Genomic DNA, 45933 nt, shown 5'->3' on the forward strand with positions numbered 1-45933 from the left:
CTGCTTCTGCCGGAGGTGGTCTTGCGGGTCCTCATGGCCGAGCTGGGGGCTTTGGGTCTTTGGCCTCCGCCTGCGGGGGGAAGGGGGTGTTTATGCAGGGTATTCGGGAGGTGCAAGTTTTGAGCCAAGGAACGCTTCTTCCAGCTGGTGGAAGCCCGCCCGCCTTTAGCCCGGGCCTTGATCCGGTACCTGGCCCGCCGCCAGGGGCAGCTTCTCCACCTTTTGGACCGCCTGGTCTTCCACGAGGTGCGGGAGAGGCTCTGCGAGTTCCTCCTGGAGAAACTTTCCCAGGAAGGGCAGGGCTTCCACCTGCCCACCAACCCGGAGCTCGCCGCCCTTTTGGGCACCGTGCCCGAGGCCGTTTCCCGCAACCTGGGCCAGCTTTACCGCCAGGGCCTGATCCAGTTGAAGAGGCGGCGGGTGGAGATCCCCAACCCACAGGCCCTGGTGGACTTACTCAAATGAAAATAGTTATCGTTTCTAAATTGCAAAAATCCGAGCGGAATACTTGACATTAGCCCGGCCCTGGTTTAGCCTGGCTCTAGGAGGTCGGTTATGCTTTCCCTAGCCCAGCTCCCACCTGGTCACCGGGCCCGCATCCTCCAGGTCCCCCCGGAAAAGAAGCGGCTTCTCGCCTTGGGGCTAAGACCTGGCGCCGTGGTGGAGATCCTCCTCAAGGCTCCTTTGGGAGATCCCCTCGAGGTCCGGGCCGAGGAAACCTACCTGCTCTTACGCCGGGCAGAAGCCAGGGGAATCCTGGTGGAAACCCTGATCGCCGCAGAACCCCATGAGCTGCCCCCGGTGCGACTCAGATAACGCCAGCCAGAAAACCCTCTCCCCCCGCTTGGAACGCTGGGCCCTGGTGGGCGGGCCCAATACTGGCAAGTCCTCTCTGATAAACGCCCTGGCAGGAAGCCAGCTCTCGGTGGGCAACTGGGCGGGGACCACCTTGGAGCGCCTTTCCGCCCGCCTGGACCTGGAGCAAGCCCAGGTGGAGTTAGTGGACCTTCCCGGCACCTACAGCCTCCTCGCCACCTCCCCCGAGGAGGCCCTGGTGGTCCGCGAGCTGCTGCAAAACCCCCCAGACCTGGTCCTTAACGTCCTGGACGCGGGCAACCTGGAAAGGAGCCTGGTCCTCACCCTGGAGCTCATGGAGCTTGGGTTGCCCATGGTCCTGGTGGTTAATCTTCTGGACGAAGCGGAGGCTAAGGGCCTGAAGATCAACCTCGAGGCCCTGGAGGAGGTCCTGGGCCCACCTGTGGCCGGCACCGTAGCCAGCCGGGGCCAGGTGGCGGAGGTCTTGGCCAAAGCTAAGGAGGCCCGTGTTCCAAGCCCTAAGGTGCGATACCCCGAGGCCCTGGAGAAGGCGATAGACCGCCTTACCCCTCGGATTCCCAACCGGGCCTTGGCCCTGCTGGCCCTCATGGGGGAGGAAAACCTTCCCCTATCCCAGGAAGCGCTGAAGGCCGTCGAGGAAGAACGAGCACACCTGGAGAAAACCGGCCTGGATCCCTACCTCCTGGCCCTCGAGGCCCGGTACGCCACGGCCCAGGAGGTTTACCACCGGGTAGCCCATCGGATAGGAAGCAAGCCCCCCCTTACCGAGAAGCTGGACCGCCTGGTTCTTCACCCCCTCCTGGGGCTACCCTTGTTCCTCCTGGCCCTGTTCCTTACCTTCCGCTTCACCTTCACTCTTTCCACCCCCTGGGTGGACCTGATCGGCAGGGTCCAAGAGGTCCTGGCAGGATGGGTCGTCGCCCTGCCCATACCCCCTTTAGCCCGGTCCTTCCTGGCGGAAGGGTTGGTGGCCGGGGTGGGCACGGTCTTGGCCTTTGCTCCCCTGCTCTTCCTCCTCTACCTGGCCCTGGCCTTCTTGGAGCTGTCCGGCTTCCTGGCCCGTATGGCCTTTGTCGCCGACCGGGCCATGCAGTGGGCAGGGCTTCCGGGCAAGGCCTTCGTTCCCCTGGTGCTGGGTTTCGGTTGCAATGTGCCCGCCGTATACGCCACCCGCACCCTTTCACACCCCCTGGACCGCCTCCGAACCGCCTTGGCCATCCCCTTCATGGCCTGTGGAGCCAGGCTTCCCGTCTTCACCCTTTTCGCCTTTGTCTTCTTCCCCCAGCAAGCGCCCCTGGTGGTCTTAGGGCTCTACCTCCTGGGGTTGGTCACGGGCCTACTCACCGCTCTTCTTCTGGGCAAGGTGCTGCGGGCTGAACGAGGAGAGGGAACCATGGAGCTTCCCCCCTACCGCTTCCCCCCCTGGCGGCTTCTCCTGCGCCTGGCCTGGGCCCGGACCCAGAGCTTCGTTCAAGGGGCAGGGGGACCCATCCTGATAGCGGTTTTAACCGTTTGGGGTTTGCTTCACCTCCCCTTCCCGGGAGGAAGTCCCTATGCCTTCTTGGCCCAGGCCCTCACCCCTCTCTTTCATCCCTTGGGCCTCGAGGATTGGCGACTGGTGGGGGCCTTGATCCCGGGATTTATCGCTAAGGAAGTGGTGGTGGGCACCCTGGGGGTGAGCCTCCTCGGGGCAGAGGGCCTTAATCCGCTGAGCTTTCTCGCAGGGGTAAGAGCGCTTCTCGATAGCCTCCTTTCCGCCTTAACCGGTACCCTTCAGGGCCTTGGGTCGCTCTTTCTTCCCTTCTCCTTAAACCTTGCCCCTGAGCCCACTCCCCTTCAGGTGGCCCTTAAAGAAGCGGTTTCCCCCTCCGGGGCCTTGGCTTATCTGGTCTTCGTCCTCCTTTACACCCCTTGCGTGGCCACCGTGGCCGCACTCCGCCAGGTGATTGGCGGAAGGGTAGCCCTGGCCGCCGTGGTGTACCAGTTTTCCGTGGCCTACATGCTGGCCTTTTTGGCCCGCCAGTTACTGCCATGATGGCCAAAGTCCTGGACCTCCTCACGTCCCCCAAGACTCCCCGGGAGCTGGCTGGAGCGCTGGGGCTCAGCCTCGAGGCCACCCTTCTTCTTCTTCAGCAACTGGAGCGAAGGGGCTATGTGCAATCTCTCCCCTGCACTACATCCTGCGGGGCCTGCGCCTTCCGCAACCTCTGCCCCGGGCCCAACGAAACCCCCTGGATGCGAATCCTGGGAAAACTCACTCCAGGCCCCACGCCCTAGTTCTTAGCCCGCTACCCTTGCTCCAGCACGGGCACGTTAGGCAGGGTTTTAGCCCAGTGCCGATTCTTTTCTATGTACTCCCTCCACGGCTCGGGAACATCCTCCTCGGGGAAGATGGCGTTCACCGGGCAGGCGGGCACACAGGCCCCGCAGTCAATGCACTCGTCGGGATGGATGTAAAGCTGCTCTCCGGCGTCGTAGATGCACTCCACGGGGCAGACCTCCTGGCAGGACCGGTCTTTGACGCCGATGCAGGGCTCGCAGATCACGTGGGGCATAGCTACCTCCAAGGCCTAGCCTGCTCCCTGGCTTTCGGCCCGTCCATGACCCGGGTCAAGGGGCTTTGAGGCCTGGAATTGGCGCCCCAAGCCTCCTAGGAACAAGCTCACACTTAGGGGGCAGCCAAAAAGACGAAAATGAAGCATGGTAGCTTTGAGAAAGCCCCTTCCCCCCTATACCCTCCACACCCCTGGAGGGCAAAGGGTGTACCTGCCCGACCTTAAGGGGAAGACGCTGGTTCTCCTACGCAACCCCGGGATGGCCCAGGCCTTGGCCCTCCGCCAGGAAGAGCTCGCTGCCCTCGAGGCCCAGGCCTTCCTCCTTGCCCCAAAAGCCCAGGAAAGCCCTTTGCCCCTTCTCTTGGATCGGGAAGGGGACCTGGTTTCCGTTATCCCGGAAAAGGGCACGTTGGTGGCCGAACCCTTCCTGGAGGTCTACCACCTGGGGACGGTGGAAGACGCAGAGGAGATCCTGGACTGGGTGCGCTTCGTAGGGGCCCAGTGCCCGGAGTGCGTCCTCCCTGAGGCGGAATGGCTCTAAAGTAAAGCGGGTCTACGAGCCAGCCTCACCAGACGACGGGGTGCGGGTGCTGGTGGACCGCCTCTGGCCCTGGGGGCTTTTCAAGGAAAAGGCCCGGGTGGATTGGTGGGCCGAGGAACTTGCGCCCTCCCACGCCTTGTGCCACTTCTTCGGTAAAGCGGGAAGAGCCCTACGCCCTTCACGCTCTCTTGCTCGTGGCTGAAGAACCGGAGCTTTCTACGGCGGAGATCGCCAGGAAGCTCAAGGCCCCAGCTGCCTTCATGGCCAAGGTACTCTCCAGGTTAGCTAAAGCCGGCCTGGTGGAAAGCCGCATGGGCCGGGCCGGAGGGGTGTGGCTCAGACTTCCCCCCGAGGAGATCTCCCTCCTCAAGGTGATGGAAAGCCTCTCCGGTCCCGTGGCCCTGGACCTCTGCGCCACCCTGCGGCGTTGCCCCACGGAGGAAAGGCGGGGGTTTTGCTACCTCAAGCCCAACCTGGTGCGCATGAACCAGGAGATCCGCAAGGCCTTTTCCAGCCTCACCCTCAAGGACCTCCTCCCCGAAGCGCCCCAGAAGGCTTGACCGAGGTCATGGCGGGGAAACCCCTGGGGGCCCCAGGCTAAGGAGCATGGAGGGGATCACCCTGAACACCACGGTCAACGAGATCCTCAGGCGCTTCCCCAAGGCGGTGGAGCTCCTCAATGGGCTAGGCCTGGACACCTGTTGCGGCGGGGCGGAACCCTGGGGGAGGCGGCCAAAGCTGAAGGCCAGGAACCGAAGGCGGTGGCGTGGAGCCTGGGGCCTGGGACTCCCATATGTATGGGGGCTTTTCGCTCTCCTCTCCGTTTTGGCGGGAAACTTCTTCGTCCTCCTCATGCTGGAGGTGCTTTGGGGCTAAGGAACCTTTGGACCTCACTTCAGAAAATGGTATGCGTGCGACAAGCGTTCCCCTTAAATCTGTGGCCCTCCCCACGGAGCACGGGGGCTGGGGATTCACCCTAGAACCCATCCTCCTAGGCTTATTCCTCTCCCCAGGACCCCACACCCTGGGGCTTGCCCTCTTGGGCCTCTTTGGGTTCCTGGCCCGGCACCCCTTGAAGCTGGTCTACCAGGACCTAAGGAAGGGCAAACGCTATCCCCGCACCGAGCTGGCCTTAAAGGTGGGCGGGGCCTATTTGGCCCTGGCCCTTTTGGGCCTTCTCCTTGCCGCCTTGACCGCCAAAGGCCCCTTCCTCCTCCCCCTTCTTTTGGCGGTGCCCTTGGGGGTCTACATGCTCTGGGCGGATACCTCAAACCGTTCCCGGGACCTTTTCCCCGAGATCGCCGCCGCCTTGGCCATGGCTTCCTTGGCCCCTGCGGGGGTTTTGGCAGGAGGCCTGGAGCCAGGGATCGCTTTGGGAAGCTTTCTCGCCTTGGCCATCAGGGACATCGCCGCCCTGTACTATGCCCGCACCCAGGTACTCAGGGCCCGGGGAAGAAACCCCAAGCATTACCCCGCCCACCTGGCCCTTTGGACTTCTTCCCTCCTCGCCATGCTTCTCCAAAGCCAGGGGCTGTTTCCCTTTACCACCACCTTCGCCCTTCTCCTCCTGGCCTTTTATGGAAGTCTCGCCCTCTTGAGACCACCGGTGGAGGCCAGGATCATCGGCTGGACGCAGATGGGCTTTGGCCTTTTGGTGGTCCTGGCCACCGCCTTGGGCTACACCCTCCAGGGCCTCCCCACCGCCCTTTTGGGGATGCCGCTTCTGCACCGGTTTCTGGGATGGACCCTGGTGGGACTGGCCTTTCTGGCAGGGCTTTACCTCCTCCTGCGGAAGGAGGTAAACAGGCCCGTGCGCCTTCTCCTGGGGCTTTACGACCTGAACACCCTTTTGGGCCTCCTCTACCTGGCCTTCCTCTGGAAGCCCCTCCCTCACCCCCTCCTGGCCCTCATCGGGGTGGTCCTCCTCCACATCCTCCTGAAAAAACCCCATCCCTGGCCCGGGATTGGCTTCCTCCTCCTAGGATTCCTCCTTCTTTGGCACTGAGGCCCATGGTGGGCGGAACCACCCTCTTCCCCCCGCCACCGGGGAAAATGGAAGCATGAGGAAAGCCTGGGGGATTCTCCTCCTTCTTCCCTTAGCGGGGGCCCTCTACGCCCTGTGGAGCCAGCCCGTACAGCTTTGGGGTAGGCCAGAAAACGTAACTTGGGAACTGGCCCAGGCGCCTCCTGAACGCCTGCAGGAGGTCTACACCAGGGCCCATCCCGCCGTCTTGCGCATAGATGGCCCGGAGGGAAGCCGGGGCACGGGGTTCTTTTACCGGGAGGGCCTCGTCCTTACCGCCTACCACGTGGTGGCCGAGGGCGGGCCTTATACTTTGGTGCTCTCCAACCAAAAGCGGGCCACGGCCACCCTTCTCGGTTTCGCCGAGCCCATGGACCTGGCGATCCTGGCCACGGAGGCCCGCGCCCCCGCCCTCCTTTCCCTGGAAACCCAAAGGCGCCCCCAGGTGGGGGAAGCGGTCTTGCACATCGGCAACGGGCGCAACCAGTTCATCGCCCCCCGGTATGGGCGCATCACCCAGCTTTTCGTGAACCCCTCGCCTTTTCTTCCCCAGGGCCTGGTGGAAACCAGCCTCCCCCTTTCCCCCGGGGACTCGGGAGGACCTGTGCTGGACCTCGAGGGGAAGGTGGTGGGGGTGGCGGTGGCCATCGGCCAGACGGAGGAGGGCTTCCGGAGTTTCTTCACCCCGTTCCTGGGCCGGGGCCAGGTCCTGGCGGAGATGGAAGGGGGTAAGCGAAGCTACTGGCCCTACCTGGGCCTGAGGGGTCCGAGGGGCTTAACCCCCGAGCTGGCCCGGGAGCTGGGCCTGCCCCCGGGTGGGGTGCTGGTGGGCGAGGTGGTCCCGGGCGGGGCCGCCCACCGGGCAGGGCTAAGGGGCCTGGAGGCAGGGGGGGTGCCGGATGTGATCCTCGAGGTAAACGGGGTCCCGGTGAACACCTTTGAGGACCTCCTGCGGGAGGTACGCCGCTACCAAGTGGGGGACAGGATCCGCCTTAGCGTGCGCCGGGGCGGGGAGGTCCTCCAGGTGGAGGCGGAGCTCGCCCCCTTTCCCGGAAGGTGATCAGTCCATGAGGTCCCGGTAAGCGGGGATCCCCGGTGCGCTTTCCGAAAGGAGCACCGACCGAAGGATCGCCCGGGTTACGGCGTCGGCGGCGTAGGCCCCAAGGCGCAGAAGGGTGTAAGGGTCCACCCCCTTCCCCTCACCTTGGGCCAAAGCAAAGACCAGGTCCCCATCCAGGGGCGTATGGGCAGGACGGATGGCCCGGGCAATCCCGTCCTGGGCCATGATGGCAAGCCTCTTGGCCTGGGCCTTGCTCAGGGGCGCATCCGTGGCCACCACCGCCAGGGTGGTGTTCTGGCCGAGGAGGAAAGGGTAGCGGTAGTCCTCAGGCCTCCCCTGGTAGCGGGAGCGGTCCGGCAGCAGGGCCCTTTCCTCCTCCGCCAAAAGCTCCTCCCCATAAAGCCTCCCCGTCTTGGGGTCAAAGGGCCGGCCTAGGCTGTTCACCGCCACCAGGGCCATGACCCGGTACCCTTCCTCCAGGAGGTACCCCGCCAGGCCCACCCCGCCCTTGACTCCCCCTGCCACCGCCCCCGTGCCCGCCCCCGCGCTACCCTCCTCCACCCTTTCCCCTGCGGCCAAGGCCGCCTGGTACCCCGCCTCCACCCCGGGCGGACGGTGGATCCTCCCCCGGCCCAGGTCGTAGAGGACCGCCGCGGGCACGATGGGCACCACACCCCCTGGGGTGGGGAAGCCCTTTCCCCTTTCCGCCAAGTAACGCATGACCCCATCCGCCGCCCTTAGGCCGAAGGCGCTTCCCCCGGTAAGCAGGATGGACTGCACCTTCTCCACGGTGTTCTCCGGGGACAGGAGGTCGGTTTCCCGCGTACCGGGAGCCGCCCCCCGCACGTCCACCGCTGCCACCCACCCCTCCTCCACCAGGACCACGGTGCAGCCGGTGAGGGCCTCGAGGTCGGTGAAATGCCCCACCCTTAGCCCGGGGACAAGGGCCCGGCTACCCGCTAAGGCTTCCGCCATAGGACCAGTATGGGGTAGGCTAAGGACCAGAGCAAGGAGGGCATATGTGGGAGTACCTGATCCACGGTGAGCCTTCTCCTAAGGTCCGGGTTTTTCTGGAAGGACTGGGGAAAGCTTTGGAAGCCCAGGGGTTTCGCCATAACCCTAAGGCCGAGGCTCCCAACCTAGTGCTGAACGCCATCTCCCCGGAAAACCCGCGCCCTTACCGCCGGCGGGCCCAGGCCACCTTCGTGGCCTCGGTGATGGAGCTCCCGGAGTTCCCCCAAGAACCCCTGCAAGCCCTCTACCCCTACCTGGTCCGGGCTCTTTCCAACGTGCTCCTGGCCTACGTGCCCCACCAGGGGGTCAAGTTCCTCACCCTGGAGCTCGGGCACTACGACGAGCCCAATGGGGAGGGGTTTTACGAAAGGGTGGCCGCGCGCCTAAGGCCCATCGCCTGTAGCCGCTTGGTCATCAACAATATCTTCCACACGGACCTCGAGCCCGAGCTTTGGCAAGGGGATGCGCTCACGGAAAGCATGTACCGGGCGGGGAAGAAACTCAAGGAGTGGGACCTCCTTCCCGCCCCCTTCCCCATCGAGGAGATCCTTCCCCCCGAGGACCTGCGCCACGTGAAGCGCCTCTATGGCATCGGTGGGCTTTCATATGGCAACCTCTCCGTGCGCAAGGACGAACGGCGCTTCTGGATGTCGGCCAGCGGGGTGGACAAGGCGAACCTCAAGGAGATTGGCCGGGACATCCTCATGGTGAAGGACTACGACCCTGAGGAAAACGCCATCCTCCTCTCTGTTCCCCCCCACGTGGAACCCCGGCGGGTCAGCGTGGACGCCATCGAGCACTGGATGATCTACCGGGAACACCCCGGGGTGGGGGCCATTCTGCACGTGCACGCCTGGATGGAAGGGGTTCCCGCCACCCCCTTCAACTACCCCTGCGGCACCTACGAGCTGGCCCAGGCGGTGGCGGAAAAGGTACGGGAGGCTCCTGACCCCACGCGGGCGGTGGTGGGCCTCAAGAACCACGGCCTCACCATCACCGGGCGTAGCCTGGACGAGATCATGGAAAGGATCGAGGGCAGGCTCATCCGCACCGTCCCCATGTCATGAAGGCCCTCCTCTACACCCCCTCCCTCCCCCGCTTCCTTGCGGCCCGGGTCTTGAGCAAGCGCTTTCCCAAGGGCCTTCTGCCCCTAGCCCTCGCCCAGGTACCTCTCCCCGAGCGGCAGGGCTTCGTAAAAGTCAAGGTGAGGCTAAGCGGGGTCTGCGGCTCGGACCTCGCCCTCCTCTACGGGAAAAGCCCCCCTTCCCTCAGCCCCTTCTTTTCCTTCCCCGCCGTCCTTGGCCACGAGATCCTGGGGGAGGTGGAGGGGAGCCTGGTGGCGGTGAACCCCCTCCTGGCCTGCGCCGACCGGGGCCTCCCCCCCTGCCCCGCCTGCCAGCGGGGAGAGGAGGGGCTTTGCCAGAACGTGGCCGAAGGGAACCTGGCCCCAGGGATGCTGGGGTACAACCGCGACCTCCCCGGGGGCTGGGGGGAGTGGCTCCTGGCCCGACCCGAAAGGCTCTACCCCATCCCCGGGGGCGTACCCGAGGAAAGAGGGGTGCTAGCCGAGCCCCTGGCGGTGGTGCTTCGGGGGCTGAAAAAGCTCAGACCTTGGCCCGGGGAGATCCTCGTGCTGGGCATGGGCACCCTCGGCCTCCTCTCCGTGAGGCTTCTCCGAACCTTGGGGTTTTCGGGAAAGGTCTACGCGGTGGCTAAGCACCCCCACCAGGCGGCAAAGGCTAAGGCCTTTGGGGCGGACGAGATCTTCCCGAACGCCAAGGAGGCCCTCCTGGCCCGGGCGCGGCGCTACCGCTACCTCCTCTTCGAGGGGTACCGGGGTGGGTACGAGGCGGTGGTGGAGGCCTCGGGGAGCGGCTCGGGCTTCCGCCAAGCCCTCGCCCTGGCCCAGGAGGGAGGCCGGGTCCTCCTCTTGGGGGCCCCGGGGCTGGAGTGGGCCGACCTCTCTCCCTTCTGGTTCAAGGAGGTGGGCCTTTTGGGAGGCTACACCTACACCCGGGAGGAGTTCGCCCAGGCGGTGGCCCTTCTCCCGGAGCTTGTGGGCCTCGAGGGCCTCATCGGGGGCATCTTTCCCCTCGATGCCTGGCAAAAAGCCCTTTCCGCCAAGGGCAAGGCCCTATTCCGGCCAAATGTGTCCTGAAGGGGAGTATCCCCTGGCCTGGGGGGTTATACTCCTGGGAAACCCTTAGGGGGTGGGCATGGCCTGGGAAGAAGAACCCTTTTTGGCAGCAGGGGAAAGGCTTCGGGCCCTCCTGAAGGAAGTCAAGCGGGTCATCGTGGGCCAGGACCACCTCCTGGAGAGGATGCTGGTGGCCCTTCTCGCCCGGGGGCACCTGCTCATCGAAGGGGTGCCGGGCCTGGCCAAGACCCTGGCGGTGAAGACCCTGGCCCAGGCGGTGGGGGGTAGCTTCAAGCGGATCCAGTTCACCCCCGACCTGGTGCCCGCCGATCTTCTGGGAACCCGCATCTACAACCCCAAGGAGGGGGAGTTCAAGACCGAGCTCGGCCCCATCTTCGCCCACCTCCTTCTGGCGGACGAGATCAACCGGGCCCCAGCCAAGGTGCAGTCGGCCCTCCTCGAGGCCATGCAGGAGCGCCAGGTGACCCTGGGCAAGGAAACCTGCCCCCTACCCAAGCCCTTCCTGGTGCTGGCCACGCAAAACCCCATAGAAAGCGAGGGCACCTATCCCCTGCCGGAAGCCCAGCTGGACCGCTTCCTCCTCAAGGTGGTGGTGGGCTACCCTGCCTTCCACGAGGAGCTCCTCATCGTGGGGCGCATGACCACGGGGGAGGAGATCCAGGTGGCCCAGGTGCTTTCCCTGGAGGAGGTATTGGAGCTCTCCCACCTGGCCGACCGCATCTACGTCCACCCCAAGGTGGCCGAGCACGCCGTGGCCCTGGTCCAGGCCACCCGGGATCTGGAAAGGGCGGGGCTTAAGGACCTGAAGCCCTTCGTGGCCTACGGGGCAAGCCCCCGGGCCTCCTTGGCCCTGGTTCAGGGGGCCAAGGCCTTAGCCCTGGTCCGGGGGCGGGCCCACACCCTGCCGGAGGATGTGCGGGACCTGTACCTGGACGCCCTCCGCCACCGCGTGATCCTCTCCTACCAGGCTTTGGCGGAGGGCGTGCGGGTGGAGGACGTGCTGGAAGCCATCCTCAACCGCCTTCCCCCACCCTTCGTGCCCCTTCACGACCCCTATGGAGACGCCCGAAGCCCTCTTGGCCCGCCTGGAGCTTAAGGTGGTGCGTCCCCTGGACGGACTCCTCTTCGGGGACTACCGGGGGGTGTTCTACGGCAAAAGCCTGGAGCTGGCGGAGATCAGCCCCTACAACCCCGGGGACGAGGCCGAGCGGATCGACTGGCCCGCCACCGCCCGAACCGGGGAACTCCACGTGCGGCGCTTTCGCGAGGAGCGGGAGCTCACCCTGTGGCTCCTCCTGGATGGAAGCCCCTCCATGCGCTTTGGCTCTAGGAGGCGGGAAAAGTACACCCTGGCCCTGGAGCTGGCCCTGAGCGTGGCCTATATCGCCCTCCGTCACGGGAACCGCGTGGGGGCTATCCTGCCCTCAGGCCTGCTGCCCCCCAAAGGGGGCAAAGCCCAGGCCCTCCTCCTGGCCCGGGAGGCCCTTAAGGGCGGGAAGCCGCTTCCCCTGGGGGAAGCCTTGGGGCTTCTGGAAAGGGTGGCCAGGCGCCGGAGCCTGGTCTTCGTCTTCTCGGACTTCCTGGACCCCTTTTCCGCTCCCTTTGCCCGCCTGGCCGCCCGGCACGACCTGGTGGGGGTCTTGGTGGAGGACCCCTTGGAACGGGCCCTGCCCCGGGCAGGGATGCTCTCCTTTGTGGACCCGGAAACCGGGGCCCAGGTGGAGGTGAACACCCTGGACCCAAGGGTGCGGGAAGCCTACCGCCTCCGGGCGGAGGCCCTCAGGGTAGCCAGGATGGGGGAGATCCTCAAGGCGGGTGCCGATCTCCTGGTGGCCTCCACGGAGATGGACCTGCTTCCCCTCCTCCTCAGCTTCGTGGAAAGGAGGCGCAGGTGGCCTTCAAAAGCCCCGAGGGCTTCCTCCTAGGCCTTCTCCTCCTGGGCGCAGGAGGGCTTCTCCTCTGGCTTTTGGAGCGGGCCGGGCGGAGGCGGCTTCTCTCCGCCTTGGACCCCGCCTTCCTCCCTGGGCCCAGGCCCCTACCTCTTCCCTTCCTCCTGGCCCCTCTTTTCCTTCCCCTGGCGGCAGGCCGCCTCGAGGCCAGCCTTCCCTGGCGGGAGAACCTCACCCAGGCCCTGCTGGTGGTGGACACCAGCCACTCCATGGCCGCGGACGACGAGACCCCCACCCGGCTGGAGCGGGCCAAGGCCCTGGCCCAAGGCTTCCTTCGCGGCCTGGATCCCTCGGTCAAGGTGGGGCTGGTGAGCTTCGGACCCCAGGCGGTCCTGGTCCTCTCCCCTACCCGGGACCGCCAGGCCCTCCTCAAGGCCCTGCAAGGCCTCAAACCCGGGGGGACGACCCCCTTGGGCCAGGGCCTCCTCCAGGCCAAACGGGTCCTGCGTCCAGAAGGCCCCGAGCGGGACCTGCCCCAGGCCAAACCCCCTGCCGCCCTCCTCCTCTTCTCCGACGGGGCCGCCAACGCCGGTCAGGATCCCCTCGAGGTGGCAGGAGAGCTCTCCCGGGCAGGCCTCCCCGTCTTCGTGCGTCCCTTGGGCGACCCCAGGGGGGCGGTGAGTCGCATCGGGGAGGGACTTTACTTCGTGCCCACCAACCCCACAAGCCTCCTGCGCCTGGCCCAGGCTACCGGGGGCCAGGTGCTCGGCGAGGATTTCCAACCCCTCTACCGAACCCTCCGCCCCTACCGGGTGTGGCGGACCCAGACCCTAGACCTTACCCAGGCCCTGGTGGTGGCCGGGCTCTTATCCCTTTCCTTTGGCGCTTACCTGAACCTGGCCCGGGAAGGGAGGTGGCCGTGAGCCTGCAGGCCCCCGAGGCTTTAAGCCTTCTCCTCCTTTTGGCCTTCCTGCTCCTGGGCCTTTATCCAAGGCATCCCAAGGCCCGCCTGCCCCATCCCCTGGTCCCCCTGCTGCAACAGGCGGCCCGGGAGTCCCGGGGCATCCTTCCCTGGTTGCCCCCAGCCCTCTTTTTCCTTGGGCTTTGCCTCCTGGTCTTGGCAGCCACAAGACCGCTGATGCCCCTCCCCGGCCAGGCGAGCCGGAACGTGGTGATCCTGGTCATGGACGTAAGCCGCAGCATGATGGCGGGAGACCTGAAGCCAAGCCGCCTCGAGGCGGCCAAGGAAGCCGCCCGGGTCTTCCTCCGCGAGGCGCCGAGGGCCCTGAGGATAGGGCTGGTGGCCTTCAGCGGCTACGCCCAGACCATCCACCCCCCCACCACCGACCGTAGGCTCCTAAGGGAGAGCCTAGACAGCCTGGAGTTCGGCCGCTCCACGGCCATCGGGGAGGGAATCCTGGAAGCCCTGCGCAACATCCGCGAGGCCGGGGGCGAAGGGGAGATCCTCCTCCTCACCGACGGCAGGAACCGAACGGGGAAAGACCCCTTGGAGGCGGCGGCCGAAGCCTCCCGCATGGGGGTGCGCATCTACGCCGTGGGGGTGGGGGTACCGGGATGGACCCCGGGCCCCGAGGATCCGGTGAGCGCCTTCGGCTTTTTCCCAGGGGCCTTTGAGGTGGACGAGGAACTCCTCTGGTCCCTGGCGGGGTTCACCGGGGGGCGGTATTACCTGGTGGCCTCGGAAAAGGAGCTTTCCGACCTCTACCGGATGCTCGCCCGCTCGGTTCGCCTCGAGGTCATGCCAGGGGAAGCCGCTGGGCTCCTGGGGGCCCTGGGAGGGTTTTTGGCCCTCTTAGGGGTGGCCTTACGGCGTTACCTTTCCCCCGCCTAGGACCCGCCAAAGGGGTTAGGGACGGGCTCCACCGGGAAAAGCTCCTGGGGCTCACCCCCAGGCACCGGGAGCATGCGGAAAAACTCCCCGTTCAGGAAGAGGTAAACCTGGGGCTCGCATCCCTCCCCGCCTGGGGAAGGGAGTTGCTGGACGGGTATGGACCCCAAAACCCAGGAGGCGGGGACTCCCTGCAAGGACCCGCTCCCGGGTAGCCGCCCCATCCAGGCCACACCCACCCCAAGAAGCCCTCCCAGGGCCAGACCCAGTAGAAAAGGCCTCATACCTCTTAGGGTAGCAGCCCGGGCAAGAAGGGCAGGTCGGGGAGCACTTTTCAAGCCATACGCCCGCCAACCCCTTCTTGATCCCCTCCCAAGCCTTTTCTCAAGCCAGGAGCGTAAGATGTAAGGCATGTACGCCCTGCACGAGGGCCTGCGGCAGATCCTCCGCCACCCCACGGCCAGCCTCGCCACCTTCTTCACCGCCCTCGTATCCTTTGCCCTGCTTTACTTCCTGGGCCTTGTCCTTTGGAACCTGGAGCGGGTGGTGCATACCCTGGAGCGGGAACTGGAAGTGGCGGCTTTCCTGCAAAAGGAAGCCAACGTGGAAGCCCTCCTCACCGAGATCCAAGGCTGGCCGGAAGTGGGCGAGGTGCGGCTCCAAAGCAAGGAGGAGGCTCTGGCCCAGCTGGTCCTGGACTACCCCTACCTGGCCGAGGCCAAGGACCTGGTGGAAAATCCCTTGCCCGACACCCTGCGCCTGAAGCTTAAGGATCCGGAGGCGGTGCGCAAGGTGGCGGAAAGGCTACGGAGGCTTCCGGGGGTAGAAGGGGTAGAGTATGGGGGGGAGCTTACGGAAAGGCTGGTCCAGGTGCTATCCGGAAGCCGGCTGGCCATGGGGGTCCTGGTGGGGCTCCTTCTCCTCAACACCTTCTTCAGCGTCATGGGCTCCATTCGGCTATCCTTGGAAAGCCGCAAGGAAGCCCTGGGCATCATGCTCCTGGTGGGGGCCACCCGGCGCTTTATTCAGGCTCCCTTCGTGGTGGAAGGGATCCTGCTCACCCTGGGAGCAAGCCTTCTGGCAGTGGTCTTCGGTAGCCTCCTCTACCGGGGCCTAGCGCAGGCCCTCCAGGGGCTCCTTCCCTTCCTCCCCGTGCTGGGGGTCAAGGACCTCTGGCAGACGGGTCTCACGGTCCTGGCCCTGGCAGTGGTTCTAGGGGCCGGGGGAGCCTTCATGGCCACCCGGGCCTATCTGAGGGAAGTCTAGGATGCGCCCTAGCTGGCTTCTCCTCCCCTTGCTTTTGTGCCAGGGCCTTCTCCCCTGGGCCTTGGGTCAGAACGTGCCCGTCCAGGAGCGCACCGTGCGCAACCTGGAAGGCCAGCTGGACCGGGCCAAGGCCCTCGAGGAGCGAAGCCAAAGGCGGATCCAGATCCTAAACCAGGAGCTTTCCCGCCTCTCCACCCGGGTGGAGAACCTGCTTAAGGAGAAGGCCCGCCTGGAAGGAGAAATCACCCGATTGGAGAGGGAGCGCGCCGCCTTAAGCCGGCAGATCGCCCAGCTGAAAGAGGAGATACGCCAGACGGAAGGGCGCATCACCCAACTGGAAAAGGACCTGGAAAACCTCAAGGAACGGCTCCAGGCCCTGATGCGAAGCCTACACCGGGAAAAGGCGGGCCGCTACCTACCCCTCCTCAGGGCCCAGTCCTTCACCGACCTGGCGGTCCGGGCCCGCTGGGTGGGGTACATCTCAAAGCGGGATGCGGACCTGGTCCATGCCCTTCAGGCCACCCTGAAGGCCCTAAGGGAAGAACGGGAGCGCTTAGGCCTTCTCCTCGCCGACCTCACCGCCAAGGAAAAGGCTCTCGGGGAAACCCAAAGGACCCTCGAGGGGCAGAAGAAGGAGCTGGAGGCTACCCTCTCCAGCCTGGAGCGGGAAGCCCAGGGCAAACGAGCCCTCCTGCGGGAGGCTCTACAGGAAAGGCAACGCCTGCAGGCGGAGCTGGCCCAGCTCCAGGCCCGGGTCCTGGCGGAGAGGCAACGCCTCCTGGAGCTCAAGCGCCAGGAGGAGGAGCGGAGAAGGCAGGAGGAGGAACGGCGTAGGCGGGAAGCCGAGCGCCGCCAGGCCGCGGCCCAGCCAGCGCCCCGGGAAGCCAGTGTGGTGGTGCCCCCTCCCCCCTTACCCGCCACCGTGGGCCGGTTGGCCTTCCCCGTCCCCGGGGGCAGGATCCTGGTGGCTTACGGGCAGGAAGGGCCTTTCCAGGTCATCCAGGGCCCAGCCCCGGGAAGCCCCGTGCAGGCAGCCGCGGAAGGGTACGTGGCCGGAATCCTCTACCTGCCCAACCTGGGCTACACGGTGATGCTGGTGCACACGGAAACCCTCTCCACCGTCTACACCAACCTGCAAGAACCCCTGGTGCAGGAAGGGCAAAGGGTAGAGCGAGGCCAGCTCCTCGGCTACACGGGAGGAGGCCTTCTCATCCGCCCGGAGGAGCTGGAGTTCAGGGTGGCAGTACGCATAGACGGAGAGACCCGCTTCGTGGATCCCTCCGCCTACTACTAAGGGCCTTGAAGGCTATGCGGGCTCGATAAGCCCGTAGTTGCCGTCCTTACGGCGGTAGATGACGTTGATCTCGTCGGTCTTGGCGTTGCGGAACACGAAGAAGTCGTGGCCCAAAGCCTCCATCTGGAAAACGGCCTCCTCGGGGTCCATGGGCTTCATCTCGAAGCGCTTGACCCGGACGATTTTGGGCCCCTCCTCTTCCTCGGGCTTACGCAGGGCCTCGAGGTCCTGCACCTCGGGGGGCGGAGGCCCCTGGTACGAGTGGCGCTTACCGATAAAACGGCGCTCCTTGAAGCGCTTGAGCTGGGTTTCCAGGCGATCCACCATGCGGTCGATGGCCGCGTAAAGGTCGGGATCCTCCTCCTCCACCCTGACGAGCCCCCCGGGGAGGTCCACCTGCACCTCGGCCTTGGCCTTGCGGGCCACGTGATTACTACCCGCCAGGGAGAGAACCACCTTGGCCATGAGCTCCCCGTTTTGGTAGCGGTCCAGGCGGGAGAGCTTCCGCTCCACGTAGTCCCGGATGGCGTCGGTGATCTCCAGGTTGCGACCGATGAGTTTGTAGACGTTCATGCGCCCTCCTTTCCGCCCCGGTCAGGGCTTTCCCTTACCCTTATGCTACCACCTTCCCCAGGACGTTCGTCCCGCACCACCTGCCCGGCCTTCAGGACCACCACCCGCGCCGGATAGGCCTCCAGAAGCTCCCGGCTGTGGGTGGCCACCACCACCGTGGCCCCCCGCTGGTGAGCAGCCTTGAGAATATCCAACACCTGAAGGGCGTTATCCAGGTCCAGGTTCCCCGTGGGCTCGTCCGCCAGGATCACGGGGGGGTCCAGAAGCAAGGCCCGGGCTATGGCCACCCGCTGGGCCTCCCCCACGGAAAGCTCCTCGGGAAAGGCCCTTTTCTTGTGAACGAGCCCCACCCGGCGCAGGGCGGTGGCAATCCGCTCTCCCCACTCCCCGGAAGGAATCCCTTGCACCCTAAGCACAAAGGCCAGGTTCTCCTCCACCGTCATATCGGAAAGGAGGCGGTGGTCCTGGAAGACCATGCCGATGCGGCGGCGGTGAAGGGCCACCTGGTTCCCCCTGAGGAGATTGAGGTTCTGCCCAGCAAAGTACACCGCCCCCTGGGTGGGAAGAAGGCGGCGGAGGATAAGGGCGAGCAAGGTGGACTTCCCGGCTCCGGAGTGGCCCACCACATAGACGAACTCCCCCTTCTTCACCTCGAGGCTCACGTTGTAAAGCGCCTTGGTCCCCGTGCGGGGGTACTCCAGGCCCACCCGGTGGAAGGCGATCATGCTCCTACTATACGGAAGGCAGGCCAGACTTTCTTCTCATGGAAAGGCGCTATAGTGGAAGCTAGGTGAGGGAAGAGATGAAAAAACGCGCATGGCTTATCGCAGGGCTCGGGGTGGTCCTGGCCCTAGTATACGCCCAGCTTCCTCGGCCGCAGGCGGAAAACCTCCTGCAAAACCCCAACGGCCAAGCCCTCCTCGAGGTCTACCAGAGGATCCAGCAGGACTACCTGGAACCCCTGCCCCGGGAGAAACTCAACGCCCTCCTGGAAGGGGCCATCGGGGGGATGGTTTCCGCCTTGAAGGACCCCTTCACCAACTACTCCCCACCCCAGCGGGCAAGCCTCCGGCAGGAGGACCTCAGGGGAGAGTTCTTCGGCATCGGGGCCACCCTTTCCCCCACCAACCCTGACGGCACGGGGGCCAAGATCGAAGGGGTGATGAAGGGCCTTCCCGCCCAACGGGCCGGGATGCGGGCCGGGGATGTGATCCTGGAGGTGGACGGGGAGGATGTGACCGGCCTGCCTCTCCAGGAAGTGGTGGCCAGAATCCGCGGCCGCGAGGGCACCAAGGTCACCATCAAGGTTCGTCGGGAAGGCACCCCCGCCCCCCTAGTCTTTGAGCTCATCCGGGAAAAGGTGGAGATCATCTCGGTTTCCACGGGCAGGATCGGGGACGTGGGCTACATTGCCCTGGAAACCTTCGCCAACTTCAAGGTGGAGGACCAGCTGAAGCGGGCCATAGACGAGCTCAAGGCCCAGGGCATAAAGAAGCTCATCTTTGACCTTAGGGACAACGGAGGGGGCCTCCTGGACCAGGGTTGCGCCGTGGCCAGCGCTTTCTTGAAGGAAGGACCCATCGTCTACACCCGTACCAAAAACCTCACCCGGGTCTGGTGCGAGGCCTCGGGGAAGCCTTTATGGGATGGCCCCATGGTGGTCCTGGTGAACGGGAACTCGGCCTCCGCCAGCGAAATCGTGGCCGGGGCCCTGCAGGACCACGGCCGGGCCAAGGTCATCGGGGAGAAGACCTTCGGCAAGGGTGTGGGCCAGACCCCCTACACCCTGGCCAACGGGGGTGAGCTCACCCTGGTCACCTTCGAGTGGCTCACCCCCAAGCGCCGGGCCATCAACAAGGAGGGCCTTAAGCCCGACATTGAGGTTAAGGACACCCGCTTCCCCACCCCTTTCTCCCTGGAAGGAGCCGGGGCACCGCCGGGGGCCGAGGTCAGCGTAACCCTAAACGGCAAGACCGTGAAGGTGAAGGCCGACGCCGAGGGCAAGTTCACCTACGCCGAACCCCAGCGCCAGCGGCCTCTTCCCGAGGACCGGGGCCAGGCGGTCTTGGACCTGGAGCAAGACGCCATCCTCAAGCGGGCTTTGCAGGAGCTTAACGCCACCCGTTAGCCTGGGAGGAAGGCTAAAGGGGCCGGGTTTCTCCGGCCCCTTTAAACCACCCCACCCTGGCTTCCTCATGGCGGGAGCTCAGGTGGTTCCTTCCCTTACACCCCTCTTGCGCCGAGGGCTATTTCACCACCGCCCCCGGGGGGATCTCCCCCTCCACGGTGACCAGGGTGAGCTTATCCCCTTCCGAAGCCGCCAGGATCATTCCCTGGCTCTCCACGCCCCGGAGCCTGGCGGGTTTCAGGTTGGCCACCAGCACCACCTTCTTCCCCACGAGCTCCTCGGGGCGGTACCAGCGGGCGATGCCGGAAACCACGGTGCGCTCCTCCTTCCCCAGGGAAAGCCTAAGCACCAGAAGCCTGTCGGCGTTGGGGTGCTTCTCCGCCGCCACCACCTCCGCCACCCTCAGCTCCACCTTGGCAAAGTCCTCTATGCTGATGGAGCGATCCTCTGCGCTATCCTCCCTTTTGCCCTCCTCGGAGCCCCTGGCCTCCTCCCTGGGAGCCTCCTTGGGAAAGAGAACCCCCGCCTCCTGGGGAAGGGGAAGGGGTTCCGCCAGGCCCCAGCGCTCCGCCTCCTCGAGGCGCACCTCCTCCCCCAAGCCCAAAGCCCGGCGCAGCTCGGCCATCTTGTCCGGCATGGCCGGGGTAAGGAGGATGGAGGCGATCCGCAGGCCCTCCACCACCCGGTAAAGCACTCCCCTAGCCGCCTCCGGATCCTCCTTGAATAGCTCCCAGGGGCGCTTTTCGTTAATGTAGCGGTTCAGGGCCTTCACATAGGCCATGGTCTCCTCGAGGGCCACGTGGAAGCGGAGGTCCCGCACCAGCCCCCTTAAACGCCCCGCAAGCCGCGTCCCCTCCTCCAGCTCCTCCCCGGGAACCGGCTCGGGAATGCGTCCTTCGGCGAAGCGGAAGAGCATGGCCCGGGTACGCTGGAGAAGGTTGCCCAGGTCATCGGCCAAATCCGCCTCGTACCTGGCTCTCAGGGCCTCCTCGCTCACGGGCGTATCCTGGCCATAGGGAATCTCCCGCAAGAGGTAGTACCGCACCGCATCCCGGCCGTACTTCTCCGTGAGGGCAAAGGGATCCACCACGTTTCCCAGAGTCTTGCTCATCTTCCGCCCATCCGGCCCCAGCAGAAACCCTCCCACGTTCAGGTGCCGGTACATGGGAATCCCTGCCGCCTTCAGCATGGTGGGCCAGAAGACCGCGTGGGGCTTCAGGATGTCCTTGCCGATCAGGTGCCAAGCCTGCGGCCAGAAGGTGGCGTAGCGAGGATCGTCGGGGTAGCCTAGGGCGGACACGTAGTTGAGGAGGGCGTCAAACCAGACGTAGGTCACGTGGGCTTCATCCCAGGGCAAGGGGATCCCCCAGGGAACCCGGGCCTTGGGCCGGGAGATGGAAAGATCCCCGATGGGTTCGGAGAGCATGGAGAGCACCTCGTTCCTGTACCCTTCAGGACGGATGAGATCCGGGTGGGTCTGGAGGTAATCTATGAGCCACTCCCGGTACTTCTCCATGCGGAAGAAGTAGTTCCCCTCCCGCCTCCTCTCCACGGGTCGGCCGTGAATGGGGCAGAGGTCCCCTTGAAGCTCCTTCTCCGTGTAAAAGCGCTCGCAGCTTACGCAGTAAAGCCCCTCGTACTCTCCGTAGTAGATGTCCCCAGCCTCGTAGACCCTTTGCAACACCCTTTGCACCACCCGCTTGTGCCGCTCCTCGGTGGTGCGGATGAAATCGTCGTAGGCGATGCCCAAAAGCTCCCAGGCCTTGCGAAAGCGCTGGGATACCCGGTCCACAAAGGCCTTTGGTTCCTCCCCCGCCCTCTGGGCTGCCCGGTAAACGGTCTCCCCGTGCTCATCCGTACCGGTCAGGAAAAAGGTCCGGTACCCGTCCAACCGATGCCAGCGGGCCAGGAAGTCCGCCACCACCGTGGTGTAGGCGTGGCCCAGGTGGGGTTCCGCGTTCACGTAGTAGATGGGGGTGGTGATGTAAAAAACCTTTTCCATCCCTCCTCCAAGAAAAACCGGGGCATGCGCCCCGGGCGGGAAGGCTCTCCCGCCCTAAGAATGGGGCATGCCCTTCATGGGTCCGATTCTACACCTCAGGGGAGGATCTCCTCCACCCCCATGGGCCCCGCCACCAGGGCCCGGGTGGCGAGCCCCACGAAGATCCCCGTTTCCACCACCCCGGGGATCTCCAAAAGAGCCTTGTGGAGGCCCAAAGGATCCCCAATGGGGCCAAAGCGCACATCGGCGATGAGGTGGCCCCCGTCGGTGAAATAAACCTCATCCCCGTTCATCCTCAGCTCCGGCTCCCCCCCAAGGGCGCGGATGGCCCTTAGGGTAGCCAGGTGGCCAAAGGGCACGATCTCCACCGGCACCACCCCTCGGCCCAATACCGACACCTTCTTGGTGTGGTCGGCGATGACGATGAACTCCTTGGCGTTGCTCTCCACGATCTTCTCCCGCAAAAGAGCCCCGCCAAGGCCCTTGATAAGGGAGAGGTCCGGGGCGATCTCGTCAGCCCCGTCAATGGCCAGGTCCACCCCCTCTGGAGGAAGATCCACCAAGGGAATCCCCTCCTTCAGGGCCAGGTCCTTGGTGGCCTCCGAGGTGGGAACCCCTTTAACCCCTCTAAGCTCCCCTTCCCGGAGGCGCCGGGCCAGCTCCAAGACGGCATACCTGGCCGTGGACCCCGTGCCCAAGCCCACCACCATGCCATCCTGCACAAAGGCCACCGCCGCATGGGCAGCCTCTTTCTTGTAGCTTTCCAAAGGCCTTTCCATCCTCAAGACCCCCTCAGGGCCCGCAGGGCTTCCGCCACCTCCTCGGCGTGGTCCTCCGGGGATACCTTGCGCCAGACTTTGGCAATCCGGCCCTCGGGATCGATCAGGAAGGTCTGGCGCAAGACCCCCTCGTACTCCTTGCCGTAAAGGTTCTTCTTCCCCCAAGCCCCGTAGGCCAGGATGACCCCCCGCTCGGGATCGGCAAGAAGGGGAAAATTCAAAGCGTACTTCTCAGCGAAGCGCTTATGGCTTTGGACATCGTCCGCCGACACCCCAAGCACCACGGCACCCAGCTCCTGCAGATCCCCCATGCGGTCGCGGAAGCCGCAGGCCTCCTTGGTGCAACCGGGGGTGTCATCCTTGGGGTAGAAGTAGAGAACCACCCACTTCCCCCGGTAATCGGAAAGCCGGTGAATCCTCCCCTCCTGGTCCGGCAGGGCAAAGTCGGGCGCAGCAGTTCCAGGCTCCATGAGGGCATCTTACCCCAAGCCCCCGGAGCGCGGATAAGGGGGCGCTAAAGTTTGTAGCCAAAACGGCGGAGAAGGTCCTTACGCCAGGCCACCTCGGCGTCGTCCTCCACCCCCAGGGGCTTAAAGCCATCCATGACCCCCAGGATGGCTCGCCCTTCCCCCTCCTCCGCCACCACCACCTTTAGGGGATTGGCAGTGGCAGCAAAAATGCGCACCACCTCAGGACAGGCCTTCACCGCATGGAGCACGTTGATGGGGTAAAACCCCTCCCCTAAAATAATGAGGAAGCTGTGCCCTGCCGCCAGGTTGAGGAGGTTCCTGACCGCAAGTTCGGTAAGCTCGGGATCGGTGCCCGAGCGCCGCACCAGGCGCTTGCCGCTGGCCTCGGAGAAAGCCAGGCCGAACTTGATGCCCGGCACGGCGGTCACCAAAGCCTCGTGCAAGTCCTCCACCGTCTTGATGAAGTGGGCCTGGCCCAGGATGACGTTCAGGTTTTCCGGCTTCTCGATGGGGATTATCTTGAGTTCCATGCCTACATTTTATGGCCCAGCCTCCAACCGGCGAAGCCAGAAGGGTGTAGCATGAGGCCCATGGATGTACTGGAAAAAGCCGTGGCGGGAGAAAGGCTTTCCGAAGCGGAGGTTATGGCCCTCTTTGACCTACCCCTTCCCGAGCTGGCCGCCGCCGCCCACGAGGTGCGCCTTCAGAAAACCAATCCGGAGGTGGTCACCTTCCTCATCGACCGCAACATCAACTACACCAACATCTGCACTGTGGCCTGCGCCTTCTGCGCCTTTTACCGCACCCGGCGGCAAGAGGACGCTTACACCCTCACCTACGAGGAGATCGCCAGGAAGGTGGAGGAACTCTACCAGGTGGGGGGAAGGCGCATCCTCATGCAAGGAGGCGTTAATCCGGACCTGCCCTTGGAGTGGTACCTGGACCTCCTGCGCTACCTCAAGAACCGCTTCCCCGACCTGCGCATCGATGCCTTCAGCCCCGAGGAGATCCTGGGACTGGAACGGCTCACCGGGCTTAAGGCGGAGAAGATCTTGGAAAAACTTATGGAGGCTGGCCTAGATGGGATGCCGGGGGCCGGGGCGGAGATCCTGGTGGACGAGGTGCGGCACAAGGCTGCCCCTGCCCGCATCAAAACCGCTGACTGGTACCGCATCGTGGACGCTGCCCAGGCCCTGGGGCTTTACACCCTGGCCAGCATGGTGATCGGCTTCGGAGAAGGCCCGAAGGAACGCACCCTCCACCTCCTGGGCCTTAGGGCCCAGCAAGACAAAGCCCTGAAGCAGTACCGGAATGGCTTTTCCGCCTTCGCCCTTTGGACCCTGCAAGTGGAGCACACCCGCCTGAAGGGCAAGGCTCCCGGGGCCACCGCCCACGAGTACCTGAAAACCTTGGCCATCGCCCGGCTTGCCCTGGACAACTTTGCCCACTTCCAGGCTTCCTGGCCCACCTTAGGGTTCAAGGTGGCCCAGACGGCCCTTTACTACGGAGCCGACGACTTCGGTAGCACCATGCTGGAGGAAAACGTGGTCTCGGCGGCAGGGGGGCACGGGCGCACCCACGCCACGGTGCGCCAGATCGTGCGCCACATCGTGGACGCGGGCTTCAAGCCCGCAGAGCGAGATCCCCTTTACCGCATCCTGCGGTATCCGGACCCCAAGGCCATCCTGGGAGAGGAAGCCGAGCTTCCCCTGGCCTAAGCGGGCTCCTTTTGCATAAGCCCTTGACGGATCTCCTCGAGGAGAGGGGCCAGGGGCCGGCCCCCCTCGAGGGCCCGCACCAAGGCGCTTCCCACCACCACCCCGTCGGCCACCGCCGCCTGGGCCGCGGTTTCCCGTCCCGAAACCCCAAAGCCCACGGCCACGGGCAAGGAGGTTCTGGCCTTGATCCGCCGCACCAGGTCCCGCACCTCGTCGGGCAGGCGCTCCCGCTCCCCGGTGACCCCGGTGACGGAAACCGCATAGATGAACCCGGTGGCGTAGCCCACCACGGTTTCCACCCGCCTATCCGTGGAGGTGGGGGCCAGGAGAAATACCGTTTCCAGGCCGATCTCCTGCGCCAGGCGCACCAGGGAGGGATCCTCATCGGGAGGAAGGTCGGGTAGGATGAGACCCGTGGCCCCCGCCTGCTTGAAAAGGCTGAAGAACCGCTCCGGTCCCCAGGCCAGCACGGGGTTCAGGTAGGTCATGAGGAAAAGGGGCTTTTCGGTGAGGGCCCGCACCTCCCGGAAGAGCTCCAAAACGCCCTGGACGCTCATCCCCTTCCTCAAGGCCTCCTCGCTGGCCCGCTGGATCACCGGGCCGTCCCCCAGGGGATCGGAGTAGGGGAGGCCGATCTCCAAAAGATCCGCGTAGGGCAACACCTCCTTCACCGCCTGCAAAAACCCTTCCCGGCTGGGGAAGCCCGCGGTGAGGTAGGGGATTAAGGCGGCCCGGCCCTCGGCCTTGGCCCGAGCGAAGGCTTCCAGCGTGGTCATAGCTCCCCTCCCAGAAGGCGCATCACCTCGGTCACGTCCTTATCTCCCCGGCCCGAGAGGTTGATGACCACGATCTGGTCCTTGTCCATCTCCGGGACCACCTTGGCGGCGTGGGCGATGGCATGGGCGGACTCCAAGGCGGGGATGATCCCCTCGAGGCGGGCGAGGAGCTTGAAGCCCTCGAGGGCCTCCTCATCCGTCACCCCCGCGTACTCGGCGATGCCCTGGTCGGCGTAGTAGCTGTGCTCCGGCCCCACCCCTGGGTAATCCAGCCCGGCGGAAACCGAGTGGGCCGGGGTGATCTGGCCGTCGTGGTCGTAGAGGAGGTACATGTAGCTCCCATGCAACACCCCCCGCTTCCCCGCCCCAATGCTGGCGGCGTGCCTGCCGGTGGAAAGCCCTTCCCCAGCGGCCTCCACCCCGATGAGCCGGGGACGCTCCTTTTCGGGAAGGTAGGCGAAGGGGGCGAAGAGACCGATGGCGTTGGACCCCCCGCCCACGGCGGCGATAAGGGCATCGGGATAACGGCCGAAAAGCTCAAGGCTTTGCCCCTTCACCTCCTCCCCGATCACGCTCTGGAACTCCCGAACCATCATGGGGTAGGGGTGGGGGCCCACCACCGAGCCCAGGATGTAGAAGGTGGTGCGCACGTGGGTGAGCCAGTCGCGGATGGCCTCGTTGGTGGCGTCCTTAAGGGTGCGGCTTCCCGCGGCCACCGGCCGCACCTCCGCCCCCAGAAGCTTCATGCGGAAGACATTCAGGGCCTGCCGCCTTACATCCTCCTCCCCCATGTAAACCACGCATTCCAGGCCAAAGAGAGCGGCCACCGTGGCCACGGAAACCCCGTGCTGCCCGGCTCCGGTTTCGGCGATAACCCGCTTTTTGCCCATGCGCCGGGCCAGAAGAGCCTGGCCCAGGGTGTTGTTGATCTTGTGGGCCCCCGTGTGCAAGAGGTCCTCCCGCTTCAGGTACACCTGGGCCCCGCCCCAGTACTCGGAAAGCCTCCTGGCATGGTACAGGGGAGTGGGCCGGCCGGCAAAGGTCTTGAGGTAGTACTCAAGCTCCGCCAAGAATGCCGGGTCCTTCTTGGCCTCCCTGTAGGCGGCCTCCACCTCCTCCAGGGCCGGGATCAAGGTTTCGGGAACGTACCTTCCTCCGTAAGGACCGAAGCGTCCTCGAGGGTCAGGCAGGGGAAAGTCTGGCAACCTCAACATACGTACTCCAGAAATGGGCGCCCTAGCGCCGCAAAGCCTATCCATCCTACACGCCGCAAGCCCTTAGAGCCAAGGTCAAGAGGGCCTGTAGCGCCCGTGCCGCCACTTGTAGGCAAAGGGGGTGCGGACCCGCATGAGCTTAGGGTAGACCCCTTTGGGCCAAAGAGCAAGTAGACTCAAGGGCATGGAGATTGCGGTCCTTGACAAGGGGTTCGTGCGCCTGGTGGAGGCGATGGGGGATGACGCCTCCATCGTCCAGGCGGCCAGGGTATCCTACGGACCCGGCACCAAGACGGTGCGGGAGGATGCCGCCCTTATCGACTACCTCATGCGCCACCGCCACACCAGCCCCTTTGAGATGGTGGAGTTCAAGTTCCACGTGAAGGCCCCTATTTTCGTGGTGCGCCAGTGGTTTCGCCACCGCACCGCCAGCGTGAACGAGATCTCCGGCCGCTACTCCGTTCTCAAGGAGGAGTTTTACGAACCGGAAGTATGGCGGAAACAAGCCCGGCGGAACAAGCAAGGCTCCGAAGGGGAGTTTTCCGATGAGGAAGCCTCCCTTCTCCTCAAAGGGGTGGAGCGAGAAGCCTACCAGGCCTACCAAACCCTTCTGGAAAAGGGGATCGCCCGGGAGATGGCCCGCATGGTCCTGCCCCTAAACCTCTACACCGAGTTCTATTGGAAGCAGGACCTCCACAATCTTTTCCACTTCCTGGCCCTGCGCCTGGATCCCCATGCCCAGTGGGAGATAAGGCTGTACGCCAAGGCCATCGCCGAGATCGTCAAGGCCCATGTGCCCCTGGCCTGGCAAAGCTTTGAGGAGCACGTATTAATGGGAGCCCATCTCTCCCGTACGGAGCTTAAGGCCCTCCAGGGGCTTCTCACCCCGGAGCTTTACGAAAAGGCCCTCAAAGGGCTTGGCTTGTCCGGCTCCAGGCTCCAGGAGGCCCTGGAAAAGATCTTCCCACCCGGCCACCAACTCTAGGAAGCGAAGGTTTCCTGGCGCTTCCCCGTGCGCTCCTCTATGAGCCTGTAAAGTTCCTCCTCCGTCAGCGTGGGCACCCCCAGGGCCCGGGCCTTCTCCAGCTTGCTCCCCGGGGCCTCCCCCACCACCAGGTAGCTGGTCTTGCGGCTCACGGAATCCGTCACCTTGGCCCCCAGGCGCCTCAAGAGGGCCTTCACCTCCTCCCGCGGGCGGGAAAGCTCCCCCGTGATGACGAAGGTAAGGCCCTTTAAAGCCTCCTCCCCCCGTTCCTTGGCCTCCATCTCCACCCCAGCCTCCTTAAGGCGCCTCACCAGGTCCCGAAAGGCAGGGTCCTGCAGGGTTTCGTAAATTCCCCGGGCGGTGAGCTCCCCCACCTCCTCCACCTGGAGGAGTTCCTCCAGGGTGGCCTCGAGGAGGCGGTCCATGGTGCCGAAGTGGGCCGCCAGGTTGCGGGCCAGAACCTCCCCTACCCCCGGCAATCCCAGGGCATAGAGGAGCCGCTCCAGGCCCCGGCTCCGGCTCTCCTCAATCTGGCGAAGAAGGTTCCCCGCGCTCTTCTTCCCCATGCGCTCGAGGCCCACCAGGTCCTCCTCCTTAAGCCGGTAAAGGTCGGCCACATCCTTCACCAAGCCCTTTTCCAGGAGCTTCTCAATGAGCTTCTCCCCGAGGCCCCCGATGTCCATGGCCTTGCGGGAGGCGTAGTGGCGGATGGCCTCAAAGCGCTTGGCCGGGCACAAGGGATTGGGGCAGCGGTGCACCTTTCCCTCCTTAACCAGGCGGTGGCCGCACTCGGGGCAGGTTTCCGGCCAGCGAATGGGCCTCTCCTCCCCGGTCCTCTTCTCCTTCAGGACCCTCTGGACCTCGGGGATCACCCCCCCCGCCTTGTGCACCAAAACCCAGTCCCCGATGCGCACGTCCAGCTCCTCGATGTAGCTTTCGTTGTGCAGGGTAACCCGGCTCACCTCGCTCCCCTCAATGAAGACGGGCTCCAGGATACCCACCGGGGTCACCCTGCCCGTGCGCCCCACCTGGAAGACCACCTCCAAAAGGCGGGTTTCCTTCTCCTCCGCGGGGAACTTGTAGGCAATGGCAAAGCGCGGAGCCCTTGCGGTGTAGCCCAGTTCCCGCCAGAGGGAAAGCTCATCCAGCTTCACCACCACCCCATCCGCCTCAAAGGGAAGGCTTCGCCGCTCCTTCAGCCAGCCCTGGTAGATCCTTTCCACCCCCTCTGCCCCTTCTGCCCGGGCGAAGCCGTGCTCCACGGGAAACCCCTTCTCCCTAAGCCAGCGAAGGAGGTCCAGCTGGGTCTTGAGCCCGCTTTCCTCCAGGCCGAGGCCCAGGGCGTAGAAGGTGGCCCTGAGGCCCCTCCTTGCGGTAATCCGGGGGTCCTTCTGCCTGAGGGAGCCGGCGGCAGCGTTCCTGGGGTTTTTGAAGATCTTCTCTCCCTTTTCCTCCAGCTCCTCGTTGAGGCGGAGGAAAGCCTCTATGGGCATGTACACCTCCCCCCGGACCTCGAGGCGCTCCGGTACCCCTTTAAGCCTTCGGGGAATGGTGGGGATGGTGAGGAGGTTCTGGGTCACCTCCTCCCCCGTTTCCCCGTCCCCCCGGGTGGCCCCCCAGACCAGGACCCCCTCCTCGTAGTAGAGGTTCACGGAAAGCCCGTCCACCTTGTGCTCCACCGTGTACACGAAGGGCCCCTTCCTCCCCAAGGCCCGCTCGATCCGCTCCTCAAAAGCCCTGACCTCCTCCAGGGTGAAGGCGTTATCCAGGGAGTACATGCGGCTTGGGTGGCGGATGGGACGGAAGGTAGCCTCAAGGGGCTTAGCCCCCACCTGTTCCGTGGGGGAGTCCGGGCTTTTGAGTTCGGGAAAGCGTTCCTCCAGCTCCTTAAGCTCCCTCAAAAGCCGGTCGTATTCGGCATCGGAGATCTCCGGGGCATCCAGGACGTAGTAACGGTAGTTGTGGTAACGGATGAGGTCCCGGAGCTCGTTGATCCGCCTGCGAGCCTCCTCCAGGGTCATGCCTTGAGTTTACCCAACCCGGTATAATGCCCTACGGCGAAATGCCATAGGAGGTGGCAGATGAAACGTATTGTGGCCCTTTTGGCGGTATTGGCCCTAGGTTTGAGCCTGGCCCAGGTGCGCGTGGGAATCGCCTTTGATGCGGGCGGCAAGTTTGACCGCTCCTTCAACCAGTCCGCTTGGGAAGGGGCGCAAAAGGCGGCCAAGGACTTCGGGGTTAAGCTCTTCGACTTCGAGCCCGCCGACCCCTCCCAGGTGGGCCAGGGCATCCGCACCTTCGCCGAGGAGGGCTTTGACCTGGTGATCGGGGTGGGCTTCGCCAACGAACCCGCCATCACCGCCACCGCCAAGGAGTTCCCCAAGGTGAACTTTGCGGTGATCGACGCCGTCCCCGGGGAAGGCAAGCTTTTAAACGCCGTGGGCCTGGTCTTCCGGGAGCACGAGGGGAGCTTCCTGGTGGGCTACATCGCCGGCAAGATGAGCCGCACCGGGGTGGTGGGCTTCATCGGCGGCATGGACATCCCCCTCATCCACAAGTTTGAGGCGGGCTTCCGGGCCGGGGCGGAGTACGCCTTCAAGGAGGACAAGATCCAGGGCAAGGTCCTGGTGGGGTACGTGGGCAACACCCCCGCCGCCTGGAACGACCCCGCCAAGGCCAAGGAGATCGCCGCCAGCCAGGTGCGCCAGGGAGCGGACATCATCTACGCCGCCGCCGGTGGCTCGGGCCTTGGGCTCATCGACTACGTGAAGCAGGCCAAGTGCCTGAAGGAAGGTGGCGCCATCCGCTTCGTGCGTAAGGCTGACCCCTACGCCAAGGTACCCAAGTACGCGGATTACACCAAGACCTGCGGCACCGACGGCACCAAGGCCACGCCCCTCTTCTTCATCGGGGTGGATGCCAACCAGAACTACCTCGGGGACACCGACAACAACCCGAACACCCTGAACCACGGCCTCACCTCCATGATGAAGCGGGTGGACGTGGCCACCTACGAGGTCATCAAGAGCGTGGTGCAGAAGGCCTTCAAGGGCGGGGTGCGGGAGTTCGGCTTGGCCAACAACGGGGTGGGCTACGCCCTGGACGAGTACAACAAGGCCCTGATCCCCGCTGCGGTGGTCAGCAAGCTGGAGGTCTTGAAGCAGCAGATCATCAAGGGCCAGCTTAAGGTGCCCGAAAAACGCTAGGAAGGCAGGCTCAGCAAAAGGCCGGGAAGTTCCCGGCCTTTTTGTATACTCCGGGCGTGGAGGTCGGCGGAACTACCTCAAAGGCCCTGGTCCTAAAGGACATCACCAAGCGCTTCCCCCTGGTCCTGGCCAACGACCACATCAGCCTGGACCTGAACTGGGGCGAGGTCCTGGCCCTGGTGGGGGAAAACGGGGCGGGGAAATCCACCTTGATGAAGATCGTCTACGGCCTGCAGCCCCCGGACAAAGGGGAGATGTGGGTGGACGGCAAGCCCTATCGGCCCAAGAGCCCCCTGGACGCCATCGCCCACGGCATCGGCATGGTCCACCAACACTTCATGCTGGTGGAACCCTTCACCGTGCTGGAAAACCTGGTTTTGGGCCTCGAGCCGGGAAGCCCTCTATACCTCAATCTGGACGAGGCCAGGAAGCGGGCCACCGCCCTCATGGAGGAGCTGGGCTTCCAGGTACCCCTGGACGAGCGCATCGAGAACCTTCCCGTGGGCTTGCAGCAGCGGGTGGAGATCCTAAAGGCCCTTTACCGGCAGGCCAAAATCCTCATCCTGGACGAGCCCACCGCCGTTCTAACCCCCCAGGAGGCGGAGGAGCTTTTCCGCTTCCTGAGGGCCTACGTGGCCCAGGGAAACGCCGTGATCTTCATCAGCCACAAGCTGAAGGAGGTGCTTTCCGTGTCCGACCGGGTCACGGTGATCCGGGACGGGAAAGTGGTGGGCACGGTGAGGACCCCCGAGACCTCTTTAGAGGAGCTGGCCCGGATGATGGTGGGCCGGGAGGTGGTCCTAAGGGTGGAAAAAGGCCCGGCCAGGCCTGGGGAAGTGGTGCTGGAGGTGGAGGGCCTCGAGGCGCCCCCCAGGCTAAGGGGGGTGAGCTTCTTTGTGCGGGCTGGGGAGATCGTGGGCATCGCCGGGGTGGAAGGGAACGGCCAGACCGAGCTGGTGGAGGCCCTGGCGGGTCTGCGCAAGTACCGGGGAGCGGTGCGCTACCTGGGCCACCCTCTTCCCCACCTAGCCCTCAAGGTACGGGGGGCGGGCGTGAGCCACATCCCCGAGGACCGGCTTGCCCGGGGTTTGGTCCTGGACTTTTCCGTACGGGAAAACGCCATCCTTGGGGACCAGCACCGCCCCCCCTTCCGCGGCTTCCTGGGCTTTCTGGATGGGAAGGCCATGGAGCAGCGCGCCCGGACCCTGGTGGAAACCTTTGACGTCCGCCCTCGCTCCACGGACCTCTCCGCCCGGCGCTTCTCCGGGGGGAACCAGCAGAAGATCGTGGTGGGCAGGGAGCTTTTGCGGGGGCCCCGCCTCCTCATCGCCGCCCAGCCCACCCGGGGCGTGGACGTGGGGGCCATCGAGTTCATCCACCAGCGCCTGGTGGAGGCCCGCGACCAGGGCCTGGCGGTGCTTCTGGTTTCCGCCGACCTTTCCGAGGTGATCAGCCTCTCGGACCGCATCCTGGTTATGTACGAGGGGCGCATCGTGGGGGAACTCACCCCGGAAGAAGCCAAGGAAGAGCGCCTGGGCCTTCTGATGGCAGGCGTGCCCGCCTAGTCGCCGCGGAACTCCCCGGTCACCCCCCCCAGGACCACCACTTCCCCGCTCTTTAGGGCGTAGCGCACCCGCTCCCCCCGCACCACACCCCTTTCGTCCCGGCTTTCCACCTTCCCATACAGGAAGGCGTACCCTTCCTTTTCCCTGAGAAGCGCCCGCTCGGCCTTGGTGGTGCGCCCGCCCTGGCTAAGCTCCACCCCTCCGAGAAGCCAAAGCCGGTCCTCATCCAGAAGATAGCGCAAGGAGCCCGCCTTGCCCGAAAGGGGTTTTTCCCCTTCGCGGCGCACTTCCAGAGGACCCTCCAATAGGGCCTCCCCGGTGTCGTTTTGGTAGCGGAGCCTCTGCCCCTCCACCCGCACCTGCCCCTGGGCCACCGCCACCTTTCCGGGAGCCGGCCTTAGCTCCAGCCGGCCTTCCTCCTCCAGGTACCGGGCCTCTCCCCCGGAGAGGAAGAGCTCCTCCACCCCACCCCGCTCCACCACCGCCAGGGGCCCCCTGGCCTCCACCTCCTCCCCCAGGCGCACCTCCACCCCCTTGGGGTCAAAGAGGACGAGGCGGAGGTAGCGCTCCCCTTTCCCTTTGCCGGCCCTTCGCAAACGCATCAGGTAGGGAAGCCCCTCCTGTTCCCAATCGGGGTTATAGGCCACCTCCACCCTTTCCCCCACTTTCAGCCCCTCCTCCACCGCGCTTCCCAGATCCCTGAAGAAGGCTCGGTTCTCCACCTGAACCCTCTCGGGAGAAAGGGCTTGAAGCTCCCCTACCAGGAGGTCCCCGTAGTCCGCGTAGAAGAGGCTTCCCTCCTCCCCGCTCACCCAGGCCACCACCTTCTTCTCCTTGCGGGTGAGCTCCACCTGGGGGTGGAAGACCTCCTGGGCCAAGGCGAGGAGGCAAAGAGCGGCCACCCCAAGGAGGAACCTTGGGGCACGGCGGCCAGGGTGGGAGAGGAGCACCTTAAACCCCGCTTACTTCTCCCCAAGCTTCCTAAACTCCCCCACGGGCAGGCGGAACTCCTTGCCGTAAACCCGCACCTGGTGGCGGTTCACATTGTGCTGGAGCGTGTTCCCGGAAAGCCTGAACCCTTCCTTCTTGTTCTCGCTCACCGCCGGCCTGCCCAAAACGATGGCCTCCCCGGTGGTATCGTCGTAGTAGAGGCTCTCCCCCACGGTGACCAAATCCCCGTCCTGGAGCCGCACTCCCCCAGTGGCGATGAGCTTTTTGGGCCCGGTGAGGCTTCGCACCTCCTTGGCCCGAATCACCAGGTCCCCGTCCTTGCGCTTGCGGGTGAGGACCACCTCCTTGGAATCGGTGAACACCGCCAGGCCCTTCTCCTCCTCGTAGTAGACAAAAGCGGCCCGCCCCTCCTGGTTCCCGCTCTTAAGGAGGGCATTTTCGCTGCTGGAGGTGTCCGTGTCCACCTGGAAGGTCATGCGGCTGGCCTCCACCTCCACCGGATCCTCCCCCGGCTTGGGCTCCTGGCGCATGCGGGCCGGGCCCAGAAGCTCTCCCTCCCCGGTCTTCTCCCGGTAGACCAAAACCGGTCCCCTGGCCTCCACCCGGCCCCGGCGCACCACCACCCCGCCCTCAAAGCGGGCCTCCCGCTCCCCTTCCGCCTCCTGCATGGTCTTGCCCTTGGGTGCGGTGAGGGTGGCCCTGGGGGAGCGGATCTCCAGGTCCTTCACCCGCCCCCTCGCCTCTCCCTCAAAGGTCCAGGGGCCGTAGCGCAGGTCCCCCGAAAGCCGACCCCCTTCCACCTGAATCACCCGGACGCCGGAAGCGGCCAAGGCCAAACCCAAAAGGGACAACCAAACCCACCTTCTCATGAGCTACCTCCTTCCACGGTACAAGGACCAAAGGTGCCACCCGCGGGAAACTCAAACCGCGGGCTTTCCGCCTCTATGCGCTCCATGCCGAAATCCGAGCGAAAGCCCTGGGCCTCCCCCCTCAGGTTAGGGGCTTCAATCCGCACCCAGGGGGCGAAAAACCCCTCCCTCTGACGGATGAGGACCTCCCCCCTGCCCGGGGCGGAAAGCTGGAGGCGGAAGCATCCCTTAAGGATCTCCACCCGGGCGAAAGGAGCCCGCAGGTTATCCCCTGGCTCCACCACCACCTCGGGGGCGAAAAGGCGCAGGTCCAGCCGGTCCTCCACATAGCGTTCCCCTTTAAGCCCCCCCTGGATGCGGAAAACTCCTCCCTCCTCCACCATCTCCTGGCCAGTGAACCGCCACTCCACCGCCTCCTCCTCGGGGAAAAGGTAGAACTCCACCCCCTTAAGGCGCACGCCTTCCGTGGGCAAGGGCCTTGGCGGGGACTGGAGGAACCAAAAAACCATACCGAGGATGACAAGAAGGAGAAGGAGGAGCCGCACCACCTTCCCACCTTACCCAAGGCCCCTTGAGAAAGATGACAAGACCCGCAAGCCCTTTCAGCCCAGGACATCCCGCGGGTTCCCCCGCACCCGCAGGTTCACCCAGGTCTTGCGCAGGCGCAGGAGGAGCTTCAAGGGACGGTAGAGGGGGGAAAGGGGCAGGGTGTAGGCGGGAAAGTGGACGCGCCTACCCCCAAACCCCTCCTTGAACCGCCATATCCCCTCCGCGTGGCTGCCCTCCGGGGTCTTGGGCACGCCCCAGAGGTCGTAGATGCGGTAGCCGCGTCCGATCCCATGGCGGATGGCCGCCAGGTGCATGCCCATGGGAGCCTTGACCTCGGGGTGGGCACGGCTGCTTCCTCCATAAAGGTAGTCCACCTTACCGGCGAAGGCCACGAAAAGCCCCGCCGCCAAGGCCTCCCCTTCCTTTCGGGCCACGGCCAAGAAGGCCTCCCCGTAGGGCTGGTTCATCTCCCTGAGCACCGCCTGGTAGTACTCCTTTGCGTGCTGCAGGAGCTTGGCCCGGCGGTTGGTCTCCTCAAAGAGGCGGAAGAACTCGGGAAAGGCCTCCTCCCCCTCCACGCCAAGCTCCGTGCGCTTGAGGGCCAAGCGGGCATTGCGGCGGTGCATCTCCTTCATCCCCTTAAGGAGGGCTTCTTCCCCTTGGGTGAGGTCCAGCCATAGGGAATAGGCGGGCTGGATGGATTCCTCGAGGAGGAGGCCAGGGAAGGTGGGGGGGGGTTCCTCCGCCGGCAATCCCGCCTCGGGCTCGAGGACCAGGTGGGTACCCCGCACTCCCTGGGCCAGGGCCTTGGCCACCAGAGGTAGGTCCTCGAGGCGGGAAAGGGCAGGGCCCCTAGGAGCGTAGGCCAGGCGGAAACCCCCAGGCAGGGGACGCAGCAGCACCTGGGCTGCCCCCAAAAGCCCCTCCTTTCCGTAGACCGCAAGCCGCCTGGGCACCCAGCCGGAAAGCCGCTTCACCTCCCCCCAGCCCCAGGACTGCAGGGCACTGGTGATGGGGAAGTTGGAAACCATCCGGTTCCAGGCCTCAGGATCCGTGATCTCTAAAAGTTCGGCCACCCCCTAAGCGTACAGGGCCTGGGCCAGCTCTTCCAGGTGGCCGTTCCCCTCCAGGGGTAGCCGCTTCTCCTCCAGATAGGCCTCCAGGTGGGAAGCCAGGCGGGGGTCCTGCACCCGGGCTGCCCGCTCCCTCAAGGGCACCAAAGGCCAGCCGAAGGCCAGGTGGCCAAGGAGGTCATAGAGGTCGTATTCACCGGGAAGAATGCGCCGCAAAAGGGCCTCGGTCCAGCCCTTGGCCAAAAGGTTTTTGAGAAGGGCACGGCGGCTTGCCGTCTTTTGCCAAAGGAGCTTGAAGCGGGCCTCCTCGGGCAAGGCGTGCCGCAAGCGGCTACCCACCTCCTCGAGGCTATTTACCCGCTCCCCGCCGGGCAGCACATACCCTTCCCGAGCAAGAAGGTTTTCCACCACCTCCTTGAGCCGGCGGCCGGAAACGGGCTTCTCCAGGAAGAGATCCGCCCCCAAAGCCCGGCTGGGTCCCTCCAGCTCCTTGCCACCCCCGGTGAACATGATCACCGGCACCTTGGCCAGGCGGCGCACCGCCCGGATGCGCCCCAGGAGGGTAAGGCCATCCATATCCGGCATCATGATGTCCAGGAGGATCAGATCCGGGGTTTCCCTGCGCAGATGCTCTAGGGCAGCTTTCGCCGAATCCGCCAGCACCACCTGGTGGCCGGCCCCGGAAAGAAGGAGCTCTAACAGGTGCCGGATGCGGGGGTCATCGTCCACCACCAGCAGCCGCGCCACAAGGACCATGCTAAGGGAGGCGCCTTTCCCTTGTCTACGGGAAGCGGTAGGATGGAGGGCATGAGGATCGCCTTCCAGGGAACGGAAGGAGCCTATAGCGAGGAGGCCCTGCTCAGGAACTTCCCCGGCTCCACCCCCATAGGCTTCCCCACCTTTCACCAGGTCTTCGAGGCGGTGGAAGCAGGGGAGGCACAGCTCGGGGTGGTGCCCGTGGAGAACACCACCGCAGGCAGCATCAACCAGACCTACGACCTGCTTCTGGAAAGCGACCTCCACGTGGTGGGGGAGATCATCCACCGGGTGGAGCACTGCCTCCTCGCTCCCGAGGGCACCGAGCTCAAAGATCTCAAGGCGGTCAAAAGCCACCCCCAGGCCCTGGCCCAGTGCGACGGCTTCCTGGCTCGCATGCGCCTTACGCCCATCCCGGTTTTTGACACGGCAGGGGCAGCCCGGTCCCTGTCGGAGAACCCCGAGCCCGGGGTGGGGGCCATCGCCAGCCGGCGGGCCGCGGAGCTTTACGGCCTAAAGGTGCTGGCGGAAAACATCGAGGATTACCCCCACAACTACACCCGGTTCTTCGTCATTGGGCGGGAGGAAGCCCCTAAGGGGGAAGGCCCCCACAAGACCAGCATCGTCTTCGCCGTGCGCCACCGACCCGGGGGGCTTCTGGAGGCTCTTTCCGTGTTCGCCGAGGCCGGGGTGAACCTCACCAAGCTGGAGTCCCGGCCCAGGCGCGACAAGCCCTTCAGCTACCTCTTCTACCTGGACCTCGAGGGCCACCTGGAAGACCCAGGCCCCACCCAGGCCCTTCTCGGCCTCCTCAGGCGGGCCGCCTTCCTCAAGGTTTTGGGCTCTTATCCCGCCTACCGCAACAGCGCCTAACCGGGGCGTACGTCCACCACCCTCTCCCCAGCGACCTTTAGCCGGTCGGGGACCCCTCCCACATCCTCCCCCACCACCCTCAGGACCAGGCGCTGGTACCCGTTCAAGTGGGCGGCGGTGGCGATGGACACGATGTTGGCCGGCGGGACCGCCCGGGCCATCTGGGCCAGGGCCCCGGGCACATCAGGGATGTCCACGGTGATGCGCAGGCCACCCATCTTAAGCCCCAACACCTCAATAAAGGCCCTCAGGACATCGGTCACGGTGATGATGCCCACCAGTTTCTCCCCTTCCATCACCGGAAGACCGCCGATCTTCTTCTCCTCCAGCAAAAGGGCCGCCTTTTCCAAAGGCTCATCGGCCTCCACCGTAATGACGGGCTTGGCCATCACCTCCTGCACGGTGAGCTTGGAGAGGAGGTAGTTCATCTCCCACACCGAGAGGGTGGTGGCCTTGGAGGGCATGGCGTCCTTGAGGTCCTTGTCGGTGACGAGACCTATAAGCTTCCCGTCCTTTACTACGGGTAAGCGCCGGAAGCCCTTATTTTTCAAGAGGTTGATGGCTTCCAGCACCGGGGTATCCGGGGCCACGGTGAGGGGGTCCTTGGTCATCCAGTCCCTGACCAGCATGGTTTCACCTCCGGTTTTCAGTCTACCCCGGGACAAGAAGAAAAATGTCCCCGCCAAAGTTTTTGCGGGGACAAGGAGGTCCCTCTAGCGCAGGTTGGCCCCTATAACCGTGCGGCCAAACCGGCCTCCGCCAAAGGCGTAAAAGTACTCCCCGTCCAGGAAAATCCCCGTGCGGGCATCCAGGAGAACCTCTACCCCTAGGGAAAGATGAAGTCCCACCTCGCCCGGGCCGGCAAAGCGGCCGGCAAGCCCCCCGCCAAAGTACGGGCGTATGCCCTTGAGGTCCCGGTCCAGCTGGCCCAGGTCGGGCTTGAAAAGCACCTCGCCTGCCACGAGGAAGCTGGGCCCCGTGGGGAAGAGATCCGCAAACCCGCGGAAGGCCAGGTTGCGCGCCAAGGGCGCCTCGAGGCCGAGCCCTAGCCCAGCTGGAGGTAAGGAAAGGCGAAAAGAAACCGCCCGCTGGGCAAAAGCCCCTGTGCCTAAAGCCAGCAGCGCCAAAAGCAAAAGGATCTTGCGCATAACCCACCTCCTCCAAAGTATCCTACCCCCACCTGGGGCAAAGCGATAGAGAGGCTTCTCTCACGCACCCTTCACCCTAAGGCCTTAGGCTTTCTCCTATGAAGCGCTTTCCCCTAGCAGCCCTCCTGTTGGCCCTTGGCGCCCTCCTCACCCCCATGCTGGCCCAGAACCGGAACGTGGCCACCCGGGTGGGCTTTGTGGACGCTGATGCCCTGGTGCAGGCCCACCCCGACTACAAGAAGGTGCAGGACCTCCAGGCCCAGGCCCGCAAGGAGTTGGCTCCCCTGGAGGAGAAACTCAAGCCCCTGGACCAAAAGATCCGTTCGGGCCAGGCCACGGCCAAGGAGCGCCAGGACTACGAGGCCCTCCTCAAGACCTACCAGGACACCGTGAAGAAATGGCAGGACCGGCAGAATCCGGTGCTTAAGCCCATCCTGGAGGAGGTGGACCAGGCCATCGCCAAGGTGGCCAAGGCCCAGGGCTTCGCCGTGGTCATGAGCCGCCAGGTGGCGGCCCAGTCGGGGCTGGTGGTCTACGCCGACGAGGACACCGACCTCACCCAGGCGGTGATTAAGGAGCTGAAGAAGTAGCCCCCTAACCTCAGGCCCGGGGGAAGCATGCCCCGGGCTTCCCTTTTCCCTTCCATGCCGCCAGGTTATAATCCTTCCGATGGCGAAGCGGAAACCGGCTAGCCCCAGCCGAAACCGCGACCTCGAGGCCCTGGGTACCGTGGCCTTGGGGGCGGGGGTCTTCTTCGCCGCTCCCCTTCTACCCTTGCCCACAGGGGCCTTCGGGTCTTTTCTCCGGGAAACCCTCTACCAGGCGCTGGGCCTACCCGCCTACCTCCTTTCGCCAAGCCTTTTCCTCCTAGGGGCCTTCCTCTTCCGCAACAAACCCCTAAAGCCTCTTCTTCGCCACCTTCTTTTCCTTTACCTCCTGGCCTTCGTCCTCCTTCCCCTCCTGGGACCCCTTTCGGGCCGGATGGGCGAGGAAGTGCGCTCCTTCCTGGAAGCCAAGGCAGGGGCCTTGGGCTTCCTCCTTCCCCCCATCCTGGCCTCCTCGGTCCTGGACCTCTGGCGGCGGAAACCCCCTTTTCACCTCCTTCTCACCGGCCTGCACCTGGGAGTGGAGGGCGTGCGCCGGATCCGCCACCGCCTGAAAGCCCTTCTCCTCAGGCAAAGGATCGGCTTCCTCGCCCGCCTTTACCCTGAACACACCGCCCTAAAGGCCCTGGCGCAGAACCTCTCCCCTGCGGAACTCCCGGGGGTGGAAAAGGCTTTAAGGGAGTTCCTGAAGGAACGGGCCGCCGAGCTGAAGCGGCAGATGGAAGAGGACCAAAGGCCTCTGGAACCCCGGCTCCAAGCCCTTCTCCAAGGCTTGAAAACCCCTGTGCCGGGGGAAGGTCCCTTGCGGGATGCCCTGGAGGAACGGCGGGCAGCCCTTCACCTCGAGGCCCAGGCCCTTTTATCCCGCTTGAAAGCCCTTCTCACCTTTCCCGCACCCAAGCCCAGCGTGGGAGGCCTGATCCAGGGCCTAAGGCTTCGGGAAGAGCGCAGGGCCCGTTGGGAGGAGCTTTCCGGTCTGGTCCAGGACCTCGAGGGGCGCTACGAGGAGCTTTCCTCTTGGCTATCCTTCCTCTCCCGGCATCCCGAGGCCCAGGCCGAGGGGCTTAGGGCCCTGCTCACGGGGAACCCCCCGCCCGCTGTTTCTCCCCCACCCCCTGCCCCTGAACCGGAACCCTTTGACCTGGACCTGGTCTTCCCCGAACCTTCCCCAGCCCAGGTCCAGCCGGACCCCCCTCCACCGCCCCGCTCCCGTCCCCGGAGCACGGCCCTGGCCCTCCCCACCCCGGACCTCCTGGACCCCCCGGAGCCCAAGGGAACCGCCCGGGGCCTGGAGGAGGAGGTGGAAAGGCTGAAGCGCACCATCGCCGACACCCTCAAGCACTTCGGGGTGCAGGCGGAGGTGGTGGGCCATGCCCGCGGCCCCTCCGTGATCCGGTACGAGCTTCTGCCTGCCCCCGGGGAGAAGATCAGCCGCATCCAGAGCCTGCAAAACGACCTGGCCCGGGCCCTGGCGGTGGGGGCGGTGCGCATCGAGGCCCCCATTCCCGGGAAAAACACCGTGGGCCTCGAGGTGCCAAACCCCAAAAGGGAGCTGGTGCGCTTTTCCGAGGCGGTCCTCTCCCCTGCCTTCCAAAACGCCAAGGCCCTTCTCCCCCTGGTCCTGGGCAAGAGCATCGAGGGTGAGATCTGGGTGAGGGATCTCGCCAAAATGCCCCACCTCCTCATCGCCGGCTCCACGGGAAGCGGCAAGAGCGTGGCCATCAACGTCCTTATCGCCAGCCTCCTCTATAAGCACCTCCCCACCTCCTTGCGCCTCCTCCTCATCGACCCCAAGATGGTGGAACTCACCCCCTACGAGGGCATCCCCCATCTGGTGCGCCCCGTGGTCACCAGCCCCGAGGAAGCCGCCGGGGTCCTGCAAGGAGCGGTGGCCCACATGGAACGACGCTACCGCCTGATGAGCCAGGTGGGGGCCAGGAACCTGGAACAGTACAACGCCAAGATGGAAAAGGAGGGCGGGGAAACCCTTCCTTACCTGATCATCGTGGTGGACGAGCTGGCCGACCTGATGATGACCGCCCCCAAGGAGGTGGAATCCGCCATTTTGCGCCTGGCCCAGATGGCCCGGGCCACCGGCATGCACCTCATCCTGGCCACCCAGCGGCCCAGCGTGGACATCCTCACCTCCCTCATCAAGGTGAACATCCCCGCCCGCCTGGCCTTTGCCGTGTCCAGCGGCTTCGACTCCCGCACCATCCTGGATACCCAGGGAGCGGAAAAGCTCATCGGCCAGGGGGATGCCCTCTTCTACCAGCCCGGGCTCACCAAGCCCGTGCGCCTGCAGGTACCCTACCTCTCCGAGGAGGAAGTAGGGCGCCTGGCCAGCTTCCTCAGGGGCCAGAGTTACGAGGACCGCTTCGCCGAGGCCTACGGCCAGGACTTTGAGCCCCCCAAGGGTCCGGAGGGCGCGGGCCCCGGCGAGGTGGACTTCTCGGATCCCCTTCTCAAGAAGGCGGCGGAGATCGTGGTGGAGGAGGGCTACGGCTCCGTAAGCCGCCTGCAACGCCGCCTTTCCATCGGCCACGCCCGGGCCGGGAAGCTGATGGATGCCCTCGAGGCCATGGGCATCGTGGGCCCCTCCAAGGGTTCCAAGCCCCGGGAAGTCCTCATCAGCAAAGAGCAGCTCAAGGACTTCTTCGGGTAAAGGTATGCTATCATGGCCCTTTGTGGAAACGGTGCCGGGCGGGCGCTGGGTGGCGGAAATCTACGGCTGCGACCTGGATGTCTTGGAAAACCCCAAGATGGTGGAGGCAGCCCTCCTGGATGCGGTGATGCGCCTGGGGGCACCCAGGGGCTCGGCCCAGTCGGTGGTGTACAAGTTTCACCCCCAGGGGCTCTCGGCGGCGGTGGTGAGCCCGGTGGCGGCGGTGATGATCCACACCTGGCCCGAGGACAACGCCTCCGCCACCCTGGACCTCTACTTCTACCGGGATGGAGTGGACCCCGAGGAGGTCCTGAAGGGGCTCTCCCGGGCCTTCGGGGCCAAGGAGGAATCGGCCTTCCGCTACTGGCGGGGAACGGAACACGCCATCAAGCGCCGGGCCTTTGGCGGCCAGCAAGGAGGTTGAAGCTATGGACTACGGCATGTACTTTTTTGAGCACATCACCCCTTACGAAACCATGGTGCGGCGCATGGAAAGGGTGATCGCCTCCGGCCGCACCAAGTACCAGGACTACTTTCTCTTTGAAACCAAGGGCTTTGGCAAGGTGCTGGTCCTGGACAAGGACGTGCAGAGCACGGAAAGGGACGAGTACGTCTACCACGAAACCCTGGTCCACCCGGCCATGCTCTCCCACCCTGAGCCCAGGACCGTACTCATCGTGGGAGGCGGGGAAGGGGCCACCCTGAGGGAGGTGCTAAAGCACCCCACCGTGGAACGGGCGGTGATGGTGGACATCGACGGGGAGCTGGTGGAGGTGGCCAAGCACCACATGCCCGAATGGCACCAGGGAGCCTTCGAGGATCCCCGAACGGTCCTGATCATCGACGACGCCCGGGCTTACCTGGAGCGCACCCAGGACACGTACGACGTCATCATCATCGACCTCACGGACCCCGTGGGGGAGGACAACCCCGCCAGGCTTCTCTACACGGTGGAGTTTTACCGCCTGGTGAAGGCCCACCTGAACCCGGGCGGGATCATGGGCATGCAGGCGGGGATGATCATGCTCACCCACCACCGCGTGCATCCCGTGGTGCACCGCACGGTGCGGGAGGCCTTCCGCTACGTGCGGAGCTACAAGAACCACATCCCCGGCTTCTTCCTGAACTTCGGCTTCCTCCTGGCCTCGGATGCCTTTGACCCCGCGGCCTTCTCCGAAGGGGTCATCGAGGCCCGCATCCGGGGGCGGCAGCTGGCTTTAAGGCACCTCTCCGCCCCCTACCTCGAGGCCATGTTCGTCCTGCCTAAGGACATCCAGGAGGCGGTGGAAACGGAAACCCTGGTATCCACCGATGCGAACCCCTTCTACCTCACCCCGGAGGGCGAGGCCCGCCAGTCCCCCTACCGGGGCTAAGGGGGCCTCTCTCAAGGTTTCTCACCGGGAGCGTGGTAGAGTAAACCCATGCAGCGCGCTATAGTTCTCGTAGTGGTGGCCCTGGCCCTTCTCGGCTTGGGCTGGATCCTTTGGGGTCCCAAGGGGAAAGCCGGGCTGGACCCCGCCCAAGGTGCCCGCTTTGCCCTGGGCGACCCCAACGCCCCCGTGGTGGTGGTGGACTTTTCCAACTACCTCTGCCCCCACTGCCAGAACCACGCTTTAAACGTCCTCCCCCGACTCAAAGCCGAGTACATCGACACCGGTAAGGTGCGCTACCTCTTCCGCGACTTCCCCTTCCCCGGCCAAGCCAACGTGATCCGGGCCAGCGAGGCCGCCGCCTGCGCCGCCGACCAGGGGCGTTACTACGAGTACCACGAGGTCCTCTTCCGGGCCGCCTCCAGCTGGGCAAACCTGCAGGGGAGCGTGCTGGACCGCTACTTGGTGGATCTGGCGGGGCAGATGGGGCTGGACGAGAACACCTTCAGCCAGTGCCTCTCCTCCAATAAGCACCGCGAGGGGGTCCTGGCCGACCAAAAGCTGGCCTCGGACCTGGGCCTCACCGGTACCCCCACCTTCTTCATCGCAGGGGAAAAGCGCACGGGCTTCTTGCCCTACGAGGAGTGGAAGACCCTCTTGGACAAGGCCCTGGCAGAAAAGAAGTAATACCCTTTTGTTTCGTTCTCTAAGTCCCAACGAGATGACGCCCGCCGGAGGTCCTTTCCGGGGGCGTAAGCCAGGGTGGGGTGGTATAAGCCTTTCGGTGTAGGGACAAGGGGGAGTACATCCCCCTTGTCCCATGCGGGTCTGCTACCCTGGAAGCCATGGAAGCCCTCTGGGTGGCCGCTGCCTTTACCCTGGGCCTCTTGGCCAGCCGCCTGGGGCTTCCTCCCCTGGTGGGCTACCTAGGGGCGGGGTTTGCCCTTCGCGGGATAGGTCTCAGGGAAACCGAGTTTCTGCACCATGCGGCAGAGATCGGTGTGCTCCTTCTCCTTTTCACCGTGGGGTTAAAGCTCCGCTTTCAAGACCTTCTCGAGCCCCGCATCCTGGGCACAGGGGGTCTACACCTCGTGCTTTTCGCCTTCCTTGCCTTTGTCCTCCTCGGCAACCTGCCCCTGGCCCTAGCCCTGGCCTTTTCCAGCACCGTGCTGGTGGCGAAGGTCCTCGAGGACAAGAAGGAACTCACCACCTACCATGGCCGCCTCAGCGTGGGCATCCTGGTCCTGCAGGACCTGGTGGCGGTGGGCCTTATCACCCTTTATGGCGAGAACCAAATAAGCCCCTGGGTAGGGCTGGTTCTCCTCCTGCCCCTTCTGCGGTTTGCCGTGGCCTGGCTCCTGGAAAAAAGCGGCCACGACGAGCTACTCGTGCTCTTCGGCCTAGGCCTTGCCCTACTGGGAGGCGAGGGCTTCCGCCAGATGGGGTTATCCCCGGAACTGGGAGCCTTAATCATGGGAATCTTCCTCTCGGGCCACGAAAAGGGAGGGGAGATGGCCAAGGGGCTTTGGAGCCTCAAGGAAGCCTTTCTGGTGGCCTTTTTCCTGGATATCGGCCTCAGGGAAGGCCTACAGGGCGTGGAGCCCGGGATGGTCCTGTCCTTTCTCCTCCTGGCCTTGGTCAAAGCCCCTCTCTTCTTCACCCTGTTTCTCCTCTTCGGGCTTCGGGCCCGCACCGCCTTCGTGAGTGGCATGTACCTGGGCAACTACTCGGAATTTGCCCTCATCGTGGGGGTTGTGCTGGAACGGGCGGGACTCCTCTCCCACAGCCTTTCCACCCTAGCCCTTCTGGTGGCCCTTTCCATGGCGATTTCCGCACCCCTAGCTCGGTATAGCCATAGCCTCTACAAACGCCTCGAGGCCCGCCTCCTTCCCCTGGAGCGCAAGGGGCGCCACCCCGACCAGGAACCCGAACGCCTGGAAGGGGCCACGGTGCTCATCGTGGGCATGGGCCGCACCGGGGGAGCCGTCTACCGCATCCTGGAGGCCAAGGGGGAGCGCCCGGTGGGCCTGGACGCCGACCCCGAAAAGGTGGCCCGCCACCAGGCCAAGGGGCGGAAGGTCCTCTATGGGGATGCGGAGGACCCCGAGCTCTGGGAACGCCTGGACCTTACGGGACTTAAGGCGGTGGTCCTGGCCCTGCCGGACCTCGAGGCCAAGGTCCTCGCCGCCCGCTGGCTGAAGGAGCGGGACTTTAAGGGCGTACTGGCCGCCACCAGCTTCCACCTGGAGGAAGACCCCATCCTGGAAGCCGCCGGGGTGAGCCTCCTCTTCCACCCCTTCCGGGAGGCCGGGGAACGCCTGGCGGAGAAGGTGCTGGAAAGACTGGCTATAATGGGTGAGGTGAGCCATGGCCGGTCATAGCAAGTGGGCACAGATCAAGCGCAAGAAAGCCGCCAACGACCTCAAACGCGGCAAGATCATCTCCAAGCACCTACGGGCCATCCAGGCGGCTGCCCGGGCGGGGGGAAGCGCCCTTCCCGAGGCCAACGTCCAGCTTCGCAACGCCATCGAAGCCGCCCGCGCCGACGATGTCCCCATGGAAAACATCGAGCGCCTCCTGCAGAAGCTGCAAGGGGGAGGGGAAGGAGCCGAGCAGTACGAGGAGATCATCTACGAGGGCTATGCCCCGGGCGGGGTGGCCCTTCTGGTCTACGCCCTCACGGAAAACCGCAACCGCACCGCCGGAGAGGTGCGCCACGTCTTCAACAAGTACGGCGGCTCCCTGGGGGCCACGGGCAGCGTGGCCTGGCAGTTTGAGCGAAAAGGCGTGATCGTCTGCCAGAACTCCGAGGCCGCCCAGGAGGCAGCCATAGAGCTCGGAGCCCTGGACCTCGAGGAGGAAGGGGAAAACCTCACCATCTACACCGACCCCGCCGAGGCCTACCGCATGGCCGAGGAGCTTAAAAGGCGGGGCATCCCCGTGGAGGCGGTGGAGGTGGTGCAGCATCCCCAGAACACCGTGGCCCTGCCCCCGGAGGAGGCCGCCAAGGTAATGCGTCTGGTGGAGGCCCTGGAGGACCTGGACGACGTGCAGCACGTCTACACCAACCTGGACCCCGCTAGCCTGCAGGTGGAGGCCTAACCGAACTAAGAGGCTGTCGTAAAAGTCTTGTATCCTTGAAGGGTGCAGAGGACACGCACATCTTACCCCA

General features: G+C 64.9%; 49 protein-coding genes and 1 pseudogene. 31 read left to right on the forward strand and 19 right to left on the reverse strand.

The annotated features are described in order from the left end of the window. Positions 1-126: 126 nt before the first annotated feature. The 4 genes and pseudogenes from C2847_RS10100 to C2847_RS12185 form a co-directional block, all read left to right on the forward strand. A pseudogene (locus tag C2847_RS10100) lies at positions 127-465 on the forward strand (Crp/Fnr family transcriptional regulator); the annotation flags it as partial. A 90-nt stretch (positions 466-555) separates the two neighbouring features. Further along, positions 556-816: a FeoA family protein gene (locus C2847_RS12870; RefSeq protein WP_105318228.1), complete on the forward strand. Its 261-nt coding sequence runs from the start codon at positions 556-558 to the stop codon at positions 814-816. A gap of 28 nt (positions 817-844) precedes the next feature. Further along, a complete protein-coding gene (gene feoB / locus C2847_RS10110) occupies positions 845-2872 on the forward strand; it encodes a ferrous iron transport protein B (protein ID WP_279627889.1) in 2028 nt (675 codons plus the stop codon). After that, positions 2869-3114 (forward strand): hypothetical protein, encoded by a 246-nt coding sequence (locus tag C2847_RS12185; protein WP_208619951.1) that lies wholly within the window; start codon positions 2869-2871, stop codon positions 3112-3114. The genes feoB and C2847_RS12185 overlap by 4 nt, the downstream gene beginning before the upstream one ends. Positions 3115-3125: 11 nt before the next feature. Here the strand turns inward: C2847_RS12185 and C2847_RS10115 are convergent, their stop codons facing one another. Further along, complete coding sequence (locus C2847_RS10115; RefSeq protein ID WP_105318230.1) at positions 3126-3392, reverse strand: indolepyruvate ferredoxin oxidoreductase subunit alpha; 267 nt, start codon at positions 3390-3392, stop codon at positions 3126-3128. A 145-nt stretch (positions 3393-3537) separates the two neighbouring features. Here C2847_RS10115 and C2847_RS10120 point away from each other — a divergent pair, with 145 nt between their 5' ends. Genes C2847_RS10120 through C2847_RS10145 form a run of 6 tightly spaced genes read left to right on the forward strand, consistent with a single transcriptional unit; the run spans position 3538 to position 7016 of the window. Continuing rightward, on the forward strand, positions 3538-3933 hold the full coding sequence (locus C2847_RS10120) for a hypothetical protein (RefSeq protein ID WP_105318231.1): 396 nt from the start codon (positions 3538-3540) through the stop codon (positions 3931-3933). Then, a complete protein-coding gene (locus tag C2847_RS13100; protein ID WP_105318232.1) occupies positions 3914-4135 on the forward strand; it encodes a DUF488 family protein, N3 subclade in 222 nt (73 codons plus the stop codon). Before C2847_RS10120 ends, C2847_RS13100 begins: the two co-directional genes overlap by 20 nt. Then, complete coding sequence (locus tag C2847_RS10130) at positions 4053-4493, forward strand: RrF2 family transcriptional regulator (RefSeq protein ID WP_105318233.1); 441 nt, start codon at positions 4053-4055, stop codon at positions 4491-4493. Before C2847_RS13100 ends, C2847_RS10130 begins: the two co-directional genes overlap by 83 nt. A 46-nt stretch (positions 4494-4539) precedes the next feature. Next, the gene (locus tag C2847_RS12705; RefSeq protein ID WP_244187434.1) at positions 4540-4809 is read left to right on the forward strand and encodes a hypothetical protein; all 270 of its coding nucleotides are present in this window, start codon (positions 4540-4542) and stop codon (positions 4807-4809) included. Between the two features lie 31 nt (positions 4810-4840). Further along, complete coding sequence (locus C2847_RS10140) at positions 4841-5938, forward strand: YwiC-like family protein (RefSeq protein ID WP_105318234.1); 1098 nt, start codon at positions 4841-4843, stop codon at positions 5936-5938. Positions 5939-5993: 55 nt separating this feature from the next. Then, positions 5994-7016, forward strand: coding sequence for a S1C family serine protease (locus C2847_RS10145; RefSeq protein ID WP_105318235.1), 1023 nt, complete (start codon positions 5994-5996; stop codon positions 7014-7016). Here C2847_RS10145 and C2847_RS10150 read toward each other — a convergent pair whose 3' ends face one another. Further along, on the reverse strand, positions 7017-7991 hold the full coding sequence (locus C2847_RS10150) for a P1 family peptidase (RefSeq protein ID WP_105318236.1): 975 nt from the start codon (positions 7989-7991) through the stop codon (positions 7017-7019). Positions 7992-8035: 44 nt separating this feature from the next. Between C2847_RS10150 and C2847_RS10155 the strand changes: the two genes are divergently transcribed. From C2847_RS10155 to C2847_RS10180, 6 genes are read left to right on the forward strand one after another with little or no spacing between them, the layout of a single operon-like run. Next, on the forward strand, positions 8036-9097 hold the full coding sequence (locus C2847_RS10155) for a class II aldolase/adducin family protein (protein ID WP_105318237.1): 1062 nt from the start codon (positions 8036-8038) through the stop codon (positions 9095-9097). Next, positions 9094-10188 (forward strand): zinc-dependent alcohol dehydrogenase, encoded by a 1095-nt coding sequence (locus C2847_RS10160; RefSeq protein WP_105318238.1) that lies wholly within the window; start codon positions 9094-9096, stop codon positions 10186-10188. The genes C2847_RS10155 and C2847_RS10160 overlap by 4 nt, the downstream gene beginning before the upstream one ends. 58 nt (positions 10189-10246) lie before the next feature. Next, positions 10247-11284 carry an AAA family ATPase gene (locus C2847_RS10165; RefSeq protein ID WP_105318239.1) on the forward strand — a complete coding sequence of 346 codons (1038 nt, stop codon included), beginning with the start codon at positions 10247-10249 and terminating at the stop codon, positions 11282-11284. Next, positions 11244-12113 carry a DUF58 domain-containing protein gene (locus C2847_RS10170; RefSeq protein ID WP_105318240.1) on the forward strand — a complete coding sequence of 290 codons (870 nt, stop codon included), beginning with the start codon at positions 11244-11246 and terminating at the stop codon, positions 12111-12113. The genes C2847_RS10165 and C2847_RS10170 overlap by 41 nt, the downstream gene beginning before the upstream one ends. Further along, positions 12080-13000, forward strand: a complete 921-nt coding sequence (locus tag C2847_RS10175) for a vWA domain-containing protein (protein WP_105318241.1) — start codon at positions 12080-12082, stop codon at positions 12998-13000. Before C2847_RS10170 ends, C2847_RS10175 begins: the two co-directional genes overlap by 34 nt. Further along, a complete protein-coding gene (locus C2847_RS10180; protein WP_105318271.1) occupies positions 12997-13929 on the forward strand; it encodes a vWA domain-containing protein in 933 nt (310 codons plus the stop codon). The genes C2847_RS10175 and C2847_RS10180 overlap by 4 nt, the downstream gene beginning before the upstream one ends. Here the strand turns inward: C2847_RS10180 and C2847_RS10185 are convergent. Beyond that, the gene (locus C2847_RS10185) at positions 13926-14210 is read right to left on the reverse strand and encodes a hypothetical protein (protein ID WP_105318242.1); all 285 of its coding nucleotides are present in this window, start codon (positions 14208-14210) and stop codon (positions 13926-13928) included. The two genes, C2847_RS10180 and C2847_RS10185, sit on opposite strands and share 4 nt — an antisense overlap. A gap of 127 nt (positions 14211-14337) precedes the next feature. On the opposite strand from C2847_RS10185, the gene C2847_RS10190 reads away from it, so the two are divergent. Together C2847_RS10190 and C2847_RS10195 are read left to right on the forward strand one after the other, a co-directional pair. Continuing rightward, positions 14338-15192, forward strand: coding sequence for a cell division protein FtsX (locus tag C2847_RS10190; protein WP_105318243.1), 855 nt, complete (start codon positions 14338-14340; stop codon positions 15190-15192). A gap of 1 nt (position 15193) precedes the next feature. Continuing rightward, positions 15194-16486: a murein hydrolase activator EnvC family protein gene (locus C2847_RS10195; protein ID WP_105318244.1), complete on the forward strand. Its 1293-nt coding sequence runs from the start codon at positions 15194-15196 to the stop codon at positions 16484-16486. A 12-nt stretch (positions 16487-16498) separates the two neighbouring features. Here the strand turns inward: C2847_RS10195 and hpf are convergent, their stop codons facing one another. Together hpf and ftsE are read right to left on the reverse strand one after the other, a co-directional pair. Next, a complete protein-coding gene (gene hpf / locus C2847_RS10200; RefSeq protein ID WP_105318245.1) occupies positions 16499-17059 on the reverse strand; it encodes a ribosome hibernation-promoting factor, HPF/YfiA family in 561 nt (186 codons plus the stop codon). Further along, a complete protein-coding gene (gene ftsE, locus C2847_RS10205) occupies positions 17056-17784 on the reverse strand; it encodes a cell division ATP-binding protein FtsE (RefSeq protein ID WP_105318246.1) in 729 nt (242 codons plus the stop codon). Before ftsE ends, hpf begins: the two co-directional genes overlap by 4 nt. A gap of 77 nt (positions 17785-17861) precedes the next feature. Between ftsE and C2847_RS10210 the strand changes: the two genes are divergently transcribed. Further along, positions 17862-19187, forward strand: coding sequence for a S41 family peptidase (locus tag C2847_RS10210; RefSeq protein ID WP_105318247.1), 1326 nt, complete (start codon positions 17862-17864; stop codon positions 19185-19187). Positions 19188-19305: 118 nt separating this feature from the next. Here C2847_RS10210 and metG read toward each other — a convergent pair whose 3' ends face one another. From metG to C2847_RS10230, 4 genes are all read right to left on the reverse strand, one after another. Then, complete coding sequence (metG, locus tag C2847_RS10215) at positions 19306-21189, reverse strand: methionine--tRNA ligase (RefSeq protein ID WP_105318248.1); 1884 nt, start codon at positions 21187-21189, stop codon at positions 19306-19308. Between the two features lie 95 nt (positions 21190-21284). Next, positions 21285-21968: a ribose-5-phosphate isomerase RpiA gene (gene rpiA, locus C2847_RS10220; RefSeq protein ID WP_105318249.1), complete on the reverse strand. Its 684-nt coding sequence runs from the start codon at positions 21966-21968 to the stop codon at positions 21285-21287. A gap of 2 nt (positions 21969-21970) precedes the next feature. Then, positions 21971-22438, reverse strand: coding sequence for a thioredoxin-dependent thiol peroxidase (gene bcp, locus C2847_RS10225; protein ID WP_105318250.1), 468 nt, complete (start codon positions 22436-22438; stop codon positions 21971-21973). 44 nt (positions 22439-22482) lie between these two features. After that, complete coding sequence (locus C2847_RS10230; protein ID WP_105318251.1) at positions 22483-22968, reverse strand: adenosine diphosphatase; 486 nt, start codon at positions 22966-22968, stop codon at positions 22483-22485. A gap of 51 nt (positions 22969-23019) precedes the next feature. Here C2847_RS10230 and mqnC point away from each other — a divergent pair, with 51 nt between their 5' ends. Beyond that, entirely contained in the window at positions 23020-24156 is a 1137-nt protein-coding gene (gene mqnC, locus C2847_RS10235; protein ID WP_105318252.1) for a cyclic dehypoxanthinyl futalosine synthase, read from the forward strand. On the opposite strand, the gene trpA is transcribed toward mqnC, so the two are convergent. Together trpA and trpB are read right to left on the reverse strand one after the other, a co-directional pair. Then, positions 24153-24932 carry a tryptophan synthase subunit alpha gene (trpA, locus tag C2847_RS10240; RefSeq protein ID WP_105318253.1) on the reverse strand — a complete coding sequence of 260 codons (780 nt, stop codon included), beginning with the start codon at positions 24930-24932 and terminating at the stop codon, positions 24153-24155. The genes mqnC and trpA overlap by 4 nt on opposite strands. Further along, a complete protein-coding gene (gene trpB, locus C2847_RS10245) occupies positions 24929-26146 on the reverse strand; it encodes a tryptophan synthase subunit beta (RefSeq protein WP_105318254.1) in 1218 nt (405 codons plus the stop codon). Before trpB ends, trpA begins: the two co-directional genes overlap by 4 nt. Positions 26147-26330: 184 nt before the next feature. Here trpB and thyX point away from each other — a divergent pair, with 184 nt between their 5' ends. Continuing rightward, complete coding sequence (gene thyX / locus C2847_RS10250) at positions 26331-27131, forward strand: FAD-dependent thymidylate synthase (protein ID WP_105318255.1); 801 nt, start codon at positions 26331-26333, stop codon at positions 27129-27131. Here the strand turns inward: thyX and ligA are convergent. Beyond that, positions 27128-29152: an NAD-dependent DNA ligase LigA gene (ligA, locus tag C2847_RS10255; protein WP_105318256.1), complete on the reverse strand. Its 2025-nt coding sequence runs from the start codon at positions 29150-29152 to the stop codon at positions 27128-27130. The genes thyX and ligA overlap by 4 nt on opposite strands. 60 nt (positions 29153-29212) lie before the next feature. Between ligA and C2847_RS10260 the strand changes: the two genes are divergently transcribed. Both C2847_RS10260 and C2847_RS10265 read left to right on the forward strand, forming a co-directional pair. Further along, entirely contained in the window at positions 29213-30337 is a 1125-nt protein-coding gene (locus C2847_RS10260) for a BMP family lipoprotein (protein WP_105318257.1), read from the forward strand. A gap of 56 nt (positions 30338-30393) precedes the next feature. Continuing rightward, entirely contained in the window at positions 30394-31902 is a 1509-nt protein-coding gene (locus tag C2847_RS10265; protein WP_105318258.1) for an ABC transporter ATP-binding protein, read from the forward strand. On the opposite strand, the gene lptC is transcribed toward C2847_RS10265, so the two are convergent. The 5 genes from lptC to C2847_RS10290 are packed head-to-tail and all read right to left on the reverse strand — an operon-like array spanning position 31899 to position 36100. Further along, entirely contained in the window at positions 31899-32804 is a 906-nt protein-coding gene (lptC, locus tag C2847_RS10270; protein ID WP_105318272.1) for an LPS export ABC transporter periplasmic protein LptC, read from the reverse strand. The genes C2847_RS10265 and lptC overlap by 4 nt on opposite strands. A 60-nt stretch (positions 32805-32864) precedes the next feature. Beyond that, positions 32865-33722: an LptA/OstA family protein gene (locus C2847_RS10275; RefSeq protein ID WP_105318259.1), complete on the reverse strand. Its 858-nt coding sequence runs from the start codon at positions 33720-33722 to the stop codon at positions 32865-32867. After that, positions 33719-34270 (reverse strand): hypothetical protein, encoded by a 552-nt coding sequence (locus tag C2847_RS10280; RefSeq protein ID WP_425275087.1) that lies wholly within the window; start codon positions 34268-34270, stop codon positions 33719-33721. Before C2847_RS10280 ends, C2847_RS10275 begins: the two co-directional genes overlap by 4 nt. Before the next feature lie 54 nt (positions 34271-34324). Continuing rightward, positions 34325-35347: a lipid II:glycine glycyltransferase FemX gene (locus C2847_RS10285; protein WP_105318260.1), complete on the reverse strand. Its 1023-nt coding sequence runs from the start codon at positions 35345-35347 to the stop codon at positions 34325-34327. Between the two features lie 3 nt (positions 35348-35350). Continuing rightward, positions 35351-36100 (reverse strand): response regulator, encoded by a 750-nt coding sequence (locus C2847_RS10290; RefSeq protein ID WP_105318261.1) that lies wholly within the window; start codon positions 36098-36100, stop codon positions 35351-35353. A gap of 51 nt (positions 36101-36151) precedes the next feature. Here C2847_RS10290 and pheA point away from each other — a divergent pair, with 51 nt between their 5' ends. Next, on the forward strand, positions 36152-36973 hold the full coding sequence (gene pheA / locus C2847_RS10295; RefSeq protein WP_164835707.1) for a prephenate dehydratase: 822 nt from the start codon (positions 36152-36154) through the stop codon (positions 36971-36973). Here the strand turns inward: pheA and C2847_RS10300 are convergent. Beyond that, positions 36970-37602, reverse strand: coding sequence for a CBS domain-containing protein (locus tag C2847_RS10300; protein ID WP_105318263.1), 633 nt, complete (start codon positions 37600-37602; stop codon positions 36970-36972). The genes pheA and C2847_RS10300 overlap by 4 nt on opposite strands. 84 nt (positions 37603-37686) lie before the next feature. Next, positions 37687-38121, reverse strand: coding sequence for a hypothetical protein (locus C2847_RS10305; protein ID WP_105318264.1), 435 nt, complete (start codon positions 38119-38121; stop codon positions 37687-37689). A 98-nt stretch (positions 38122-38219) separates the two neighbouring features. Between C2847_RS10305 and C2847_RS10310 the strand changes: the two genes are divergently transcribed. From C2847_RS10310 to C2847_RS10340, 7 genes are all read left to right on the forward strand, one after another. After that, positions 38220-38711: an OmpH family outer membrane protein gene (locus tag C2847_RS10310; protein ID WP_105318265.1), complete on the forward strand. Its 492-nt coding sequence runs from the start codon at positions 38220-38222 to the stop codon at positions 38709-38711. A 79-nt stretch (positions 38712-38790) separates the two neighbouring features. Next, positions 38791-41391, forward strand: a complete 2601-nt coding sequence (locus C2847_RS10315; RefSeq protein ID WP_105318266.1) for an FtsK/SpoIIIE family DNA translocase — start codon at positions 38791-38793, stop codon at positions 41389-41391. Between the two features lie 22 nt (positions 41392-41413). Continuing rightward, a complete protein-coding gene (gene speD / locus C2847_RS10320; protein WP_038030290.1) occupies positions 41414-41815 on the forward strand; it encodes an S-adenosylmethionine decarboxylase in 402 nt (133 codons plus the stop codon). Between the two features lie 4 nt (positions 41816-41819). Beyond that, the gene (speE, locus tag C2847_RS10325) at positions 41820-42764 is read left to right on the forward strand and encodes a polyamine aminopropyltransferase (RefSeq protein ID WP_105318267.1); all 945 of its coding nucleotides are present in this window, start codon (positions 41820-41822) and stop codon (positions 42762-42764) included. A gap of 48 nt (positions 42765-42812) precedes the next feature. Next, positions 42813-43448, forward strand: coding sequence for a DsbA family protein (locus C2847_RS10330; protein ID WP_105318268.1), 636 nt, complete (start codon positions 42813-42815; stop codon positions 43446-43448). A 158-nt stretch (positions 43449-43606) separates the two neighbouring features. Further along, positions 43607-45142 carry a cation:proton antiporter family protein gene (locus C2847_RS10335; RefSeq protein WP_105318269.1) on the forward strand — a complete coding sequence of 512 codons (1536 nt, stop codon included), beginning with the start codon at positions 43607-43609 and terminating at the stop codon, positions 45140-45142. Then, a complete protein-coding gene (locus C2847_RS10340; RefSeq protein ID WP_105318270.1) occupies positions 45129-45863 on the forward strand; it encodes a YebC/PmpR family DNA-binding transcriptional regulator in 735 nt (244 codons plus the stop codon). The genes C2847_RS10335 and C2847_RS10340 overlap by 14 nt, the downstream gene beginning before the upstream one ends. Positions 45864-45933: the final 70 nt, after the last annotated feature.

The organism is Thermus tenuipuniceus, from assembly GCF_002964845.1.
In the GTDB taxonomy this organism is placed as follows: Bacteria; Deinococcota; Deinococci; order Deinococcales; family Thermaceae; genus Thermus; species Thermus tenuipuniceus.

Bases quoted from the DNA above. Each gene is read 5' to 3' on its own strand.
- C2847_RS10300 (WP_105318263.1), bottom strand. From the start codon at position 37,602: ATGCTGGTCAGGGACTGGATGACCAAGGACCCCCTCACCGTGGCCCCG.
- pheA (WP_164835707.1), top strand. From the start codon at position 36,152: ATGAGGATCGCCTTCCAGGGAACGGAAGGAGCCTATAGCGAGGAGGCC.
- C2847_RS10115 (WP_105318230.1), bottom strand. From the start codon at position 3,392: ATGCCCCACGTGATCTGCGAGCCCTGCATCGGCGTCAAAGACCGGTCC.
- C2847_RS10340 (WP_105318270.1), top strand. From the start codon at position 45,129: ATGGCCGGTCATAGCAAGTGGGCACAGATCAAGCGCAAGAAAGCCGCC.
- C2847_RS10290 (WP_105318261.1), bottom strand. From the start codon at position 36,100: ATGGTCCTTGTGGCGCGGCTGCTGGTGGTGGACGATGACCCCCGCATC.
- C2847_RS10140 (WP_105318234.1), top strand. From the start codon at position 4,841: ATGCGTGCGACAAGCGTTCCCCTTAAATCTGTGGCCCTCCCCACGGAG.
- C2847_RS10120 (WP_105318231.1), top strand. From the start codon at position 3,538: ATGGTAGCTTTGAGAAAGCCCCTTCCCCCCTATACCCTCCACACCCCT.
- C2847_RS10160 (WP_105318238.1), top strand. From the start codon at position 9,094: ATGAAGGCCCTCCTCTACACCCCCTCCCTCCCCCGCTTCCTTGCGGCC.
- hpf (WP_105318245.1), bottom strand. From the start codon at position 17,059: ATGAACGTCTACAAACTCATCGGTCGCAACCTGGAGATCACCGACGCC.
- thyX (WP_105318255.1), top strand. From the start codon at position 26,331: ATGGAGATTGCGGTCCTTGACAAGGGGTTCGTGCGCCTGGTGGAGGCG.
- C2847_RS10150 (WP_105318236.1), bottom strand. From the start codon at position 7,991: ATGGCGGAAGCCTTAGCGGGTAGCCGGGCCCTTGTCCCCGGGCTAAGG.
- metG (WP_105318248.1), bottom strand. From the start codon at position 21,189: ATGGAAAAGGTTTTTTACATCACCACCCCCATCTACTACGTGAACGCG.
- C2847_RS10260 (WP_105318257.1), top strand. From the start codon at position 29,213: ATGAAACGTATTGTGGCCCTTTTGGCGGTATTGGCCCTAGGTTTGAGC.
- C2847_RS10190 (WP_105318243.1), top strand. From the start codon at position 14,338: ATGTACGCCCTGCACGAGGGCCTGCGGCAGATCCTCCGCCACCCCACG.
- ligA (WP_105318256.1), bottom strand. From the start codon at position 29,152: ATGACCCTGGAGGAGGCTCGCAGGCGGATCAACGAGCTCCGGGACCTC.
- trpB (WP_105318254.1), bottom strand. From the start codon at position 26,146: ATGTTGAGGTTGCCAGACTTTCCCCTGCCTGACCCTCGAGGACGCTTC.
- rpiA (WP_105318249.1), bottom strand. From the start codon at position 21,968: ATGGAAAGGCCTTTGGAAAGCTACAAGAAAGAGGCTGCCCATGCGGCG.
- C2847_RS10310 (WP_105318265.1), top strand. From the start codon at position 38,220: ATGAAGCGCTTTCCCCTAGCAGCCCTCCTGTTGGCCCTTGGCGCCCTC.
- C2847_RS10315 (WP_105318266.1), top strand. From the start codon at position 38,791: ATGGCGAAGCGGAAACCGGCTAGCCCCAGCCGAAACCGCGACCTCGAG.
- C2847_RS12870 (WP_105318228.1), top strand. From the start codon at position 556: ATGCTTTCCCTAGCCCAGCTCCCACCTGGTCACCGGGCCCGCATCCTC.
- C2847_RS10275 (WP_105318259.1), bottom strand. From the start codon at position 33,722: ATGAGAAGGTGGGTTTGGTTGTCCCTTTTGGGTTTGGCCTTGGCCGCT.
- speE (WP_105318267.1), top strand. From the start codon at position 41,820: ATGGACTACGGCATGTACTTTTTTGAGCACATCACCCCTTACGAAACC.
- trpA (WP_105318253.1), bottom strand. From the start codon at position 24,932: ATGACCACGCTGGAAGCCTTCGCTCGGGCCAAGGCCGAGGGCCGGGCC.
- C2847_RS10210 (WP_105318247.1), top strand. From the start codon at position 17,862: ATGAAAAAACGCGCATGGCTTATCGCAGGGCTCGGGGTGGTCCTGGCC.
- C2847_RS10145 (WP_105318235.1), top strand. From the start codon at position 5,994: ATGAGGAAAGCCTGGGGGATTCTCCTCCTTCTTCCCTTAGCGGGGGCC.
- C2847_RS10170 (WP_105318240.1), top strand. From the start codon at position 11,244: ATGGAGACGCCCGAAGCCCTCTTGGCCCGCCTGGAGCTTAAGGTGGTG.
- ftsE (WP_105318246.1), bottom strand. From the start codon at position 17,784: ATGATCGCCTTCCACCGGGTGGGCCTGGAGTACCCCCGCACGGGGACC.
- mqnC (WP_105318252.1), top strand. From the start codon at position 23,020: ATGAGGCCCATGGATGTACTGGAAAAAGCCGTGGCGGGAGAAAGGCTT.
- C2847_RS12185 (WP_208619951.1), top strand. From the start codon at position 2,869: ATGATGGCCAAAGTCCTGGACCTCCTCACGTCCCCCAAGACTCCCCGG.
- C2847_RS10335 (WP_105318269.1), top strand. From the start codon at position 43,607: ATGGAAGCCCTCTGGGTGGCCGCTGCCTTTACCCTGGGCCTCTTGGCC.
- C2847_RS10330 (WP_105318268.1), top strand. From the start codon at position 42,813: ATGCAGCGCGCTATAGTTCTCGTAGTGGTGGCCCTGGCCCTTCTCGGC.
- C2847_RS12705 (WP_244187434.1), top strand. From the start codon at position 4,540: ATGGAGGGGATCACCCTGAACACCACGGTCAACGAGATCCTCAGGCGC.
- C2847_RS10185 (WP_105318242.1), bottom strand. From the start codon at position 14,210: ATGAGGCCTTTTCTACTGGGTCTGGCCCTGGGAGGGCTTCTTGGGGTG.
- C2847_RS10165 (WP_105318239.1), top strand. From the start codon at position 10,247: ATGGCCTGGGAAGAAGAACCCTTTTTGGCAGCAGGGGAAAGGCTTCGG.
- C2847_RS10230 (WP_105318251.1), bottom strand. From the start codon at position 22,968: ATGGAACTCAAGATAATCCCCATCGAGAAGCCGGAAAACCTGAACGTC.
- C2847_RS10195 (WP_105318244.1), top strand. From the start codon at position 15,194: ATGCGCCCTAGCTGGCTTCTCCTCCCCTTGCTTTTGTGCCAGGGCCTT.
- C2847_RS10155 (WP_105318237.1), top strand. From the start codon at position 8,036: ATGTGGGAGTACCTGATCCACGGTGAGCCTTCTCCTAAGGTCCGGGTT.
- C2847_RS10305 (WP_105318264.1), bottom strand. From the start codon at position 38,121: ATGCGCAAGATCCTTTTGCTTTTGGCGCTGCTGGCTTTAGGCACAGGG.
- bcp (WP_105318250.1), bottom strand. From the start codon at position 22,438: ATGGAGCCTGGAACTGCTGCGCCCGACTTTGCCCTGCCGGACCAGGAG.